Source organism: uncultured Eubacterium sp., assembly GCF_945980375.1.
Lineage (GTDB): Bacteria > Bacillota > Clostridia > Oscillospirales > Acutalibacteraceae > Eubacterium_R.
This window is the reverse complement of the sequence record NZ_CAMFQO010000014.1, coordinates 1-43,848: the sequence shown is the minus strand read 5'-3', so window position 1 is coordinate 43,848 and position 43,848 is coordinate 1. Positions and strand designations below refer to the sequence as shown.

Genomic DNA, 43,848 nt, shown 5'->3' with positions numbered 1-43,848 from the left:
GTCGTCGGCAGCGTCAGATGTGTATAAGAGACAGATTATCAACAGTAATATGTTATTATGTATTTATAATATAATTTATTTCAAGAGGTGTCAAGTAAATGAAAAAACTGTTTGCTTCTTTTATGTGCACAGTTGTTATGGCCTTAACTGTTTTTTGCGTTCCTTTTAACGCACAGGCGGCAGAATATACTCCCAATGTAAAAATTTATGCAGATGCGTATATGCTGATTAGCCTTGATGATGATTCGCATCCTGTTGTGGCTCAAAAAAATGCAGATAAAAGGAAGTATCCCGCATCATTAACAAAGATTGTTACTGCTATGGTAACACTTAATAAGGTAAAGGATTTGTCTCAGGAAACTGTTGCTTCAAAAACTGCAATAGAGTCTATATACGGAACGGGTGCGCAGGTAGCAGGCCTGAAAATCGGTAAGTCGTATACTATTGAGGAGCTGTTGTATTTAACAATGGTATATTCTGCCTGCGATGCCTGCGAGGTGCTTGCAGAATTTGTCAGCGGAAGCATTCCCGCCTTTGTTGATGAAATGAACAGCTGGGTACAATCCATAGGCTGTAAGGATACTCATTTTGTTAATCCCGACGGTCTGCACGATCCGGAGCATTATACCACAGCCTCCGATATGGCAAAAATAACCCTTGAGGCAATGAAAAACGATGTTTTCAATAAGATTTCTTCAACACAACAGTATAAGTTCGGAAATCTAAATTTAATCCATACCAACTATATGCTTGATAAATTTCACATTACATACTACTATCAGTATGCGCAGGGTATCAAAACAGGCTCAACCGAGGAGGCAGGCTATTGCGTAATAACAAAGGCATCAAAGGGCGGATATAATTATCTTGCGATTGTAATGGACAGTCCTATTGAGGTGCTTGACGGGATAAAAACAAAGTGCTCGTTTATTGATGCTGCTTCGTTGTTTGATTGGGCATTTGACTCGTTAAAATATTCAACTGTTGTTCGCAAAAACGATATTGCATATGAGCTTCCTGTTAATAACGGCAAGGACGCCGACACCGTTCAGCTTGTAGTTAAGGATGATGTTACAACTCTTGTTCCAAGCACCCTTGATCCGTCAAATGTAATTATTCAGCCTATTGATGCACCTGAAAGCCTTGAGGCGCCTGTTACAAAAGGTGATTTCGTTTGCAAGGCAGACATTATATTTGCAGGAAAAACAATTATTACGGTTGACCTTGTGGCTGCAAAAACCGTTGAACTGTCAACATTTTTGAAAATTCTTAATGCACTCAAGAAATTCTTTACAAACAAATTTGTAATTGCATTTTTGTGCCTGATAATTCTTTTCGGCATTGCCTATGTTGTTGTGTTTGTCAGAAGAATTCAACGCGACAAGGCAAGGATTGCAAAGCGTCGCAGAGAGCAGGAAAAGCTTGACCGTGAGCTTTACGGTGATGATGATTACCTCCCACCTCCTAAAAGAAGATAAATAATGAAAAATCCTTGAACCTGTGGCTCAAGGATTTTTTAATCTTTGTTTATTGTTTTAATGTATTCGCTAACTTTTTTCTTTTCGTCGTCATTTAGCAACCTAAATTTTGAAAGAAGCATTTTTTCGTCGTCGTTTAACTCACTTAAAAAATGATTTGTGTATGGCTCATCAAACATTGTACTGCAAACAGTAAAGCCGTTTTCATCCCTGTAAAAATCATTTACACTTTTGTTGTAAATTGATGCAAGCATAGCAAGCTGAACGGGATTGGGCAGAGTATCACCGCTTTCCCATTTTGTATAGGTTGTTCTGCCTGTGCCGAGTATTATGCCAATCTGTGTTTGAGTAAAGCCGTTTGCCTCTCTGAACTTTCTGAGATTGGTTTTTATGTTTTGCTTTATAGCTTCATCTTCGCTGTACATCAACTCACCGCCTTTTTGTAATTATAACCTAATTTTCGACAAAAAGCAACAGATATATTTCTTTGTACTGTTTATGGATATTTTTTTTACTTTTGCCAATAATATTCCTGTACATAAAATGTAGGGAATGATTATGTGCAATATTTTAATAAGGTAGAAATCTGCGGAATAAATACAAACGATATTAAGCTCCTTAAGGAGTCGGAAAAAATTGACCTTCTTAAAAAAGCACAGCAGGGCGACAGCACGGCAAGGGACAATCTTATTAACGGAAACCTGCGACTTGTGCTCTCTGTTGTGCAACGCTTTGCCAATAGGGGAGAGGGTATGGATGATTTGTTTCAGGTCGGTGTCATCGGATTAATTAAAGCAATAGATAATTTTAATACAGAGCTTAATGTAAGATTTTCTACCTATGCGGTGCCAATGATAATCGGTGAAATACGACGGTTTTTAAGGGATAACAGCAGTATAAGAGTCAGCCGATCTCTGCGTGATACAGCATACAAGGCTATGCAGGTTAAAGAAAAGCTTACAAATAAATATAACAAGGAGCCAACCATTGAACAAATTGCAAATGAGCTTAATATGAAGAAAAGCGATGTTGTAATCGCCCTTGAATCAATAGTAGACCCCGTTAGCCTTTATGAGCCTGTATATAATGACGGCGGTGATACAATCTTTGTTATGGACCAAATAGGTGATAATTCAACCGACTCGGATTGGGTGGATGAAATTATGATAAAGGACAAGCTTCACAACCTTGACGAGCGAGAGCATAAGATACTTTATATGCGTTTTATGCAGGGCAAAACACAAATGGAAACAGCACAGGAGATAGGAATATCACAGGCACAGGTTTCTCGGCTTGAAAAAAATGCCCTAAAGCAAATTAAAGGCGAATGAGAAAAAGACCACCGATATTTTTCAGTGGTCTTTTGCATTATAATCATAATTATTGATTTTCACCGCTTAATTGCTTCCAGTGAATTTTGCAATATTCCTTGCCGTCAATCGGCGGATAATCCTCATCGTCAACTCTCGCTTCGTTCATACAGTCGTATTCGCCAACGTATGCACATCTGTGTGCGTCCTCTCCGCCCTCTGAAATTGCAGGAACGTAGCTCATACAGAACAGAACAGTAATAACTGCAATAACTGCTATCGGTATAGCCTTAGGGCTAACCTTCTTGAACAAAGGAGTAACATCTATTGCATCAAGGAACTTGATTTTTTCAATGATTTTGCAAGCCAAAACAGCAATCAAGTATCCTAAACAGCCTGCAACTGTACCTACAATCATACCTGCCAAAACATCGCTTGCGTAGTGAACCATAAGGTAAACACGGCTTCCCATTGTGCAGATAGCTACAACAGGGAAGAGCCAGCATATTTTCTTTTTGTCCTTTTTGAAGCAGATGAACATTGCTGTGGCAATTTCAAACGCAGCCGTTGTGTGGCCGGAAGGGAAGGAGTAGTCGCTTTCGCTGAGCATTCCCGCGCCCTTGTACCAAGCAAAGTATTCGGCAACACCCTGCAATGTGTTGTACGGTCTTACTCTCAGGAACATCGGCTTAACTATTACATTTGTAACAAGTGTACCTATTATAATAGAAAAAATCAGTGCGGCACCGTACTTTCTTGTTTTCTTAAATAAGCAAAGTACCGCTCCAAAAATTACCATAGGTATTACAAATCTTTCATCGCCGAAGCTTGTAAAGAATCTTGCAACCTGTGTTAAAAATCCGTTTTGAATATTACCGAAAAAGCTGAAAACCCATAGGTCAAAATTATAGAATATGCTGTCTATTCTTTCTCCCATGGTGACAGCTGCAAGTAAAATAGTATCCATATTTCCTCCTTAATGCTCTTTTAATGCATAGTGTTTTTTGTCCAAAATTGCAGTAGCAATAACTATTAATGTAAAGGTTATCATTCCGCCAACGGTAACGTCGGTTAAAAAGTGTGCGCCCATAACCATTCTTGTGTAAGCAAGTGTGCTTGTGTACACAAAAGGAATAGCAAAGCATAGCAGGGTTTTGTCCTTAAGCTTTTCTGTGCAAAACGGCAAAAGCATTGCAAGATAGCTTACCGCACCGCCTGCCGAATGACCTGACGGAAATGACTTAACATTGTTGCCCTCGTCAAAATTAAAGCCGAGCGGCCTGTACCAAGGTGTAAATCTGTCATAGCTTCCAAGCTGTAACAAATATCTGAATCTCGGTCTTGCCCATGTGTATTTGGCAAACTCAACAATACTTATTTCGGCAAACATAACGGCAATTCCCGCAAATGCAAAAGCAATCAATGGCTTTTTTGCCACACCCGGAATTTTGATGTATTGACCGACGGTAAGTATTATTATTCCGACTCCCAATCCGTAAAGGATACCAAATATCATTTTGTTTTCATCAACAAAGAAATACTTGGCAATATGTATGCCGAGGTAGACGCTTCCTCCCAGGCATATCAGAGCGCCTGCAATTTTTGTTATTTTCTTTTCACACAAAAAGCAAATAACCGCCCCTGCAATAGGGCAAACAAGCCTTGCCGGTATTTCTCCCGTGTTGTAAAACCAAACAGAAAAGGTATCTGTGGGATTGTTTAGCTTTATGTCAAGCTTCAGGTCAAAAAATGTTCCTACGATAAGAGACAGAATACAGCAAGCATAAAAGAATATGATTTCTTTCCTGTATTTTTTTATCACATTTTTCACCTCTGTTTTACTATAACAAATATTCGTCCTTATTGCAATTACAAACTTGTAATATTTTTTACTTTGTGATAGTATGAAAATGGAGTGTGATATATATGCGTATTCTTTCTGCAGACGAAATACGTGCGGTAGAAGGTAAGTGCTTTCAATTTTATTCAACCGAGGCACAGCTTATGCTTAAGGCAGGTACAGCCTGTGCACAGCAAATTATAAACAAATACGGCAAATCGCTTGTAAATAAGACCGTTGCCGTTTTTTGCGGAAACGGAAAAAATGCAGGTGACGGCTTTGTTATTGCAAGGCTTTTGTATTGCTACGGTGCAAATGCAAAAATTGTTCTTTGCGATAAGGCTCCGTCTATTGACGAGCCTGTAAAGTATTTTAATGAGGCAGTTTCCTCCGGAGTGCCTGTTGAGAGCTTTAATAACCAAAGTGCAAATGCTGATTATATAGTTGATTGCATTTTCGGTATCGGATTTCACGGTGAGGCACGCAGTCCGTTTGACGAGGTGTTTAAGGCTGTCAATGACAGTAATGCGGTTGTTATTTGTGTTGATACTCCAAGCGGAACAAATGCCACCGATGCCACAGTATGTCAAAATGCAGTTAAGGCAGATTTTACCATAGCAATTTCAACATTAAAATATTGTCATGTTCTTCCACCGTCAAATGCTCTGTGCGGAAAAATTGTAACCGTTAATATCGGTATTCCCGATGATTGCTATGAGGATATTTATGCAAGCACAATAGAAAAATCGGCTGTAAAGGATGTTATCCCTCCTTTTGATTTTAATGCAAATAAAGGTTCCAACGGACATCTTATGTGTATTTGCGGTTCGTATAAAATGCCGGGTGCAGCGGTGATTTGTTGTGAATCTGCCGTCAGAACAGGAGTAGGACTTGTTAAGCTTGTAACTCCTGATTCGGCATATCCCATTATTGCTTCGCATCTTGTTCAGCCTGTTTTTAATCCGGTTACAGATAAGGACGGAATGATTTGTAAAAATGCCGTTAACGGTATTGTTTGCGATTTGCCTTGGGCTAATACTATTGTTATCGGATGCGGTATGGGTGTCAGTGACGATACCGTTGAGCTGACAAAAAATGTATTAAAAAATGCAAATTGTCCGGTAATTATTGATGCCGACGGTATAAATTGCTTAACATCGTGCATAGATATATTAAAGGATGTTAAAGTGCCTGTCGTTCTTACGCCTCATCCCGGTGAGATGGCGAGGCTCACATCAAAATCTGTTGCCGAGGTGCAATCAAACCGTATTGGTATTGCAAAGGATTTTGCTGCCAAATACGGCGTTACGGTTGTACTTAAAGGAGCAAATACCGTGGTTACGGACGGAGAAACGGTGCTTATAAATACTACCGGCAATCCTGCTATGGCAATGGGTGGTACAGGTGATATGCTAAGCGGAATCATCGGCTCGTTTGTTGCCCAGGGTATTAATACTTTTGATTCGGCAATGACCGGAGTGTATATTCACGGCTGTGCCGGTGATGAAGCAGTATGTCGCCTTAGCCAAAGAGGAATAACGGTTTTTGATATGATAGAACGCCTCGGTGCTTTAATGTCCGAATATTAAACATTGAGCTGATTTAATGAAAAAAGTAATATCATTGTCGTTGTGTATGGCAGTAATGCTTTTGTGCGCCTGCACTCAAGTTGTAAAATCACCGCAAATTAAGACCTCCTTTTCTCAAAAGGCAACTATTACAATAGGTGATTACTCGTATACTGCAAATGTTAAATTTGACGGCAGTAAGGTATACATAACTCCAACATCAACAAACGCAAAGGGTATGACAATCTCCTGCGATGCAAGCACCGTAACCTTCACAAGACGGGATATGGTCAACACCGCTGAAAAATCAAAGGTTTCACCGTATAACCCCGCCGTAATTGTATATGATGTAATAACATCATCATCTGCATCGGTGCCAAAGAAAGAGGGCGGAAACTGTACCTTTTCGGGTAAAACATCGGTAGGAGACTATACTTTGATGATGAATGAGTCATCAGACCTCCTGTCACTCCAAATACCCACCGCCGACTTTTATGTAGAGTTTGTTGTAAATAGTTAGTATTTATATAAAAATATAGTAAAAAAGGGTTGATTTTTTCAGCCCTTTTTGTTATAATGCTATCGCATTCGTAAAAAAGAAAGCGAATTCGCACACAATGAGGTTGAGCCAAAGGTTATAAATCAGGCTCTTGCCATACTTCGTTGTGGAGGTTTAACCTTAAAGGAGGAAATGAAAATGGCAAATGTAGTTTCAATGAAACAGCTTTTAGAAGCAGGTGTTCACTTTGGTCACCAAACAAGAAGATGGAATCCTAAAATGGCTGAGTACATCTTCACAGAAAGAAATGGTATTTATATCATTGACTTGCAAAAGACAGTAAAGAAGCTCGACGAAGCATATATGTTCGTTCGTGACCTTGCTGCAAACGGCGGAAGCATTATCTTTGTAGGTACAAAGAAGCAGGCTCAGGACAGCGTTAAGGAGGAAGCAATCCGTTGCTCAATGCCTTATGTAAACGCAAGATGGCTTGGCGGTATGCTCACAAACTTCAAGACAATCCGCGGTCGTGTTGCTCGTCTTGCACAGCTCAAGAAGATGCAGGAGGACGGCACATTTGATCTTCTTCCAAAGAAGGAGGTTGCAGGTCTCGAGCTTGAAATCGAAAAGCTTGAAAAGTATCTTGGCGGTATCACAGAAATGAAGAAGGTTCCTGATGCAATGTTCATCGTAGATCCTCGCAAGGAAAGAATCGCTGTATCAGAAGCAACAAAGCTTGGTCTTCCAATCGTTGCAATTGTTGATACAAACTGTGACCCTGACGAAATCGATTACGTTATCCCGGGTAACGATGATGCTATCCGTGCAGTAAAGCTTATTGCAGGTGCAATGGCAAACGCAGTTATCGAGGGCAGAGACGGCGAGGATGCAGTTGCTCCTATCGCACAGGCAGAGGAAGCTCCTGCAGAGGAAGAAGCTGCTGAATAATTAAGAAATATAAACTATATTGTTGGAGGATATAATTATGGCATTTACAGCACAAGACGTAAAGGCTCTTCGTGAGAAGACCGGCGTTGGTATGATGGAATGTAAGAAGGCTCTTGTAGAGTCTGACGGTGATATGGAAAAGGCTATCGATTTTCTTCGTGAAAGAGGACTTGCTGCTGCACAGAAAAAGGCATCAAGAATTGCTGCCGAGGGTGTTGTTCTTCCTTATTATGATGAGGCTTCAAAGAAGGGTGTTGTTCTTGAGGTTAACTCAGAGACAGACTTCGTAGCAAAGAACGAAAAGTTTATGGCATTCGTTGAGGGTGTTGCAAAGACTATTCTTGCTACCGACCCTGTTGACGTTGAAGCTCTTAAGGAAACAAAGTTTGACGGCACAGACAGAACCGTTACAGAAACTCTTAACGACCTTGTTCTTGCTATCGGTGAGAATATGAAGGTTCGTCGCTTCGAAAGAATGGAAGGTGTTGTTTCAACATATATCCATGCCGGCGGTAGCGTTGGTGTTATGGTTGGCTTTGATGTAGCTGACGAAGCAAAGGCTTCAGATCCTGAGTTTGTTGCTATGGGCAAGAATGTGGCAATGCAGATTGCTGCAATGAGTCCGGAGTACTTGAGCAAGGATGAAATCTCTGCCGAGGAAGCAGATAAGATGCATTCAATCACAGTTGATTCTGCTCTTAATAAGCCTGATTCACTTCCGATTCCTATTCTCAGCACTCTTATTGATGAGGCTATTAACGATAAGAAGTGGAGCGATGATGACATCACTACCTATCAGGGACTTGACCAGAAGCAGAGAAAGAACTTTGTAAACTTCATTTCAAAGGAAGCTTACGAAGCACTCGCACAAATCGCTGTTTCACATAAGGCAGAAATCGCTGAAAACAAGATTTTCACAGGTCTTGTACAGGGTAGAATTTCAAAGCAGATTAAGGAAATTTGCTTGCTTGAGCAGGATTTTGTTCGTTCGGATCTTTTCCAGGGCTCTGTTGCAGGCTACATTGACAGCGTTGCAAAGGCACTCGGCACAGAAATCAAGGCAAACGGCTTCATCCGTATGATGAAGGGCGACGGCCTTGAAAAGAGAGAAGAAAACTTTGCAGAAGAAATCGCAAAGCAAATCAACGGCTAATATTCAAGAGCATCTCAAACGAGATGCTCTTTTTTCTTGCAAAGAAAGGATGTATGTGCTAATATAGTATTACAGTATATAAAATTTCAAGGAGAAAACGATGGCTAATATAGGTATTGTATCAAAGGCAAAGTCTTATGTGAAAGACTTTTTTGCACATTGGAATGTTCCTTATGAGGGAAGATATATTCCAAACAAAGAGGTTGCTGCATACGGCATTGGAGGAATGGGTGTTCACCTTGCAACAGTTGTGATAAGTGCAGTGGGTCTTTCTGCTTCAAACCTCCTGGTCGGCTCTTGTATCGGATTAAAGCCTACACACCTTTACTATATGCTTGTTATAGCAAATATTATCGGTATTTCATTTACGATGTTCCGTTCGTATATAATGGATAATATTAAATCCCCAATGGGAAAATTCCGTCCGTTCCTAAAGTGGATGGGACTTCCGAGCGTTTTGTCAGCCTGCCTGTTTGTATGGATGCCGTATGAGCTGATGACCTATAATCAAAAGGCGGCAACTGTTCTTGTGCTGTATCTTGTGATTAATATATTCAGCCCGTTTTATACCGATTCGTTCGGTTTGCTTATTCAGGTAATGTCGCCTGATTCCGATGAACGAACAGACGTAATGTCTATTTCACAAATCATATATTCTCTCGCTCCGTCAATAACAAACTTTGCCATTCCTTTCTTGGCAGGCCTTACAGGCGGATTAACCGATATCAGAACATATCGTATTATTTATCCGGCAATTTCGTTGCTTGGATTGCTTCTTGCATTCCCTGTGTACAAGTTTACAAACGAGCGTATTATTAAGCCTAAATCGAAGGAAAATGAAATTCGTTTCTTTGATGCAATCCGTTCGGTAGCAAAGAACAAGTATTTCTGGATTACAAGTGTTGCAGGTTGGATAGGCTTTCTTGAAATGTCATATTACGTTATCCTGCAATGGACCTTTGTTTATGCTTATCCCGAAAAGGAAAAGCTTCTCGGTGTGGCAAATACCATTATCGGTAACGGTGCGCTGTGGGCGATGATGGCGGCTCCTTTTCTTATAAGAAAGATAGGCAAACGCAAGCTTTTAATATCCTGCAATATCACAAATATCATTCTTTTAGCCTTCCTTTTCTTTACATATCACAATGTATATTTGGTTATTGCGATATTTTATATTAACAATTTTGTGCTTGTTCTCGGTAATATCTATAATCCGGGTATTCAGGCCGATATGCGTGACTATCAGCAGTATATTACAGGTGAACGTATTGACGGTATGTTCGGTGTAGTAGGTCTTATCGGAACTTTTCTTAGTTATTTTACAGGCTCTGTTGTTCCGTTTCTTCAGGAAAAATGCGGACTTAAAGACAATTACGATGTTCTTTATGATGCTTCAATCCGTGACAACCTTTTCAAAACTATGATTATTGCATCGGTTATTGGCGCAACTCTAAATGTAATACCGTACTTATTCTATGATTTGACAGAAAAGCAGCATAGGGGAATTACATATGTTCTTCGTATTCGTGCAATGTTTGACGATTACAGTGCAGGCTGTCTTGACGATGATGAGCTTGTTCGTGCTATGAACATTATTACCGATATTAAAGGTATTTTAGGCAAACAACCTGTTGAAATTTCAAAGGATGAGCTTAAAGCGGCAAGGGCACTGCCTAAAAAGACGCCGGAGGAAAAGGCTGCTCGCTCAGAAGCTATTAAAAACGCAAAAAATAAAATTAACGAATTAAAAATCAGAAACGAAAATATTGAGCTTGCTCCTTTTGTTTTGGCAGAGCTTGAAAAGTTTTCAACCGTACAATTTCAAAAACAGGTTGAAAATGCAAAATATATTGTTGATAATGAGGGTACAGACCTTAATATTGTTCTTCAGGAAATCAATGCAAAAATCGCATCTGTGCCAAAGCCCGAAACTAAAGAGGAAAAGCTTATCCTTTCAGATTTGAAAAAGCTTGCTAAGGAAATCAAATACGCAATCAAAACGCAGAAAAAATTCTTTGCAAACGGTGTTTATGAGCCTGATGAAAATGCAATACAGGAGGCTCAAAATCTCCCTACCGATACCCTTAAGCAAACCATCGACAGAAAGCGTGCCGTTAAAAAAGCAATCAAGGATCGCTCAAATTACAGACATGCCGTTAAGCCGTATACAGATGCCAAAAGGCTGTTAATTCAGCAGGAGGCATATAACTGTATGGATGTGCTTGAGGAGCGCTACAACGCAATACAGGCTCAAACCGTAACCGCATAAAAAATTTTAGGCTTATTCAGATTTTTCGGAATAAGCCTTATTTTTGTGCTTGTGCTTCTTGTGATTTTTCATAATATGTGGTATAATTTCACCGCGATGATTATTTGCAGTAGGAAAGAATGTGAAAGCTTATATGACTCTTAATGAAAAAATATATGATGCTGTTTGCAAAATTCCAAGTGGCAGGGTTGCAACATACGGTCAAATTGCAACGATGTGCGGCAATCCTTATTATGCAAGGGCTGTCGGCAATGCACTTCACAAAAATCCAAATCCCGATGATATTCCATGTTATCGTGTTGTAAACAGTAAGGGAATGCTTACCCAAAGCTTCGCCTTCGGCGGCATAGAGGAGCAGAAAAATCGTCTGATCAATGACGGGATAGAGGTTGTTGACGGCAGAGTAGATTTGCAAAGGTATCAATGGCGTGGATAAAATAACAATTAAGATTTATAAAAGGAGAGATAGTAATGCTATTTGTAGAATATCCAAAATGTACAACCTGCCAAAAGGCAAAGAAATGGCTTGATGAAAATGGATTTGAATATACCGACAGGCACATCAAGGAGCAAAATCCAACCTATAACGAGCTAAAGTCTTGGTATGCTCAAAGCGGTATGCCGCTTAAAAAGTTCTTTAACACAAGCGGCTTGCTATACAAGTCTATGGGGCTAAAGGATAAGCTACCTGTTATGTCAGAGGAGGAACAGCTTAAGCTTTTAGCAACCGACGGTATGCTTGTTAAACGTCCGATTATTGTAACGGACACGGTGGTTTTAACCGGCTTTCGTGAAAAGGAGTGGGCAGAAAAGCTGTTAGCTGATTAAGGAAATTTCAAAATGTTGCAAAGGATATTAAACAATTCTGTCCGGGTGCAAAGATCTTTTATAAGGGTAAGGCGAGCGACAGAACATATCATTTGGTAACTGAACAATAAAAGGGCTGCAAGCATCGTTTGATGCTTACAGCCTTTTGATTTTATGTATTCTTTTGCAATAAATTTATTACTGCATCTTTGCTTCTCTTTTTGCTTCCAATTCTTTTTGAGCCTCTTCCTTGACCTTACCTGTGTAATCGTTAAAGAACATAGGAATGATTGTAAGCAGGAAGCCGACAGCAGGGATGATTGTTACAAGAGCAATAAGCATCTTTTGTGTGTCAACTGACTGCTGGAAGAATATTTGTCTGCCGGCAACGTCAACAAGTGATTTGTCGATTGCCTTGAAATCTGTTCTGCCGAGAATTTGACCGAATACAAATGTTGCAACAGCGGCGTTAACCTTTGAAAGGAATGTTTGGAATGCAAAGCATACACCCTCTTGTCTTTCGCCGGTTTTCCATTCAAGGTAGTCAACTGCATCTGCAATAAGAGCATATGTAATAACGTTGTAGATACCAAGCGGAAGACCCATCAGGAATAAGAATACCCAAAGGATATAGATGTTTGCTTTTGTAACATCGTGAGCCATTACAAAATAGCAAAGTGTATGTACAACCATGCCGAATAAAGCAGAGCCTATGTAGATTTGCTTGAGCGAAAGCTTCTTCCTAAGCATAGGGAAGATAGCCATTGCAGGTACCATACCAACGCCGATAGCAACCGTAAGAGTTGTTACGATAGTTCCGCGCGGAATCCAAAAATCATATGCTGCCGCAGCATCAACATTGTCAACAAGTGTTGTCTGTGCACCGGGCAGGAAATCCTTAAAGATTTGCGAGAAGTCGGTGTAGTTTTGGATGATGATAAAGTTGCCGATATAGTCTGCACATTGGTTGGCAGTAACCATTGTTGAGCCAAGAACCGCCGCAAAGATAACAATAAGCAAAAGCTTGTTTTTGCCAAGAACAACAAATGTTTCCTTGAATGACGGAGTGTGATCCATCTTTGGCACTCTTTCCTTTGATACAAAGAAAATGAGAATAGAAAGTGAAGTGCCAAGCAAAGCAAAGATAACACCGCTGAGGAAGAAGCCCTTTGTGTATCCCATATTGCTTTGGTAAAGAATCGGTACAAGAAGTGCAGGTAAAATACCGCCGAATGTTGAACCGAGTCTTGCTGTGGAAATAAATGATGTTCTTTCGTTTTCAAGAGGAGTGATTACCGATGAAAGACCCCAAAAAGGTACGTCCTGTACTGTAAATGCAACACCCCAAAGAATGTATGTAACAAGTGCCCATACGAAAGCGGCTTTTGAGCCTTCCTCAAACGGAGCCGAGAACAATGCAATCGTTGTTATGGCGATTGGTACAGGGGCAAACAAAAGATACGGTCTCATTTTACCCCATTTTGATTTTGTTCTGTCAACAATCATACCCATAAGCGGGTCATTGATAGCATCAAAAATTCTACCGATAAGAATAATCGTAGTGCCTTGCTGAAGCGAAAGGCCTGCACCGTTTTGGAAAAATACAATTGTGAACATCGACATCAATGTATAAATTCCGGATCTGCCGAACGCGCCTAATGTAAAACAAACGCGTTCCTTCATAGTTAAGTATTTTTTCTGTTCCATTAAATTCTCCTTGCCTTGTATGCCGGCATAATAATTGGCTTGCTTTCTCCGGCATTCATCATTTCGTCAATAAGCTGTTGCTTAAGCTCCTCACGAACCTTTGCATAAGCCTTGTCCTTTACAAGATTATGCTTTTCGATAGGATCCTTTTCCAAATCGTAAAGATAATCCTCAAAGTAAACCTTTGCCTTTGAGTGAATGTATCCGCAAGGAGTCAAATCTCTTACAGAGTACTTAAACCTATCTGTTCTGATAGCTCTTGAGTTTGTTGCCTCACTAATCTGGATAAATACATTCTTTCTCGGCTCAGCCTCACCTGTAACCTGCTTGGTTAAATCAATACCCATATATTGCTTTGGAATATCAATTCCTGCAAGTGACATAAGCGTAGGCGGAATATCAATAAGAGATGTAAGCCTTGACTCACGCTTTCCGCCAACAAATTCGGCACCCTTAATGATTAGAGGTGTGTGTGTTGCACTGTCGTGGCAGGCTCTCTTGTATTCAAGGTTTCTCGTCTTAAAGTGGCTACCGTGGTCGGATGTGTAAATGATGATTGTGTCATCGTATATGCCCTCATCCTTTAGCTTTTGTACAAGCCTGCCAACGTTGTAGTCAAGTCTGTTGATAGCAGACATATAATCGGGATAGCTCTTCTCGTAGTCACCCTTCATAAATGTCAGGTCATCGGGAATAGGATAATCCTTGTAGTCATCAACGGTAGGCTTGTAGCCCTCATAGCAGTGTCGGTCGTTTTGATGGTGCGGCTCAAGCTGACTGATAAACATAAAAAACGGCTTATCCTTATCGCGCTTGTCTAAGTATTCGGTAGCGTAATCGTTAATGCAGTCGGCTCTGTATCCTGTAAATTCAAGCTTGTTGCCGTCCTCGTCAAAAATAAATCCGTCGTATCCGTGAGAGGTGAATTCCAATACATCAGCACCTCTGAAATACTGATATTCTCCCAATCGGTCCTTCGGTATTGCAGTTGCTTCGCAATGCAAGCCGATACCCGGTAATCTTTCGGATGCCAGGTGCCATTTTCCGATATACGCGGTTTGATAGCCTGCTTCGTTAAAATAATGAGCAAGGCTCGGCGTACCGTTAGGAAGAGGAATACCGTTCCAATAGCATCCAACCTGGGTAGCATAAAGACCTGATTGCAGGCAGGCTCTTGCCGGTCCGCATACAGGCTGACAGGTAAAGTTGTTTTCAAACAAAACGCCTTCTTCTGCAAGCTTCATAAGGTTTGGAGTTACTTGGTCGTTAACCGTATCCCAACGCTGTTGATCGGAAAAATAGAAAATAATATTCTTTTTTTTCATAATTTCCCCCTTTAATTATATGATTTTACCGTTATGCAAAAAATCCTGCACCGGCATTGTAAAAGTTTACAAGTGCAACGCAAGCAACAATCACGGTAAAAATAGTTTGTATTATTTTTTCATTAGCCTTCTTGTTCATTTTAGCACCCACAATACCGCCTATACATGCGCAAATGATTGCAATGACAAGAGTGATAACGTCAAATTTAGGAATAGTGTGTGAAACTGCAAGGGTAACAAGCTTTGACAGTTGACTGAAAAAAATGGTTCCTACGCTGTAAACTGCCGCCTCCTTCACCGTCATAGAGAAGAATAAAACCAAAAATGCAACATTGATAGGTCCTCCGCCTACTCCGAGGAATGACGCAATAAATCCGAGTGCAAGACCTACAAGTATTATGGGAACAGGCTTTTCAATCTTAAAGCTTTTTGCATTTTTAATATTTATGTACACAACAGAAGCGACAAGCAGTAAGCCGAGAATTAACCCCTGTATACTTTTTAGCATAGTGTTGTCAAATAATGTTAGCAGACAGTCAAACAGCTTTGAGCCGAGTATTCCGCCTGCAACAGCACCTATTGAAAGAAAAACAATGATATTATATTTGATAGGAGTTTTAGCCTTGATATGCTTAACTGTTGAGCTGATGCTCATACTGAATACAGCACAGGTGGAAATAAAATTTACCACTTGGATTGGATCGTGACCTATAAGGTCGAGTAATGGTTTAATGATTACACCGCCGCCGAGACCGACAAACGCTCCAAAAAATGTTGCGCAAAATATTACTGCTGCATATATAAGTCTAAATATCATTTTACTGTGTTCCTTTTTTGCTCGTTGACATAAATTCCTTGTGTTGATATAATCAAACAAAGGGTGGTGTGCCTATGCCAATATCGGTTATGATAAAGCCGTCGTCATCGGCTTGTAATATGAAATGTAAATACTGCTTTTATGCGTCTCTTGCCGACAAACGCGATGAAGCCTTTAAGGGAATGATGAGTAACGAAACGGCAAAAAAGATTATTTCTTCTGCCTTGGAATATGCAAATTCAACGGATGTTATATTTACCTTTCAGGGCGGGGAACCGTTACTTCGGGGCAAAGAATTCTTTGAGGATTTTATAAAAACCGAAAAGCTTTTGAACAAAAAGAATTCCCGCATAACAAACTGTATTCAAACCAATGCAACGTTGATTGATGAAGGATGGTGTGCCTTTTTTAAGGAAAATAACATTCTTGTCGGTGTTTCGCTTGACGGTGATAGGGAGCTGAATTCCTATCGCGTATACAAGGATGACAGCGAAACCTTTGACGATGTTGTCTCTGCTATTGAGCTACTCAAAAAACATAACGTACAGTTTAATATTTTGAGTGTTTTAACGTCAAGACTTGCACAGAATTTTAGAAAAGCTTATCGCTTCTTTAAGAGTCTTGATTTAAGATATATGCAGTTTATACCCTGCCTAAAGGCGTTTGATGAGAAGGAAAGCATCTATGCCATGAGCATTGATGACTATACAACCTACCTAAAATTCGGATATAAGCTGTACTATAACGATAATATGCGCGGACAAAGCATTTCAATCCGCCAGTTTGACAATTACAGATTGCTTATGCAGGGCAGACCTGCGGAGCAGTGCGGTATGAATGGCTTTTGCTCCGAGCAATTTGTAGTTGAGGGTGACGGTTCTGTTTATCCCTGTGATTTCTATTGCATAAATGAATTTTACCTTGGCAATATAAATGAACTGTCCTTTGCACAAATGCACGACAGCGAGATATTCCGCAGCTTTGTAAAATCCTCGTACACTATCCCCGAAAAATGCACGCAGTGTACATATTTAAGAATTTGCAGGGGAGGGGGCTGTAAGCGAAATAACCTGAGCACCGATTACTGCAAATCCTATAAGGAGTTTTTCAAGGAAATAATTTGTTTTTAATATAATTATTATACATATATCAGCACATAATGTCAATGAATAAAACAGCCATATATTGGCTGTTTTTTATTACATAGGCTTATATTTTGTATATTGACAGTTGTATTACAGTTTGTTATAATCATTTATACGAATTGTTGTAATGAGGTGATTATATGAGCAAAAGAATGAAGCACAGCGAAAAGCTTGCTCATAAATATAAGTATTTGAGAGAAAAAATTATTGAATCCTACCGTAAGGGTTGCAGGATTTTGGATATATCAAAAATTGTATTTACCTTTGCTTTTTTAGTTTTTACCATCTTTTGCGTTACTACACTAAAGGATACAAGTGACAAAACTGCATGGTTAATGCTTTGGATAATTATTATTTTAATTGCCGTTAATATATTTTTGATAACCGATTATTGCAGGTATTTGATGAAAAATCAGGTGATACCGTATCTTATGGATGATGATTGCTTGGATTTTAATGAGTATCTGGTTTTTAACGACGACGAAGAAGATGATGAAGACGACGGGGAGGATTAGCCATGAGAAATATTTTTAGGATATTTACGCGAGATATTAAAAAGATTTTTACAAACTCAATGGCTGTTGTTTTGGCTGTGGGTGTTCTTCTTTTACCAAGCCTTTATGCTTGGTTTAATATATATGCAAACTGGGATCCGTACGGTAAAACGGGGAATATGATGGTTGCGGTTTGTAACGAGGATGAGGGTGCAACATATAAAACCCTTCAAATTGCTATCGGTGACCAAATTTGCAGTAACCTTAAGGCAAATGATTCAATCAATTGGCAATTTGTATCAAAAAAGGATGCTGTAAAGGGTGTCGAGTCGGGAAAATACTATGCTGCTATTGAAATCCCGGAGGGCTTTAGTAAAAACCTTGCGTCTATTGTAACCGATGATTATGAGCGTCCGCAGATTATTTATTATGCCAATGAAAAGAAAAATGCCATTGCAACGAAGATTACAGATAAGGTTGTTCAAACAGTTCAAACCTCCGTTAACGAATCCTTTGTAACAACTGTAATTGATGTTTTAAGTGCTGTTTTGGGTACGGCCATCGAGTCCGATGCGGTAACGGGAGAAAATGCATTTGACTATATTGATGTTCAAATTAATGATGCAAGAGAAACTCTGTCTACCCTTACAGACGCACTTGACAGTATGCAGGGCCTGATTGATGCTACTCAAAATATGGACGCATTAGTTGACAAAAAAGATGCCAAGGAGCTTCTTAACAGCACAGAGGATATGGTAAACAATACACAGGATGCCGTTGTAACTACTCAAGCCACAATGAATACACTTACAAGCTCACTTGGCAGTATCATGCTTGCCGCATCTTCAACACTTGATTCATCAGCATCGGCCCTTGAAAATGTTGCAAATAAGGATGTGTCAAGCGTTATAGATGTTCTAAAGCAAACATCTGTTCAAATCAATAATGTTCAGGTTGAAATTAAGGAAATAAGCGGCTTGCTGATTAAGCTTAACAGCACATTGCCAGAGCCTATTGACGATATTACAGCCCTTGCAAAAAGACTTGACAACATTAGTAAAGGTCTTGCCGATTTGTCATCGGTAATCAATAAGACAGCGGATATTGATTACAACAAAACCGCGCTTGATACTGCAAAAAAGTTAAAGCAGGCATCTTCATCGTTAAAGAACTGCCGAAAGACCTATAAAAACGATATACAGCCGGTGCTTTCAAAGGCTGTCAGCAGTGTGGTTGTGGCTCTTGGTAACCTTTCGGATATTCTTGACGGAATAGATGATAAATCATCACAGCTTGACACTATCGGTATAGCTTTGGCTGATTGTGCAGAGTCGGGCGAAAGCCTAATTTCATCAATGAGAAAGGTGCTTAAAAGCATTGATTCAAAGCTTCTAAAGCTTAAAAAAACAGTTGACGGTATTAGAGATAGCGAGATGCTTAATGCCGCTGTAAACCTTACAACGAAAAACGGCGGTGACCTTGGAGATTTTCTTGCCTGTCCTGTTGAGGTAAAAACAGATAAGGTGTATGGTATAGAAAATTACGGCTCTGCCATGGCACCGTTTTATTCAACACTTGCTTTTTGGGTGGGTGCAATGTTCCTTGCCGCACTTGTAAAAACAAATATCAAGAATAAAAAGGAAATTTCTTCAATGCTGAAAAGTCATGAGGAATTTTTCGGCAGGGGACTTTTGTATGTCGGATTAGCTCTGATTCAAGGTGTGATAATTTGTCTTGGGGATTTGTATTTTCTTGGTATACAGTGCCTGCATCCTGTTCAGTTTGTTTTTGCAGGAGCTCTTGCAAGCGTTGTTTTTTCAATGTTTATTTATTCGCTTGTGTACACATTTGGCGATGTCGGCAAGGCAATAGGTGTTATATTGCTTGTAATTCAGATAGGAGGCTCCGGAGGAACATTCCCTATTCACGTAACACCTCAGTTCTTTATTTCAATCAATCCGTATCTGCCGTTTACCTTTGTAATTGAAGCAATGAGAGAATGTATCTGCGGTTCATACGGCAATAATTATTGGATTTATCTTCTTAAGCTTCTTGTCTATGCTGTATTGGCATTGATAATTGGTCTGCCTGTTAAAAAAATGGTTAAAAAGCCTGTAAGCTTTTTTGAAAAAAGGGTAAAGGAAACGGGCTTATTTTAGGTATTATCTGTTGAAATGGCTAAAAACTGTGCTATAATATATTCGGTGATTTTATGGCAAAAGTTTTTCGTATTGCTTTAACGGGAGCACCGTGCTCCGGTAAAACCTCCGCTATTGAACGCTTGGCAGCAGATTTTTATAACGAAAGCAGAGATGTTTTCATTTGTACCGAAGCGGCATATGAGGTTATTGCAGAGGGCTACTCTCGCGATGATTACCTCGTGTTTGAGACAGAGGTCGCAAAAAAACAAATTCAAAACGAGGATGAGCTTTTGAAAAGGGCATACAACAGCGAAAAGCAGGAGGCTGTCATCTTTTATGACAGAACGGTTACCGATTGCTTCAGCTATGTTGATGACAGGGATGCTCTTGCAAAAAGCATTGGCATGGGCATTGTTGACTCTTGGAGCAGATATGATGCAATTATTATGCTCGAGGCTGTTGAGCGTTCAGGGTATTTTTGCACCTCCTCAAGAATAGAGAATTACGAAACCGCCCTTGCCTGTCAGGATAAGTTGCTTGACGTTATGGTGGGGCATCCTCATCTCAGATACGTAAAAAGTAATGATAGCTTTGATAAAAAATATGCGTCTGTTAAGGCAGAAATTGATTCAGTTTTGAGTGGATATGAGATCGAAAAAAAGCTTTTGATAGAGTATCCCGATTTTAACAAGCTGGCAAAGTATAAGCCGTTTAAGGCAAAAATTTCACAAACCTATTTGCTTTGTGCTGTTGGCTCCCACCGTGTCAGAAAACGCAGTGCAAGCGGTGTTGACACTTACTTTGAAACGCTGAAAATAAGAGTGACAGGCTCCTGCTGTGAGGAAACGGAAAGTATTATTTCAAAGCAAAGATATGATGAGCTGCTCAAAAGTGCCGACCCGTCAAAGCACACTATCAATAAGGACAGATACTGCTTTTTGTTTGACGGTCAATACTTTGAGCTTGATGTTTTTGATTTTTGGAATGACAGAGCATTTCTTGAGCTGGAGATGAAAAGCGAAAACCATTCGTTTACCTTGCCGCCTGAAATAAAGGTTATCAAGGACGTTTCTAACGATTATCATTACAAAAATAACTACTTGGCAGGACTTGATTTATGAAGATTGTAAAACCGACATTTTATAAGGATTTTAAGTGCATTGCAGGCGATTGCCCGGATTCCTGCTGTCAGGGGTGGGAGGTTGATGCCGATGCCGAGTCCCTTGAATATTACAACACCCTTGATCCCTCGCTTGAAATCAAGCAGAGGATTGACAGGGTTTTAAGCAAGGATGAGTTTGATAACAACATTTTTACACTTGCACCTAAAAAGAGATGTCCCTTTCTTAATGATGAAAATCTTTGTGATATGCACATTGCTATCGGCGGTGAGCATACACCTTATACCTGCCGTACTTTTCCGAGATTTATATATGATTTCGGGGGGACAAGAGAAATAGGAGTATCCTTTTCCTGTCCTGTTGCCTCTGATATGATGTACACTCTCGATTCCTTCGATTTTGAACAGGAGATAACAGATGAGCCCCCGTCATTAAATGATATTGACGCAACGCTTTACTATACACTATACAAGGCAAGGGAGCAGGCGTATTCAATAGTAAAGGACAGGTCTGTGCCGATTAATGAAAGGCTGAAAAATCTTTTGTCCTTCACTCTTGAGCTTCAGGCAAAAATTAACGATTATCCGGACGGAAGCTCTGATGATGTCAGCTTTATTGATGTTTTTAACAATCCCGAGCTTATCAATCCGCAGTGGACTCAAAGGGTAAATAATGCGGATATTAAGCCTGTTTCAAATAGCGTGGCAAATGAAAATATTGCTATGTATTTCATCTATAAGTATTTTTTGCAGGCAGTGTATGATGAGGATGTATTAAGCAAGGCAAAAATGGCTGTTGTGGGCGTCCTTGTTAATACATATTTCGGTGAGGACAGCTGGGGAATACACCTTTGGAGTAAGGAAACCGAGCACTCACAGTACAATATGGACAGATATAAAGCCCTGCTTAAATCCGCAAGGGCATTATCCGTTGATGAATTAATTAAGCGTTTGTAAAATCCAAAAGGACTGTTGAGAAATGGAGCTGAATTTCGCATTCTTGTGAGTGGGAGCTGTACGATGGTACTGCCCCCGAGCAAAAGGCGAAAAACGCCAAAAGCGGCTTAGATTCGATGTCTAAGCCGCTTTTACAATCCCTCCGAGTGCGATAAATCGCACCCACCTCCCTTTACACAAGTGAGGCTCAAATCGGTTTGTTTAATTTATATTTATATGGCGTGTTTCAGCCCACTTTATCGACAGTCTAAAAGGACTTGTTCATTTTGTGAACAAGTCCTTTTATCGTTACCCTAATTGCTGAATATAGAATCAATAAGCTTTTCGTATACTGCCGCCGGGTCCGAAATGAATTTGTCTCTTATCATTTCAGCCTGTGAAAGATTTACTGCAAAAAGCTCAAGATTCATAAAGTCCGTGATGTTATCGCTGACCTTGAGGTTAACCTTGTAACCACCGTCAATTTTTTCTATGATTACCTTGTTATCCCTTTTGTATGTTTCTCTTGCGATGACCTTTTGGCAGGCCTTAATGCTTCTTTGCCTGATTGTCAACGGAAGCTCCTGCTCAATAAGCTCAACCTCCGGTATATCCCTGCTGTCCATACTCAGCATACCGTCGTCGCCCTGCATAATTGTACCTGCCTTGATGAGCTTTGCAACAGCATCGGAGATTTCAAAATAGTTTGCTATCATAGCTCCGTCAACCGCTTCAATTATTGTTGATGCGCTTACTCTGCCGTTAAGGTTTGCAACTATGTAGCATACAAGCATATATATTGAGCTTACGCTTCTTAATCCGCCGTCCTTTACATTGGCCATAAATGCATCAAATCTCATTTTTGGCTCAATGATTTCTTCTGTATTATTCAATGGTTTTTCAGCCATATTTTTATCTTGTCCTTTCATAATTTGCCTATTTCGTTTGCAACTGCATTATACTTTATTCAGCCTGTCAATTAATATATTAGCACAAATTCCAAACTCTTGCAAACATTACTTGCAAATCAATGAGATATATATTATAATATAAAATATTATTATGGAGGAGTGCGTATGGTTACATTGACAAGGCGCCTTCAGGCAATAGCAGATATGGTGCCGCAGGGCAGTATGGTAGTTGATGTAGGGACAGACCATGGGTACATTCCCGTATATCTTGTACAAAACAATATTTGTGACAGAGCAGTAGCCTGCGATATAAATGAGGGCCCGCTTAATTCCTGCAGGCTTCTTGTGAGTCAGTCAAATTTGAATGACAGAATAGAATGTGTTTTGTCTGACGGATTAAAGAATGTCAGCTCGTTTTATGACACAGTTGTGATTGCAGGCATGGGCGGTGAGCTGATTGCAAATATCCTTTCCAATGCAGTTGACATAAGTTCAAAACGCATTATATTAAACCCTATGACTCATCCGGAGCTTGCTCGCAAGTGGCTTTATGACAACGGGTTTGAAATAACAAAGGACATTATTGTTGCAGACGGCAGGCATCATTACAATGTTTTTTGTGCACATCACACCGACACTGTAGTTGAAAAATCTGTTGTTGATGATTATTTGGGTGCCATTGATGATTTTGGCGATAAGGAATATTTTGAGCATCTTTTGGTTTATTTGAGGAATAAGCAAAAATCCGGTGCCGATCTTGAAAACATTATTTGTAAAATTGAGGAAAAGCTATGACTACGGTAAAAAATATTTATGATTTTATTAACTCTTTTGCTCCCTTTGATACTCAGGAGGAGTGGGATAATTCGGGACACCTTGTAGGTGATTTCAGAAAAGAGGTTAAAAAGGTAGTTTTGTCTCTTGATTGTACAAAAGAGGTTGTGGGCTTTGCCGATGATATAGATGCAGATTTGATATTAACTCATCATCCTGTAATTTTTAACGGTGTTAAAAGCATAAAGGGTGATACTGCACTTTATTCTATGATAAGAGCAGACATTGCATGTATCAGTGCTCACACAAATTTTGATAAGGCTCAGTGCGGAATAAATCATAACCTTGCCGATATGCTTGAGCTTAAGGATACCGAACAGCTTTGTAACGGCTTTGTTCTTGTTGGCTCTCTTGACGAGCCTATGAGTATGGATGATTTTGCAGAGCTTGTCAACCAAAGGCTTGACTGCTCCGGAATAAGATATACCGATACCGACAGAATAATCAGTAGAGTAGCAGTCGGAGGCGGAGCGTGCAGCGAATTTATGTGGGACGCCTTGGCAAAAGCCGATTGCTTTGTAACCGGTGACCTCAAGTATCACGAAATGCTTGATGCTTCACAGGCAGGCTGTGCGGTAATCTCTGCCGGTCATTACGAAACGGAAAACGCACCGTTTCTAAAGCTTAAGGATAAGCTTGAAGGGGTGTTCGGTGATGTGGAGTTTGTTGTCGCACCGAGGGAGAACCCTGTAAAAACAGTTTGATTTAGGTAGTTTGTATTATGGCATTTGACGGAATTTTTCTTCACTTAATTAAAAATGAAATATCGTCAAGGCTTTTAGGCTTTAGGGTAGATAAGATTCATCAGCCGTCAAAGGAGGAAATTCTTTTTACCTTTAGGACATATGAGGGCAGTGAAAAGCTTTTGCTTTCTGCAAAGGCAGATTCGTCTCGTATTCAACTGACCTCACAGTTTATCGAAAACCCTAAAAAGCCTCCAATGCTAACAATGCTTTTGCGTAAGCTTTTGTGCGGTGCAAAGCTTGTTGACATCAGACAGGAGGGCTTTGAAAGAATTTTAACTCTTGTATTTGATGCAAGAAATGACCTCGGCGACCCTGTTGAATACAGGCTTATTATTGAGATTATGGGCAAATACAGCAACATAATCCTTGTAGATAAAAAAAACAAAATTATTGATTGTGTAAAGAGAATTGATGAGTCAAAATCCTCTGTAAGAGAGATTTTACCCGGATTAGCCTATCGTTTGCCTCCTGCACAGGATAAAATGAATATCCTTTCTGACAGTATTGCCGATATTGAGGCAAGGATGAAAGCTCTCGGTACAACAAGAGGCAGGGCAGCCGGCAAGGTGATACAGGGTATTTCACCGATAGTAGCCAATGAAATTGAGTTTGATTTAAGCCTTTCGGGCTTGAGGGAGCATATTGCAAATCCTGTTCCTACTGCAGTAATCCTTGATAAGCCAAAGGATTTTACCTATTTTATGCCGCATCAGTATGGTGATTTGTGCACGTATAAGGTGTTTGATACCCTTTCGGAGCTTGTGGATTATTTCTACTATGAGCAGGTTAGGATTGAACGAATCAGACAGCGTTCAAACGATTTGTTCCACAGGCTGAATACTCTTAAGGAGCGTGCCGTAAGAAAATCCGTAAACCGTCAGCGTGAGCTTGATGAATGTGCGGATAAGGACAGATATAAGATTTACGGCGACCTAATCAATGCAAATCTTCATAGGCTTGAAAAGGGCTCTATGTTTTACGATTTGGAAAATTATTATGACGAAATGAAGCCTGTTAGGATACCCGTGGATCCTACCTTAACTCCCGCACAAAACGCTCAAAGGTATTATAAAATCTATCGCAAAAAACAAATTGCAGAGGATAAGCTCCTTGATTTTATAGCCGAGGCAGACATTGAGGCGGAATATCTTGATACGGTTATTGACGAGCTTACTCGTGCAACAACCGACAGCGAAATTTCGGCAATAAGAGATGAGCTTCGAACTGTTGGACTTGTTTCAAATTCCGGTGCAAAGACTTCAAAGCAAAAAAAGCTTTCACCAAGGATGTTCAAATCCTCTGAGGGCTTTGTAATATTTGTCGGCAGGAACAATATACAAAACGATAAGCTTACTCTTAAAACTGCAAAAAATTATGATTTGTGGTTTCATGTTAAGGATGCTCCGGGCAGTCACGTTATTGCCCAGGCACAAAAGGATAAGCCCTTTACGGATAAGCTTATACGAGAGGCAGCAATGCTTGCGTGTGTTCACTCAAAGGCGAGCATGTCGTCAAACGTTGCTGTTGATTATACCATAGTTAAAAACGTTCATAAGCCAAACGGTGCAAAGCCGGGTATGGTTATTTATGAAGATTATAAAACCGAGTATGTAACTCCAAATGAGGATGAACTTTCGGAGGTGACTGAGGTTGAGTAATGTTGCAGTTATTCTCGGTGCAGGGAACTCAACAAGAATGAAAACAGAAAAAAGCAAGCTTTTACTCAAAATTAACGGCCAAACGGTTATTGAGCGAAGCGTTAATGCTTTTTTGAATATTTCGGATATTGATGAAATTATTGTTGTCGCAAGACAGCAGGATATAGAGGCTTTTTCTTCAATTCTTGATGATGAAAGAATATCGTTTGTTATCGGTGGTGCCTCACGACAGGAAAGTGTATATAATGCCGTTTCGACGATTGATGATGCAGAGCTTATTGTCATTCACGACGGAGCTCGCCCTTTGGTAAGGGAAGAGGATATAGAAAATACTATCCGTCAGGCAAAGGAGCATTCGGCTGCAGCTGTGGGTGTTCCCGTAAAGGATACTATCAAAATTATAGATAACGATAATTTTGTAGTTGACACACCAAACAGGTCAAGCCTGTTTGCAGTTCAAACTCCACAGATATTTGATTTTTGCTTATACAAACAGATTATTGAAAAGGCAGTTGAGCAGGGCAGGGATTATACAGATGATTGCCAGCTTGCAGAAAACAGCGGTGTAAAGGTAAAAATGGTTGCCGGTAGCTACACTAATATAAAAATTACTACTCCCGATGATATACCCGTTGCAGAGAGTATATTAAACGATAAGAGGTAAGTATAACAAGAGAGGTATATGCTATGCGTATAGGTCACGGATATGATGTACATAGACTTGTAAAAGGCAGAAGGCTGATTGTAGGCGGTGTCGATATTCCTTATGATATGGGGCTTCTCGGCCACAGCGATGCAGATGTTTTGCTCCACGCAATTTCCGATGCAATTCTCGGTGCGGCGGCACTTGGGGATATTGGCGGTATGTTTCCCGATACAGATGAAAAATGGAAGGACGCCGATTCCTTAGAGCTTCTTAAGGCTGTTGTATTCAGAATAAACCAAGAGGGCTACACTATTGGAAATATAGATTCAACCATCATAGCACAGCAACCGAAAATGAAGCCTTATATTCCTCAAATGAGAAATAACATAGCCAATGCCTGCGGTGTTGATGTGTCGCAAATAAGCGTTAAAGCAACCACAGAGGAGGGCCTTGGCTTTTCCGGTAGGCAGGAGGGCATCAGCGCCCACGCAGTTTGTTTGCTTTCGGAAAAGTAGTATTATCTCTAAAACATAGTGACAAGGAGAATGTTATGGAAGAATTCAATTCGATGAAGGAAATTCTTGACAAGTACGGAAAATATACGGGCTTAACAAAGGGCGTTTCGATGCAACCTATGATTCATCAGGGCAAGGATAACATTATTGTAGTTAAGACCAATGAAAGATTAAAAAAATACGATGTGCCTGTCTATATAAACAGCAATGGTCAATATGTAATGCACAGGGTTGTTGAGGTTCACGATGATCATTACATAATTATGGGTGATAATTGTAATTACAAGGAACACGTTACTGACGATAAAATTTGCGGTAAGCTTGTAGGTTATTATCATTTTGGGAAAAAGTATATTGATCTGGAAAAAAATATAGGATATAAGCTTTATTCAAGAATTTGGGTTGCTTTGATACCTATAAGACCGTTTACCATGTTTCTGAACAGATGTCTTAATTTTGTAGACAAACGAACATTTAAGAGGTACACAAGTGGAACAGAATAAAAGAATTTCAAAATCGGATTTACCTACATTAAAGTGGTTGTGGAATATATTTCATAAAGAGCGTTGGCACGTATTTGTTATTACAATTACCTGTTCTATTAATGCCGTATTAACCATAGTATTTGCCGATTGTTCAAAAAAGATAATCAATGCGGCAACCGAAGAACACTCGTTGGAACGAGTTGTTCAATGTGCCATCAATTTTCTTATTCTCATTATGGTTCAGCTGATTCTTACGCTTATTACAAGAAGCTTTAATGAAAGATGTAAGGCGAGAATTGAGGTAACACTTCGAAAGCATATTCTTGACACAATAATAAGGAAGGATTATCAGGAAGTAACAAAGTATCATACCGGTGAAATTCAAAACCGTATGACAAGCGATGTCGAAACTATTTCATATGGCTTTACCTCACTTTTACCCAACCTGATGTATTTTGTGCTAAAGCTTTTGTGTGCCTTTATATATCTTGTTGTAATTGATAAGCTTTTTACAGTTGTATTTCTTGTAGCGGGTTTGATTATATTTTTATGTAGCTTCATTTTTAGAGGAATAATAAAAAAGCTTCATAAAAGGGTTCAGGAATCCGAGGGAAGAGTTCGCTCGTATATTCAGGAAATATTGACGTCGTTGCTTGTAGTTAAGTCGTTTGATGTTGAAGATAAGGTAACACAGCAAGCCGACATTCTTATGGAAAATAATTATAAAATCAAGATGAAAAGGCGTGTCTTTGGTATTCTTTCAAATGCGGGAATATCAACAACCTTTAATCTCGGATATGTTTTTGCTCTTGCGTACGGTGCATACAGGCTTGTCAACGGAATAGACTACGGTACGGTTGTGTCTATGCTTCAGCTTGTAAATCAGATTCAACAGCCGTTTGCATCACTTTCAAATATGCTGCCAAATTATTTCGGCTTGCTTGCATCAGCCGAAAGAATTATTGAGCTTGATAAAATCAATGATGAATTTGAGCATAACAATTCCGATATTAATGCAATAGATACATATGATAAGCTAAAATCGATCAATTTTGAAAATATCACATTTGGATATGACAGAGATGTTATTCTTGATAACACATCGCTCAAGATAGACAAGGGCGATTTTGTGGCAATTATGGGCATATCGGGTATAGGCAAATCCACCTTGTTAAAGCTCTTGCTTGGTGTATTCCGTATCGATTCGGGCAGTATTACCCTTGATGTCGGTAATGAAACAATCCCTGTTGACTGCCATACAAGAAAGATGTTCTCCTATGTTCCGCAGGGTAATTTCCTGCTATCCGGCTCAATAAGAGATAACCTTACATTTATAAATTCCGATGTAACCGATGAGGAAATCAAGGAGGCTGTAAGGATTTCCTGTGCAGATCAATTTGTATATGATTTGCCGCAGCAGCTCGACACAGTGATAGGTGAGCATGGAATAGGACTGTCGGAGGGACAGCTTCAGCGTCTTGCTATTGCCCGTTCAATTCTATCTAAATCACCGATTATGCTTCTTGATGAGGCAACATCGGCTCTTGATGAGGCAACAGAGCTTAGATTTTTGAAAAATCTTAAGGAAATGCAGGACAAAACCTGTATAATCGTTTCTCATAAAACCGCTGCTCTTGAGATTTGCAACAAGCATATCAAGATTATTGACAGCAAAATTGTTTTGGAGGAAAAGTAATGCTGATGACAAAATGGGGCGAGGATTTGTGTAAGAATAATCCTTTGTCAGAATATCCAAGACCGCAGTTTGAGCGTAAAAGCTTTCTAAACTTAAACGGTATTTGGCAGTGTGATTTTTGTGAGTCTGAGGAAATTCCCGATAGCTTTTCCTACGATATAGTGGTTCCGTTTTCTCCTGAAGCACCTCTTTCGGGTGTTAACAGAACACTTAAGGAAAATGAGTATTTAATCTATCAAAAGGTCTTCGATTTACCGGATAATTTCAATAAAGGTAGAGTTTTTATTAATTTCGGTGCTGTTGACCAAATTGCGAAGGTTTATATCAACGGAAATTTTGTCGGAGTACACCACGGTGGATACACTCCGTTCTCGTTTGAGATTTCCGATTATATCTGCCAACACAATGTGCTTAATGTTGTTGTTAGGGATTTGACAGAGAAAAACGAGTACCTAAGAGGTAAGCAGAAAACAAATCGCGGAGGTATTTGGTATACTGCCCAAAGCGGAATATGGCAAACCGTTTGGCTCGAAAGTACTCCTGACGAATATATTAAGAGTGTACGGATTACTCCGGACATTGATAATGAAAGAGTAGTGTTTGAGGCAGAGGGCGGCATTACCGTTCAAAAGCTTATTTACGACGGTGATGACCTTATTGCAGATACAACCGATAATACCGTTGTTATTGATAACCCAAAGCTTTGGTCACCCGATAATCCGTTTTTGTACAAGGTTGTGTTTAAGTACAAAAAGGATACTGTTTATTCATATTTCGGTATGCGAAAGTTTTCTGTCGGTACTGACGATGACGGTGTTCCTCGTCTTATGCTTAACAATAAACCATACTTTATGAACGGTCTGCTTGATCAGGGCTATTATCCTGACGGATACCTTACTCCGCCGTCAAATAAGGCAATGGAGTTTGATGTAAGCTCTGTTAAGAAATTAGGCTTTAATATGCTGCGAAAGCACATTAAAATTGAGCCGATGCTTTGGTACCATTACTGTGATGTCAATGGCATTATTGTATGGCAGGATATGATTAACGGTGGCGGAAATTACGGCTTGGAGGTAAGTGTAATTCCTTTTGTGGGAATTAATCTTGACGATAGTAATTACAAAATCTTTAAGCGTACAAATGATGCTGCCCGCAAGCTTTATTATGAGGAGCTAAAGGAAATGATTAATGCTCTTTATAACTGCCCATGTATTGCTGTTTGGGCACCGTTTAATGAGGGATGGGGACAGTTTGACAGTAATTATGCCTATATGCTCATAAGGTCTATGGATAATACAAGAATAGTAGACAGCGCATCGGGTTGGCACGACAGAGGCGATACCGATATAATCTCGAAGCATATTTACTTTACTCCTATTAAAGTTCGTTCGGGTGATAAGCCTTGGTGTTTAACGGAGTTTGGTGGTTTAAGCACAAGAGTTAAGGGACATACCTTTAATGACAAAATGTTCGGCTACAAGATATTCAACTCAAAGGAAGGCTTAACCAAGGCATTTGCCAATTTGTATGAAAAAACAATTATTCCGCAAATAAAGGATGGCTTGTCTGCAACTGTTTATACTCAGGTAACGGATGTTGAGGATGAGCTTAACGGTCTGTTTACTTATGACAGAAAGGTACAAAAAATTGATACCGATGTTATTAAAAGCATAAATGAAAGGATTAAAATATAATGAAAGCAATTATCAAAACAAATAAAGGCGATATGACGTTTGAACTCAATCCAACCGCTGCTCCTAAAACGGTTGAGAATTTTTCAACTCATGCAAAAAACGGATATTATAACGGTCTTATTTTTCATAGAGTAATTAAGGACTTTATGATTCAGGGCGGCGACCCAACCGGAACAGGTATGGGCGGTGAATCAATTTGGGGCAAGAGCTTTGAGGATGAATTTTCACTTGATGCTCGTAATTATTACGGGGCATTATCTATGGCTAATGCAGGTCCAAATACAAACGGCTCACAGTTCTTTATCGTTCAGGCAAAGGAGGTTCCTGCCTCAATGCTTGCACAAATGGAGGACTTAAAGGACAACGGTTTTCCGCAAGAGGTAATTGATACCTACAGGGAAAAGGGCGGTACTCCTTGGCTTGATTTCCACCATACAGTATTTGGAATGATTATCGACGGTACAGACGTTCTTGAGGATATTGCATCAACAAAAACAGGTATGAATGACAAGCCTGTTTTCGATGTTGTAATTGATACCATTGAAATTATTGAATAAGATACCCTTATACTAATATATTTTTTGACAAATTATACTCCCTTAATGTTCTATAATCAGAATGTAAAGGGGGTTATTTTTATTGTTGTTTATGTTGATATTCTTCTTATAGTTAATTTTTTTGTAAATCTGCTTTTATTGCAAATAACCTGCCTCGTTTCAAAGCGAAGCCCAAAGCTGTATAGGATTATCATTTCATCTTGCATTGGCTCGCTGTATTCTCTCATTATATTTGTTGACAATCTTAATGCCGTTTTGTGTGAGTTATCAAAGCTAATAGCTTCTGCTGTTATGGTGCTTGCAGCATTTGGCTTCAGACGAGTGCTTGTGTTTGTCAAGCAGCTTTTGATTTTTTATTTCAGCAGTGTAATTCTTCTCGGCGTTGTTATGCTTGCGTGCTTTGCTTTTAGACTAAGATTTGTAGCAGTAAACAACTCGGTGATGTATTTTGATGTTTCATCTGCAATGCTGATAACCTGTGCGGTGCTGGCGTACATAGTATCATCAATTATTATATGGTTATATAATCGGTCACTGTCGAAAAACGAACTGTATATTCTTAAGATTGAAAACAGTGGATGTAATGTAACATTATCTGCTTTTTTAGATACCGGTAATAGATTGAGGGAGCCTTTTTCAAACAGTCCCGTAATAATTGTAAATTCTTCAAAAATATCGGCAGGGGATAAGCAGATTAGAATTGTACCTGTAACAACAGTGTCCGGTACATCGTTTTTGCAGGCATTTAAGCCTGATAAGATTGTATTAAAGTATAATTCCCGTGAAGAGATTATTGAAAATGCCTATATTGCTTTAAGCGACGATTTGGGTGACAAGTCATTTAACGCAATACTTAATCACGATATTTTATCAATTTGAGGTGTACATATGAAAAATATAATAGTAAAAATGATAGGTAAGCTTTTTGCAAAAAACTGCTGTCATTATATCAACGGACCCGATACATTGCCACCACCGCTGAGCAAGGAAAAGGAGCAGGAAATTATGCTGGAAATAGCCTGCGGTGATGAAAGCAATAAGGATTTGCTTGTTGTGCATAATCTTCGCCTTGTGGTATACATAGCAAAAAAATATGAGTGCCCAACGGCAACAACAGAGGATTTGGTATCAATCGGTACAATAGGTCTGATGAAAGCCGTAAACACCTTTGATTTCACAAAAAACATTAAGCTTGCAACCTATGCTTCAAGATGTATAGAAAACGAAATTTTGATGTATTTAAGAAAGGCAGGTAACTCAAAAATAGAGCTTTCGTTTGACGAACCGCTTAGTACAGATTGGGACGGAAACGAAATGACGCTTCGTGATGTGCTGGGCACGGAGCCTGATGAAATATGCCAAAATATTGAATACGAGGATGAAAAGAAGCTACTGCGAAAAATTGTGTCAGAGCTTCCCGAAAAAGAGCAAAATATTATGTTCAATCGCTTTGGCTTAAACGGGTATAAGCCGTTAACTCAAAAACAGCTTGCCGACAAGCTTTCCATATCTCAATCATACATTTCAAGGCTTGAAAAAAAGATAATAGCAAGTATTAAAAAGGAATTTGATAAGGCACAAAAAATAACCAAGTGATATATCTCCTTGACTTTTGATTTTTTGCGTGATAAAATTTACAAAGGAAATAATATAAATTTGTATTTTTATATGCATTTAGCATAAAATTAAGAGGAATTCGGCTTGAAGGTTTTAATTGTAAATTTGATTTTATACACAAGTGAAACTGAAAATATTGCTCGCGTTGAGTCCATAAAGGACACTATGATTTATGACCTGTGTCTTGCTTTTCACAAAAAGGGCATAGATGTTACTCTTGCCGCTGCACAGGACTATAAGCCGAGCGTTGATGAGGATTATCCATTTGAAATCAAGTGGTTTAAGTCTGTGTATAAAAACATTTTCAAGCCGAATCTTTTGCCGTTTTGTCCGGGTATTGCAGAATATGCATCGCAGGAAAATTTTGATTTAATTATTTCAAGCGAGGTTTTTTCATTAAGTACCCTCGCACTTGTAAGAAAATTTCCCAACAAGGTTATCGCTTGGCACGAAATTGCAAAGCATAATCGTTTTCTAAAGCAAATTCCGTCAAAGGCTTGGTATAATCTTATCGCAAAAAAATATTTCAAAAACACCTTGGTTGTCGCTCGAAGCAATGAGGCGCGCAGCTTTATTTCTAATTATTGCAAAAACGTCAGTCGAACCGTTGTTGACCACGGAGTTAATCTTGAAAAGTTTGAGGCAAGGTCCGATAAGGAAAACTACTTTATTGTTTCATCACAGCTTATAAAAAGAAAAAGAATAAATCTGATTATTGAGAAGTTTAATAATTATCTCAAAAAATATGATTCTACCGCAAAGCTTTACATAATGGGTGAGGGCGAGGAACGTTCGTCTCTTGAAGCTCAGGTAAATAAATTAGGTATTGAAGAAAATGTATTGTTTTTCGGAAAGATGCCTCACGCTCAACTAAAGGAATATCTTGCTGGTGCTATGGCAATGCTTGTTTATACCGAAAAGGATAACAATATGATTTCAATAGTTGAGTCGCTTGCATGCACAACACCTGTGATAACTACCTGCGTTCCATACAACGCTTCATATATCAGCAAATACAATTTGGGAATTGCCGATTCAAATTGGAACGAGGAGGATTTGCATAGAATTGCAAGCAATGAAAAATATTATGTTGATAACTGTGTGGAGTATAGGCATAATCTATCCGATGAAAGTAAGGTTGATACCTTTCTTCACCTTGCTCAAGAGCTGTAAGATTAATTATTCATACCTTAGGAGTATTATTTATGAAATCTATTTGCTATGTTGTTCCGTATTTCGGTAAGTTTCCCGTAAGCTTTCCGCTTTGGCTTGTCAGCTGTGGGGCTAATCCTACTGTTGATTGGCTCATTTTTACCGATGATACAACACCGTACGATTATCCTCAAAATGTTAAGGTTAATTACTGCTCGTTTGATGATATGAGAAAAAGAATACAGGAAAAATTTGATTTTCCTGTTGTGATTGACCGAGGCTGGAAGCTTTGCGATTTTCGTGATGCCTACGGTGAGATTTTTGAGGAGGAGCTTAAGGGATACGATTTTTGGGGACATTGCGATTGTGATTTGATGTGGGGCAATATCCGTAAATTTTTGACCGATGACGTTCTTGAAAAATACGAAAAGGTCGGCTTTTACGGTCACTCTACCTTGTACAAAAACACTCCCGAGGTCAATTCAAGGCATAGGGTAGAAATAGACGGATTGCTAAATTACAAAACCGTGTATTCAACATCACAGTCGTTTGGCTTTGACGAAACAGGCATCGAGAATATCTATAAGCATCTTGGTATAGATTATTATAAAGAGGTTCACTTTGCAAACCTCACAAAGTACGAAACCAAGTTTCATCTTGATTGCTTTCCCGATGAGGACGAATACAAGAATAACCGACAGGTATTTACCTGGAAGGACGGAACGCTTCTGCGCCATTATGTTCATAACGGTAAGATTTATGACGAGGAATTTTATTATATCCATTTTTGGTGCAGACCGATGAGCTATAAGGTTTCAAATTATTCCGATAAGGCAGAGTATTTGATTTATTCGGACGTTGTTACCGATAAGCCGTTTAAGCTAACACAAAAGCTTATTAACGCAAAGGGAGTAAGTCATCCCTTAGCCTTTTACGCAAAGAGCCTTTGGCAGAATCGCCATAAGCTGACTCCGGAGCGTATAATATTTAACATAAAGGGTTCATTAAAATCCAAAAAATAATAAAAAGAAAAAATATCTTGAAATCCGTTTCAATAAATGCTATTATAATTAGCAGTTGCACAGGATTTAGGTAGCGATACCCCGGTGTGAAAATTTAATATAGAAAAAATCAGACTCAAACGAGCCTGATTTGAATAAATGCAGGTATGGTGGAATTGGCAGACACGCTAGATTTAGGATCTAGTGGGAAACCGTGCAGGTTCAAGTCCTGTTACCTGCACCATAAAAAGCAGATACCATTTTGGGTATCTGCTTTTTATTATTTATATAAAACAGGACTTGAACCTGTGAAGGTCTGAGCGTTAATAAAACAGTATGAAAAATTATTCAGCATAAAAAGCCTTTGCTTCAAATTTTCCAAATATAATTTTATCATTCGGCTTGCCGATTATGTTTTCAACAAAATCAGTTTGCACAGTTACATTGAACAAATCCGATATTATACGACAGGTTTGCTCCTGCTCTGAGCAGTTGTACATTTTAATGATATATCCCTTTTTGTCTTCACTCTTTTTAACAGAATCAATGATTATTTTATCATTGTCGGTTTTTATGAAGCTTTTGGATATATCGCTTTTTGCTGTATTGCCGATGCTGATAACAGGTGTGTTGAATTCAAATGCTTTTTCATAAACCCTTGAATCGTCAACCTGACCTGTGTGCGTGTATAAAGCATACCTAAAATGATGCTCGCCGATGTCTGCTTTTTTACCCGGATAATTTGGCGAGCGTAAAACATTCATACTGATATTTGAATCCCATATTCTGTAACCGTACTTGCAGTCGTTGATAAGTGAAATACCGTTTGCCTTTCCTGAAAGGTCGCACCATTTATGAGCGCTGACCTCAAACATTGCACGGCTTATTGAATCATTATGAGTGGTAGGTCTTTTTATATGACCGTACTGAATTTGATAGCTTGCAAAGTCGTTTTCAACTGTAACAGGAAAATCAACGCGAAGCATTTTGTTTTTCTCGTTCCAGTTCACATATGTATCAAACTGAACAGTATCATCGCATAATCTTACAACCTGCTTAATAACAGAATTGCTTACTGAAAATTCTAATTCAACAGCATCATCACGATAGGTCATAGATTTCAGCTTTGCTGTTTCGGGCTCAAATGCATAGTAGTAAACGGGTTCAATATCCCAGCAATCACCGGTATCGTTATAAAGCTTGAATACATTGATAATTCCGTTTGCATATTCCTTGCTTTGCTTTTTGTCATAAAGGCTTATTATTTCTCCCTTTTCGGAAAATACAACCTTTATAAAGCTGTTTTCAAGAGTGTTACCGTTACGGCAGGCATTCTCTTGACTGTCAATTTTAGAAGAAACACCCATTGGTTCAATTCCGTTTCTTTTCCAAGGAAGAGAATTGAAATATAACGACGAATTGTAATAATCTGAAATTGCCTTGCAGGCTTTTTCGGTTAATGTCTTTGTTTTGTTATAGATTATTTCATATCGTTTAACAGATTCGTCATACACTCTTGCAATAGAAGAGCCCGGAAGAATATCGTGGAATTGATACAACAGAGTTTCCTTCCAAAGTGTTTCGATTTCTTCAAAAGGATAATCGAAGCCGCAAAGCTTTTCGGCAACACTGCTGAAAAATTCACAGTCACGAAGTGCAATTTCCATTTTTCTGTTATATTTTTTATTTTTCGCCTGCGTTGTATATGTACCTCTGTGGCGTTCCAAATAAAGCTCGCCCTGATAAGTAGGATAATTTTTTCTGTTTAGTCCGAGCTTTTCCATAAACTCATCAGTTGAAACGGTGTTGATTTTAGGCAGACCTTTGAGATTTTTTACTCTTTTAAGCCTTTCTAAATGGTCCATAGACGGTCCACCACCGCCGTCACCTACACCGTACGCCATCATAGCATTATTTGAAACTGACTTTTCCTTATATGTATTTTGAACTCTAAGCATTTCCTCGGGAGTTAATGGTCCGTTATATGTATTTGCAGGAAGAAGATGTGCAAGTACGCAACTACCATCAGTACCCTTCCAGTTAAATGTTTGATAAGGAAATTCATTAACCGTATTCCAAGAAAGCTTTTGTGTAATAAAATAGTCAATCCCGCATTTTTTAACAATCTGGGGCAGTGAACCGCTGTAACCGAATGTGTCGGGCAACCAAAGAACATTGCTGTTTATTCCAAATTCATTCTTGAAAAACTTTTTACCGTAAAGGAATTGACGAATTAACGATTCTGCACAGGGGAGATTAACATCGCTTTCAACCCAAGCAGCACCCTGAATTGTAATTTTTCCCTGCTTAACGGCTTTTGTAATTCTTGAATAAAGCTCAGGATACCCTTCTTTCATCCACAGGAAAAGCTGCGCTTGACTTGCACCGAAAACATAGTCGTTGTATTTTTCAGTATAAAACAATTGACTTGAAAAGGTTCTTGCGCCCTTTCTTTTAGTTTCTCTGATAGGCCAAAGCCACGCAAGGTCAAGATGTCCGTGACCGTGAGCAGTTATTTCAAAATCACTCTCGCTTGGTTTGTCCAAAATTTTTCCGAACTCGTTATGAGCAGAGGCATAATACTTCTTTAATATAAAATTGTGAGCATTGTCAATTGCCTGTGCAATTTCAAATCTGTATTCTGCGTCATTTTCTGTTAAGCTGTCAAAAAGACCGAGCAAAACCTCCAAATCATACTTGACCTGTCTTATATCATCTCTGCATGCAGCCGTTTCAAGAAGCATAATTTCTCCGCTGTTACAAAGGTTTCCCTGCAAATCGTTGCAAGCACCGTCAATATAGAAATCTATTTTGTCGTTTTTGATTATGCTTTCTGTAATAGGTATAACCTTTTTAACAGGCAAACCGAATTCGTATGCAAATTCACTTGCATATGTTGTAATTCCCTTAATAAGCGTGCCGTCATTTGCGTAAACCAAGCCTTCTCCCGAAATATCAATAAGGCAGACTGCGTTATCCTGCTTTGGAATATCGCCTGTAATATGAAACCAACCGCAGTCAAAGACAGTATCACTCCACACATCGCCGACATTTAGCACCATATGTTCGCCGTTTTCTTTGTGTTCAAAGTCAATGGGCTCGGCAGTCTTCCACACCTCGCAATTTAGAGGTGCGATTTTTTTATACATCTTATTTTCCAAGGAAGATAGCCATTTTGGTGCGAGGTTGCATACCCTCATCATCAAACGAAGCTTATCGTCCGTTAATTTACTGTTTACAATGCTTTGTCGGGACGCTTCGCGTATTTTTCTGTCGAAGCCTGCTTTAATTCTGTTAACTCTCGTCTCGTTTCGTTTCATCATAGTATCACCTTAATCAATTTCTTTAATTATGATTATCCTGTTATAGTCGGCGCATCGTACCTCTAAATCAATGCCGACATTCATAAGGTATGCTCCGCTTTTTTCATATGTTTCATTGTTAACAGTAAGTGTATATCGCTTCGCTTCATCAAGTCCGTCAAATCGCATAGGAACGGCTTTTTTGAAAAATCTAGTTCCGTTTGAGGCAATGAAAGCAACACTTTTTGTTTTTTCGTCATTTACATATTGATTGAAAAGTATTTCGTCTTCATCAATATCCATATTTCTGTAAAGATTGCCAAACTGAACAAGCTCCCTTATTTCCTTATATAAAGCAATATTTCTTTTGCAGATTTCCAAATCCTTTTCGGAATACTTTGTTAAATCACCGCCGATACCGAGAGCGCCTTGCATTGCAATATTAAATCTAAAATCAAGTGAGCACGGCTTATTGTACCAATTAATATCAGTAACCCAGGCTCTCATTGTTTTTATCGGTCTTAAAAGAGAATATCCCTTTTGAATTACCATACGGTCAATAGCATCCGTGTTGTCACTTGTCCACACCTGGTCATAATGCATAAGTGCACCGTAGTCGGAGCGTCCACCGCCCGATGCACAGCTTTCTATTGCCACATCGGGATGGAGTGCCTTGAGCTTATCCACTATATCATACACTGCCTTTGTATGAAGATACCAAAGCATTTGCGGACATTCAAGATTTTCTGCACCTGTTTCTGAAAACGGTCTGTTCATATCCCATTTTACATATTTGATGTTGTGGTTAGACAGTAAATCATTAAGGCAGTTGAATATGTATTCCTGAACATCTGTCCTTGTCATATTCAGCACAAGCTGATGACGAAGTTCACAGGCATATCTTGTATCGTAATGATATGCCCAGTCGGGATGATTTCTAAACAGGTCGCTGTCCTTGTTTACCATCTCCGGTTCAACCCAAATACCGAAATCCATACCAAGCTCATTAACATTATTGATAAGTTCGTCAAGTCCGTTTGGAAATTTGTCTTTATTAACAAACCAGTCGCCAAGTCCTGCACGATCATTATTTCTCTTTCCAAACCAACCGTCGTCCATAACAAAAAGCTCAACGCCTATTTTGGAGGCAACCTCAGCCAATGCTGTCTGCCCCTCAATGCTTACATCAAATTCCGTAGCCTCCCAAGAATTGTAAAGCACAGGCAGGGGCTTATCGTTAAAGCTTTTAGGAAGAACATTATTGATTGCAAATTTATGCATCTGCCTTGACATTTCGCCAAAGCCTTGGGTGTAACCGCAAAATACCTTTGGTGTTTCAAATTCTTCGCCCGCTTTTAATTCAAACAGAAAATCAAAATCACTGATACCGATTATAACTCTTGTGGTGCTGAATAAATCTCTTTCAGCCTTAACCTTAAAATTACCGCTGTATGCAAGGGTAGCAAAATAAACATCGCCGCTTTTTTCATCAGAATTTTGATATGCTATAAAGTACGGTGACTGATTATGACCTGATGTGCCTTTTCGGCTTTCACTTACAAATGTACTGCCTTCGAGTGTTGTATTGGTTTCAATATTTTCACCACCCCATGCACCATTTGTATTCTTAAAGGTGTATGGCTTTTTTGAGGGGAGATTAAATTCCGCACTGAAAAGCTTATCAAAGTATATAGGTTCCTCACATTTATTCTTAACCGTAGTCTACCTTGTGATAATATCGCAGTCATCACAAATCTCATAGTTAAGAGTAATTGTCAACGGATAGTGCTTATCTGAAAAATTCAGTTTAAGCGTATTTCCGTCTACATCGTATCCGTCAAATTTCAGGTTTATTTCACGGCAACCGTCCGAAAATTTCGCTTTGATTGAACTGCCTCTGTACATTGTCTGTCCGAACGGTGTATACTCTTGTTTGTAATCATCAAGCATTGAGTGGTTTGAATTTTCATCTCTGCCTTCTTTTATAAAATAATCCTCGGCATTACACTTTTTGCCCCAGTGTATGTGACGGTTATATCCGTATTTGTCAACACCTAAAACATAATGGGTTTTTTTTGTTTCAAGAACAAAAATGTTGTTTTTGCAAATTATCATTATGATTTTCTCCTTAAATTTGACTTAATTTATATTTTTAGCTATTATTAAAATATCACATAAATACCTTTATATAAATGTGAAATATTATGTATTTTGTTAGGATTATAATTATGATTGAGAAATTTAAGAATTTTTCTGCCTTAAATAATGAAAATGATCCGCTTAAAATAGATATTGTTGGCGAAACATATTGCGATAAAACCTTCAAAATTGAAAGAGCATGCTCCGACTTGAATGCATTGGAATTTATCATAGACGGAAAGGGAACTCTTGATATTGACGGTCAGCATCTTGTGCCCGAAAAAAGCGATATTTTCTTTTTGAAGGTTGGAAGTAGGCATAAATATAAATCAGACGGTAATAACCCTTGGCACAAATTATGGATAGTTTTTACAGGTGATTTTGCCGACAGCCTGATTAATTGTTATTTGCCGAAGGATACATATTTGTTCAAAAACTGTGACTCCGTAAAAAAATATTTTGAAGAAATCGTTGAAATATCACGGCAGGACATACCTTATGATTTAATGGTAAATAAAATAACTATAAATCTTATGCATATTTTTATGTATATAAGAAATCGCATATTAATAGAAAATGCAGATTTGCCCGATATTATCAGAAAAAAGCTTGATGAATGTGTTGAAAGCTATTTTAATCTTGATAAGCTTTGTGAAAATATGAATTATTCAAAAAACTATATTATCAATGTTTTTAAGAATAAATACAAAATTACTCCTTATCAGTATTATTTAGATAAAAAAATTGACGCGGCAAAAACATATTTAACTCATACAAATGTAAGTATAGGCACTATTTCAAAAACACTTCATTATGCTGATCAGCAGTATTTTTCTTCAAGCTTCAAAAAAACCGTAGGCTGTTCTCCTGTTGAATACAGAAGGAAAACGAGAAAAGAGTAATTACCGAATAATAGTTATAATCCTAACATTATGAGTGATATTGCTTATTTATATAGGCAGTATAATGTGGTATTTTATAAATGCAAAAGGGGATGAAAATATGGAAAAGCCGTTTTCCTTTTATCTTGTAACGGATACTCATTATTTTGACAGCTCGTTTAAGTCAACCGGCGAGGCTTATGAAAAAAGAAGCGTAACCGACCAAAAATGCATTGCCGAAACGCCAGCAATAATTGACGCAGGCTTTGAGCAGATAGCACAGGATAAGGATACAGATGTTATTCTTATCCCCGGTGATTTGGTTTACAGAGGCGAGTACCAAAGCCATATAGGCTTTCGGGAAAGGCTGTATAATCTCAAAGAGCAGGGCAAAAAAATTTATTTGATAACCGCCCGTCACGATTATTGCGAGGACGATGAACCCTGCGAATTTGACGGCAACGAGACGATAAGCGTTAAGGGTATGCCAAGAGCCCAGCTGAGAGATTTTTATAAGGATTTCGGATTTGACGACGCAATAAGCGAGCACCGTGACAGTATGAGCTATGTTGCGCAAATAGCAGACGGAATAAGACTTCTTGCTCTTAACTGCGACGGCGACTGCAAGAATTTTAAGGGCTTGTGGGACGACCAAATGAAATGGGCACTTGAAGAAATAAAAAAAGCTCATGAAAGCGGTAATTACATATTCGCAATGACGCACTATCCGCTTTTGCCTTTCTCGCCTATTATGAATTTGATAGGCGATGCAAAGCTGACCGATTGGGAAAAGCGTGCCAATGAATTTGCCGACGCAGGTCTTGACCTTATATTCACAGGTCATATGCATGCGCAGGCAATTACCGATTACACCACTGAAAAAGGAAATACAATAACCGATGTGCAAACAGGCTGCTTTGTCGGCTGTCCGTGTGCATACAGAAAGGTAACAATTAAAGAAGGCAAGGCAGAAATTAAATCATATACCATTGATGATTTTGAATACGATAAGCAGGGCAAAACCGCCAAGGAGTATTTTGAGTGGCGCTTCAACCGAATGATAAATTACAAAATGGATGAAATTCTGCCCTCTCCCGCAAAGAAAATTCTTGACGGCTTTACACTTAAAAAGTTAGGCAGACTGCTTTGCTTCAAGGTCGATAAAAGTATTGAAAACCGCCTTGCAAGAGATGTAGGAATAGAGCTTGTAAGAAATATTTTTGTCGGCAATGAGCCATATGTAAAGGGCACGCCGATGTATGAGGCAATGGAAAAGCTGCTTAAAAGACTTCATCCCGTTACTCATATAGTCGAAAAGAAAATGGGCGCAAAAAATCTCGTGCTGTCGGACATTGACACTTTCATTCTGTCAATGATAGGCGACGAAAAGCAACGGGATTACGAAGCTGTTATTGATATTAATTGTAATAATTTTAATAGGTAATAATTATGACAGATTAGGAGGGCTTATGAAAAGCTATGAGATAAATATTCGTGATCCTTTTGTGTTGGTCGAGGATGATACATATTATATGTATGGAACAAGGGCACAGAATTTTGGCAGGTTTGTCGGCGGTGTTGATGTTTATACCTCAAAGGATTTAGAAAATTGGAGCGAGCCTGTTGAGTGCTTTAATTCTATTGAATTTGATATGAACAAAGAGGTCGTTTGGGCACCTGAGGTGCATAAATACAACGATGCGTACTATATGCTCGTTACCCTAACAGACGGTATGCGAGGAACCTATGCCTTAAAGTCCGATAGTCCTCTCGGTCCGTTTAAGCCTCATAGTGACGGCAAGCTGACGCCGACAGAATGGGAATGTCTTGACGGCACACTATATATTGAAAATAATGTGCCTTATCTTGTTTTTTGCCACGAGCACACACAAATTTATGACGGTGCAATGTGCTATATTCAGTTAAGCGATGATTTAACTCATTCTGTCGGAGAGCCTGTAACAATGTTTAGGGCAACAGATCCCAAATGGGTTAAAGTAAAAATTCCTTTTAAGCATTATATTACTGACGGTCCGTTTATGTTTAGAACAAAGGATAACGTGCTTCTTATGATTTGGTCAACCTTTATTAATAATAAGTATGCCGAATGTGTTGTTCGCTTCAATGACGGTACAATTAAAGGGAGCTTTGAGCATATCGAACCGCTTATTGATGATGACGGCGGTCACGGGATGATTTTTGGAACAAACAACAAAATTTATTTAACATATCACACGCCGAATAAAACAGGCTCGGAGCACCCTGCGTTTATTGAGTTAATCGACAATTGCGATAGCTTGAAAAAGAAATTATAATCAAGAGAAAAATTATATAAACAATTATACGAAGGTAGTTGTTGTATTTTATATATGGTTGAGGGAATAAAAAAGCAGATTGAATTTGAATGTTCAATCTGTTTTTTTATTCATCCTTCAGGGCTTTGTTTATTGTATTGAG

The 43,848-nt window shown here is 39.0% G+C and carries 39 protein-coding genes, 1 tRNA gene and 1 pseudogene; 31 read left to right on the top strand and 10 right to left on the bottom strand.

Annotated elements, in window-relative coordinates; translation table 11 throughout:
• Positions 1-98: 98 nt before the first annotated feature.
• Positions 99-1,478 (top strand): D-alanyl-D-alanine carboxypeptidase family protein, encoded by a 1,380-nt coding sequence (locus Q0P34_RS05250; protein WP_294953891.1) that lies wholly within the window; start codon positions 99-101, stop codon positions 1,476-1,478.
• Between the two features lie 38 nt (positions 1,479-1,516).
• On the opposite strand, the gene Q0P34_RS05245 is transcribed toward Q0P34_RS05250, so the two are convergent.
• A complete protein-coding gene (locus Q0P34_RS05245; RefSeq protein ID WP_294953888.1) occupies positions 1,517-1,903 on the bottom strand; it encodes a helix-turn-helix transcriptional regulator in 387 nt (128 codons plus the stop codon).
• Between the two features lie 135 nt (positions 1,904-2,038).
• On the opposite strand from Q0P34_RS05245, the gene sigG reads away from it, so the two are divergent.
• Complete coding sequence (gene sigG, locus Q0P34_RS05240; RefSeq protein ID WP_294953885.1) at positions 2,039-2,809, top strand: RNA polymerase sporulation sigma factor SigG; 771 nt, start codon at positions 2,039-2,041, stop codon at positions 2,807-2,809.
• 49 nt (positions 2,810-2,858) lie between these two features.
• Here the strand turns inward: sigG and Q0P34_RS05235 are convergent, their stop codons facing one another.
• Complete coding sequence (locus tag Q0P34_RS05235) at positions 2,859-3,755, bottom strand: phosphatase PAP2 family protein (RefSeq protein ID WP_294953882.1); 897 nt, start codon at positions 3,753-3,755, stop codon at positions 2,859-2,861.
• A 9-nt stretch (positions 3,756-3,764) separates the two neighbouring features.
• Positions 3,765-4,610 carry a phosphatase PAP2 family protein gene (locus tag Q0P34_RS05230; RefSeq protein WP_294953879.1) on the bottom strand — a complete coding sequence of 282 codons (846 nt, stop codon included), beginning with the start codon at positions 4,608-4,610 and terminating at the stop codon, positions 3,765-3,767.
• Between the two features lie 104 nt (positions 4,611-4,714).
• On the opposite strand from Q0P34_RS05230, the gene Q0P34_RS05225 reads away from it, so the two are divergent.
• The 7 genes from Q0P34_RS05225 to Q0P34_RS05195 all read left to right on the top strand — a co-directional run bounded on the left by Q0P34_RS05225 (position 4,715) and on the right by Q0P34_RS05195 (position 11,893).
• A complete protein-coding gene (locus tag Q0P34_RS05225; RefSeq protein WP_294953876.1) occupies positions 4,715-6,217 on the top strand; it encodes an NAD(P)H-hydrate dehydratase in 1,503 nt (500 codons plus the stop codon).
• A 16-nt stretch (positions 6,218-6,233) separates the two neighbouring features.
• A complete protein-coding gene (locus Q0P34_RS05220) occupies positions 6,234-6,716 on the top strand; it encodes a hypothetical protein (RefSeq protein ID WP_294953873.1) in 483 nt (160 codons plus the stop codon).
• Positions 6,717-6,893: 177 nt separating this feature from the next.
• Entirely contained in the window at positions 6,894-7,643 is a 750-nt protein-coding gene (gene rpsB / locus Q0P34_RS05215) for a 30S ribosomal protein S2 (protein WP_294953870.1), read from the top strand.
• 37 nt (positions 7,644-7,680) lie between these two features.
• Positions 7,681-8,796 carry a translation elongation factor Ts gene (tsf, locus tag Q0P34_RS05210; protein ID WP_294953867.1) on the top strand — a complete coding sequence of 372 codons (1,116 nt, stop codon included), beginning with the start codon at positions 7,681-7,683 and terminating at the stop codon, positions 8,794-8,796.
• Positions 8,797-8,896: 100 nt separating this feature from the next.
• Positions 8,897-11,065 (top strand): MFS transporter, encoded by a 2,169-nt coding sequence (locus Q0P34_RS05205; RefSeq protein ID WP_294953864.1) that lies wholly within the window; start codon positions 8,897-8,899, stop codon positions 11,063-11,065.
• Positions 11,066-11,198: 133 nt separating this feature from the next.
• Positions 11,199-11,501, top strand: a complete 303-nt coding sequence (locus Q0P34_RS05200) for an MGMT family protein (RefSeq protein ID WP_366783687.1) — start codon at positions 11,199-11,201, stop codon at positions 11,499-11,501.
• 35 nt (positions 11,502-11,536) lie between these two features.
• The gene (locus Q0P34_RS05195; RefSeq protein ID WP_294953861.1) at positions 11,537-11,893 is read left to right on the top strand and encodes an arsenate reductase family protein; all 357 of its coding nucleotides are present in this window, start codon (positions 11,537-11,539) and stop codon (positions 11,891-11,893) included.
• A gap of 177 nt (positions 11,894-12,070) precedes the next feature.
• Here Q0P34_RS05195 and Q0P34_RS05190 read toward each other — a convergent pair whose 3' ends face one another.
• From Q0P34_RS05190 to Q0P34_RS05180, 3 genes are read right to left on the bottom strand one after another with little or no spacing between them, the layout of a single operon-like run.
• Positions 12,071-13,579: an MFS transporter gene (locus Q0P34_RS05190; protein WP_294953858.1), complete on the bottom strand. Its 1,509-nt coding sequence runs from the start codon at positions 13,577-13,579 to the stop codon at positions 12,071-12,073.
• Positions 13,579-14,904 (bottom strand): sulfatase-like hydrolase/transferase, encoded by a 1,326-nt coding sequence (locus Q0P34_RS05185; RefSeq protein ID WP_294953856.1) that lies wholly within the window; start codon positions 14,902-14,904, stop codon positions 13,579-13,581. The genes Q0P34_RS05190 and Q0P34_RS05185 overlap by 1 nt, the downstream gene beginning before the upstream one ends.
• A gap of 31 nt (positions 14,905-14,935) precedes the next feature.
• Complete coding sequence (locus tag Q0P34_RS05180; protein ID WP_294953853.1) at positions 14,936-15,721, bottom strand: sulfite exporter TauE/SafE family protein; 786 nt, start codon at positions 15,719-15,721, stop codon at positions 14,936-14,938.
• Positions 15,722-15,795: 74 nt separating this feature from the next.
• Between Q0P34_RS05180 and Q0P34_RS05175 the strand changes: the two genes are divergently transcribed.
• The 5 genes from Q0P34_RS05175 to fliB all read left to right on the top strand — a co-directional run bounded on the left by Q0P34_RS05175 (position 15,796) and on the right by fliB (position 21,578).
• Positions 15,796-16,851, top strand: coding sequence for a radical SAM protein (locus tag Q0P34_RS05175; protein WP_294953850.1), 1,056 nt, complete (start codon positions 15,796-15,798; stop codon positions 16,849-16,851).
• A 155-nt stretch (positions 16,852-17,006) separates the two neighbouring features.
• Positions 17,007-17,381 (top strand): hypothetical protein, encoded by a 375-nt coding sequence (locus Q0P34_RS05170; RefSeq protein ID WP_294953847.1) that lies wholly within the window; start codon positions 17,007-17,009, stop codon positions 17,379-17,381.
• Positions 17,382-17,383: 2 nt separating this feature from the next.
• Positions 17,384-19,519: a YhgE/Pip domain-containing protein gene (locus Q0P34_RS05165; RefSeq protein WP_294953844.1), complete on the top strand. Its 2,136-nt coding sequence runs from the start codon at positions 17,384-17,386 to the stop codon at positions 19,517-19,519.
• Positions 19,520-19,572: 53 nt separating this feature from the next.
• The gene (locus Q0P34_RS05160) at positions 19,573-20,622 is read left to right on the top strand and encodes an AAA family ATPase (RefSeq protein WP_294953841.1); all 1,050 of its coding nucleotides are present in this window, start codon (positions 19,573-19,575) and stop codon (positions 20,620-20,622) included.
• A complete protein-coding gene (fliB, locus tag Q0P34_RS05155; RefSeq protein WP_294953838.1) occupies positions 20,619-21,578 on the top strand; it encodes a flagellin lysine-N-methylase in 960 nt (319 codons plus the stop codon). The genes Q0P34_RS05160 and fliB overlap by 4 nt, the downstream gene beginning before the upstream one ends.
• Positions 21,579-21,871: 293 nt before the next feature.
• On the opposite strand, the gene Q0P34_RS05150 is transcribed toward fliB, so the two are convergent.
• Positions 21,872-22,486: a DUF4364 family protein gene (locus tag Q0P34_RS05150; RefSeq protein WP_294953835.1), complete on the bottom strand. Its 615-nt coding sequence runs from the start codon at positions 22,484-22,486 to the stop codon at positions 21,872-21,874.
• Positions 22,487-22,633: 147 nt separating this feature from the next.
• On the opposite strand from Q0P34_RS05150, the gene Q0P34_RS05145 reads away from it, so the two are divergent.
• The 14 genes from Q0P34_RS05145 to Q0P34_RS05080 all read left to right on the top strand — a co-directional run bounded on the left by Q0P34_RS05145 (position 22,634) and on the right by Q0P34_RS05080 (position 35,313).
• Complete coding sequence (locus Q0P34_RS05145) at positions 22,634-23,263, top strand: class I SAM-dependent methyltransferase (protein WP_294953833.1); 630 nt, start codon at positions 22,634-22,636, stop codon at positions 23,261-23,263.
• Positions 23,260-24,006, top strand: a complete 747-nt coding sequence (locus Q0P34_RS05140; protein ID WP_294953830.1) for a Nif3-like dinuclear metal center hexameric protein — start codon at positions 23,260-23,262, stop codon at positions 24,004-24,006. Before Q0P34_RS05145 ends, Q0P34_RS05140 begins: the two co-directional genes overlap by 4 nt.
• Before the next feature lie 17 nt (positions 24,007-24,023).
• Positions 24,024-25,706: an NFACT RNA binding domain-containing protein gene (locus Q0P34_RS05135; protein WP_294953827.1), complete on the top strand. Its 1,683-nt coding sequence runs from the start codon at positions 24,024-24,026 to the stop codon at positions 25,704-25,706.
• Entirely contained in the window at positions 25,699-26,370 is a 672-nt protein-coding gene (gene ispD / locus Q0P34_RS05130; RefSeq protein WP_294953824.1) for a 2-C-methyl-D-erythritol 4-phosphate cytidylyltransferase, read from the top strand. The genes Q0P34_RS05135 and ispD overlap by 8 nt, the downstream gene beginning before the upstream one ends.
• Before the next feature lie 23 nt (positions 26,371-26,393).
• Positions 26,394-26,867, top strand: a complete 474-nt coding sequence (ispF, locus tag Q0P34_RS05125) for a 2-C-methyl-D-erythritol 2,4-cyclodiphosphate synthase (RefSeq protein WP_294953821.1) — start codon at positions 26,394-26,396, stop codon at positions 26,865-26,867.
• A 35-nt stretch (positions 26,868-26,902) separates the two neighbouring features.
• On the top strand, positions 26,903-27,370 hold the full coding sequence (locus Q0P34_RS05120; protein ID WP_294953818.1) for a S24/S26 family peptidase: 468 nt from the start codon (positions 26,903-26,905) through the stop codon (positions 27,368-27,370).
• On the top strand, positions 27,357-29,048 hold the full coding sequence (locus tag Q0P34_RS05115) for an ABC transporter ATP-binding protein (protein ID WP_294953815.1): 1,692 nt from the start codon (positions 27,357-27,359) through the stop codon (positions 29,046-29,048). The genes Q0P34_RS05120 and Q0P34_RS05115 overlap by 14 nt, the downstream gene beginning before the upstream one ends.
• Complete coding sequence (locus Q0P34_RS05110; RefSeq protein WP_294953812.1) at positions 29,048-30,742, top strand: sugar-binding domain-containing protein; 1,695 nt, start codon at positions 29,048-29,050, stop codon at positions 30,740-30,742. The genes Q0P34_RS05115 and Q0P34_RS05110 overlap by 1 nt, the downstream gene beginning before the upstream one ends.
• Positions 30,742-31,299, top strand: coding sequence for a peptidylprolyl isomerase (locus Q0P34_RS05105; protein ID WP_294953810.1), 558 nt, complete (start codon positions 30,742-30,744; stop codon positions 31,297-31,299). Before Q0P34_RS05110 ends, Q0P34_RS05105 begins: the two co-directional genes overlap by 1 nt.
• Before the next feature lie 45 nt (positions 31,300-31,344).
• Positions 31,345-32,178 carry a sigma-E processing peptidase SpoIIGA gene (locus tag Q0P34_RS05100; protein ID WP_294953808.1) on the top strand — a complete coding sequence of 278 codons (834 nt, stop codon included), beginning with the start codon at positions 31,345-31,347 and terminating at the stop codon, positions 32,176-32,178.
• 9 nt (positions 32,179-32,187) lie between these two features.
• A complete protein-coding gene (locus Q0P34_RS05095; protein WP_294953806.1) occupies positions 32,188-32,895 on the top strand; it encodes a sigma-70 family RNA polymerase sigma factor in 708 nt (235 codons plus the stop codon).
• A gap of 105 nt (positions 32,896-33,000) precedes the next feature.
• On the top strand, positions 33,001-34,089 hold the full coding sequence (locus Q0P34_RS05090) for a glycosyltransferase (protein WP_294953803.1): 1,089 nt from the start codon (positions 33,001-33,003) through the stop codon (positions 34,087-34,089).
• Positions 34,090-34,121: 32 nt separating this feature from the next.
• Entirely contained in the window at positions 34,122-35,090 is a 969-nt protein-coding gene (locus Q0P34_RS05085) for a DUF6625 family protein (protein WP_294953801.1), read from the top strand.
• Between the two features lie 140 nt (positions 35,091-35,230).
• Positions 35,231-35,313, top strand: a tRNA-Leu gene (locus Q0P34_RS05080).
• Between the two features lie 100 nt (positions 35,314-35,413).
• On the opposite strand, the gene Q0P34_RS05075 is transcribed toward Q0P34_RS05080, so the two are convergent.
• The 3 genes and pseudogenes from Q0P34_RS05075 to Q0P34_RS05065 all read right to left on the bottom strand — a co-directional run.
• Positions 35,414-38,392, bottom strand: coding sequence for a glycoside hydrolase family 38 C-terminal domain-containing protein (locus tag Q0P34_RS05075; protein ID WP_294953798.1), 2,979 nt, complete (start codon positions 38,390-38,392; stop codon positions 35,414-35,416).
• Between the two features lie 9 nt (positions 38,393-38,401).
• Positions 38,402-38,674, bottom strand: coding sequence for a GH36 C-terminal domain-containing protein (locus tag Q0P34_RS05070; RefSeq protein ID WP_294953894.1), 273 nt, complete (start codon positions 38,672-38,674; stop codon positions 38,402-38,404).
• 27 nt (positions 38,675-38,701) lie between these two features.
• Positions 38,702-40,486, bottom strand: a pseudogene (locus tag Q0P34_RS05065) (alpha-galactosidase); the annotation flags it as partial.
• A gap of 113 nt (positions 40,487-40,599) precedes the next feature.
• Between Q0P34_RS05065 and Q0P34_RS05060 the strand changes: the two are divergent.
• From Q0P34_RS05060 to Q0P34_RS05050, 3 genes are all read left to right on the top strand, one after another.
• Complete coding sequence (locus tag Q0P34_RS05060; protein WP_294953795.1) at positions 40,600-41,412, top strand: AraC family transcriptional regulator; 813 nt, start codon at positions 40,600-40,602, stop codon at positions 41,410-41,412.
• Positions 41,413-41,512: 100 nt separating this feature from the next.
• Entirely contained in the window at positions 41,513-42,835 is a 1,323-nt protein-coding gene (locus Q0P34_RS05055) for a metallophosphoesterase (RefSeq protein ID WP_294953793.1), read from the top strand.
• 25 nt (positions 42,836-42,860) lie between these two features.
• A complete protein-coding gene (locus Q0P34_RS05050; protein ID WP_294953790.1) occupies positions 42,861-43,706 on the top strand; it encodes a glycoside hydrolase family 43 protein in 846 nt (281 codons plus the stop codon).
• Positions 43,707-43,848: the final 142 nt, after the last annotated feature.

Excerpts from the sequence above, each read along its gene's own strand:
- Q0P34_RS05250 (WP_294953891.1), top strand. The coding sequence starts at position 99 with ATGAAAAAACTGTTTGCTTCTTTTATGTGCACAGTTGTTATGGCCTTA.
- Q0P34_RS05245 (WP_294953888.1), bottom strand. The coding sequence starts at position 1,903 with ATGTACAGCGAAGATGAAGCTATAAAGCAAAACATAAAAACCAATCTC.
- Q0P34_RS05235 (WP_294953882.1), bottom strand. The coding sequence starts at position 3,755 with ATGGATACTATTTTACTTGCAGCTGTCACCATGGGAGAAAGAATAGAC.
- Q0P34_RS05225 (WP_294953876.1), top strand. The coding sequence starts at position 4,715 with ATGCGTATTCTTTCTGCAGACGAAATACGTGCGGTAGAAGGTAAGTGC.
- Q0P34_RS05220 (WP_294953873.1), top strand. The coding sequence starts at position 6,234 with ATGAAAAAAGTAATATCATTGTCGTTGTGTATGGCAGTAATGCTTTTG.
- rpsB (WP_294953870.1), top strand. The coding sequence starts at position 6,894 with ATGGCAAATGTAGTTTCAATGAAACAGCTTTTAGAAGCAGGTGTTCAC.
- tsf (WP_294953867.1), top strand. The coding sequence starts at position 7,681 with ATGGCATTTACAGCACAAGACGTAAAGGCTCTTCGTGAGAAGACCGGC.
- Q0P34_RS05205 (WP_294953864.1), top strand. The coding sequence starts at position 8,897 with ATGGCTAATATAGGTATTGTATCAAAGGCAAAGTCTTATGTGAAAGAC.
- Q0P34_RS05200 (WP_366783687.1), top strand. The coding sequence starts at position 11,199 with ATGACTCTTAATGAAAAAATATATGATGCTGTTTGCAAAATTCCAAGT.
- Q0P34_RS05195 (WP_294953861.1), top strand. The coding sequence starts at position 11,537 with ATGCTATTTGTAGAATATCCAAAATGTACAACCTGCCAAAAGGCAAAG.
- Q0P34_RS05190 (WP_294953858.1), bottom strand. The coding sequence starts at position 13,579 with ATGGAACAGAAAAAATACTTAACTATGAAGGAACGCGTTTGTTTTACA.
- Q0P34_RS05185 (WP_294953856.1), bottom strand. The coding sequence starts at position 14,904 with ATGAAAAAAAAGAATATTATTTTCTATTTTTCCGATCAACAGCGTTGG.
- Q0P34_RS05180 (WP_294953853.1), bottom strand. The coding sequence starts at position 15,721 with ATGATATTTAGACTTATATATGCAGCAGTAATATTTTGCGCAACATTT.
- Q0P34_RS05175 (WP_294953850.1), top strand. The coding sequence starts at position 15,796 with ATGCCAATATCGGTTATGATAAAGCCGTCGTCATCGGCTTGTAATATG.
- Q0P34_RS05170 (WP_294953847.1), top strand. The coding sequence starts at position 17,007 with ATGAGCAAAAGAATGAAGCACAGCGAAAAGCTTGCTCATAAATATAAG.
- Q0P34_RS05165 (WP_294953844.1), top strand. The coding sequence starts at position 17,384 with ATGAGAAATATTTTTAGGATATTTACGCGAGATATTAAAAAGATTTTT.
- Q0P34_RS05160 (WP_294953841.1), top strand. The coding sequence starts at position 19,573 with ATGGCAAAAGTTTTTCGTATTGCTTTAACGGGAGCACCGTGCTCCGGT.
- fliB (WP_294953838.1), top strand. The coding sequence starts at position 20,619 with ATGAAGATTGTAAAACCGACATTTTATAAGGATTTTAAGTGCATTGCA.
- Q0P34_RS05150 (WP_294953835.1), bottom strand. The coding sequence starts at position 22,486 with ATGAAAGGACAAGATAAAAATATGGCTGAAAAACCATTGAATAATACA.
- Q0P34_RS05145 (WP_294953833.1), top strand. The coding sequence starts at position 22,634 with ATGGTTACATTGACAAGGCGCCTTCAGGCAATAGCAGATATGGTGCCG.
- Q0P34_RS05140 (WP_294953830.1), top strand. The coding sequence starts at position 23,260 with ATGACTACGGTAAAAAATATTTATGATTTTATTAACTCTTTTGCTCCC.
- Q0P34_RS05135 (WP_294953827.1), top strand. The coding sequence starts at position 24,024 with ATGGCATTTGACGGAATTTTTCTTCACTTAATTAAAAATGAAATATCG.
- ispF (WP_294953821.1), top strand. The coding sequence starts at position 26,394 with ATGCGTATAGGTCACGGATATGATGTACATAGACTTGTAAAAGGCAGA.
- Q0P34_RS05120 (WP_294953818.1), top strand. The coding sequence starts at position 26,903 with ATGGAAGAATTCAATTCGATGAAGGAAATTCTTGACAAGTACGGAAAA.
- Q0P34_RS05110 (WP_294953812.1), top strand. The coding sequence starts at position 29,048 with ATGCTGATGACAAAATGGGGCGAGGATTTGTGTAAGAATAATCCTTTG.
- Q0P34_RS05105 (WP_294953810.1), top strand. The coding sequence starts at position 30,742 with ATGAAAGCAATTATCAAAACAAATAAAGGCGATATGACGTTTGAACTC.
- Q0P34_RS05100 (WP_294953808.1), top strand. The coding sequence starts at position 31,345 with ATGTTCTATAATCAGAATGTAAAGGGGGTTATTTTTATTGTTGTTTAT.
- Q0P34_RS05095 (WP_294953806.1), top strand. The coding sequence starts at position 32,188 with ATGAAAAATATAATAGTAAAAATGATAGGTAAGCTTTTTGCAAAAAAC.
- Q0P34_RS05085 (WP_294953801.1), top strand. The coding sequence starts at position 34,122 with ATGAAATCTATTTGCTATGTTGTTCCGTATTTCGGTAAGTTTCCCGTA.
- Q0P34_RS05075 (WP_294953798.1), bottom strand. The coding sequence starts at position 38,392 with ATGATGAAACGAAACGAGACGAGAGTTAACAGAATTAAAGCAGGCTTC.
- Q0P34_RS05070 (WP_294953894.1), bottom strand. The coding sequence starts at position 38,674 with ATGGATATTGATGAAGACGAAATACTTTTCAATCAATATGTAAATGAC.
- Q0P34_RS05060 (WP_294953795.1), top strand. The coding sequence starts at position 40,600 with ATGATTGAGAAATTTAAGAATTTTTCTGCCTTAAATAATGAAAATGAT.
- Q0P34_RS05055 (WP_294953793.1), top strand. The coding sequence starts at position 41,513 with ATGGAAAAGCCGTTTTCCTTTTATCTTGTAACGGATACTCATTATTTT.
- Q0P34_RS05050 (WP_294953790.1), top strand. The coding sequence starts at position 42,861 with ATGAAAAGCTATGAGATAAATATTCGTGATCCTTTTGTGTTGGTCGAG.